We start from the raw sequence: 56521 nt of genomic DNA on the forward strand, positions 1-56521 counted from the left end.
CTGCGCTTGATCGATGAGCGCGCGTCCGGTCAGCTTCGCTACCGTCGAACTACACCATCACCCGGGGCACGACCCATTCACATGGCCCTTTAGAGGCTGAAAGACGAAATCTGGTGATTGCTGCTGTTCCCGTTGCACTCTAAACAGACTTGATGCGTGAACCAGATTTGCAGATCGACGGATGGTGCCTCGAAGATGGTGAGGCATATCATGCAAATGCGCCTAGCACATTCTGGATACCTGAACTGAAAGACCGGGAAAATTTGCAACCGGGTGATCTGGTGAAGCTGATTTTCCAAATCAGCGTCGATGATCCTGATGAGCCCGTAGCTATTGAGCGAATGTGGGTGCTGGTCCGAGAGCGGCAGCCTAATGGCTTCTTCGGACTTCTCGATAACGATCCGAGCAGCATTGGCGAGAACGACGAATTCTGGAGCGGTATCGAACGTTCCAACCGCGTCACGTTATCGACATCGACAGAGGTGACAGCAGCACGCTAGCCCTCGCACTCCGTGAGCCAAGACGAGACTGGCCAAGGACCTAGCTACGGCAGCTTTGGGGCGATTGTTGCCGAACGAACTTTGCAGCGCAGCGTCAGCTATCGCCGGTCAGCTCCCCAAAACCGACCTGTCCCCTTCCCACCCGGATCAGACGATCAGCTGCCCGAAATCCACGCCATCGAAGCGAACGGCATCGATCCAGCCGCGCAGGCGGTTGACGCTGCCCTGTGAGATAGCACCATAGCCGGCGGTAACTCCGGTGCTGGAATGCCCAAGGATTACGGCGACCTCGCTATCGAGCAATTCGGCCTCAACGCGCAGGCGATCGGCCATCGTGTGGCGGAATGAATGCAGGCCCAGCCCGTCGCGCCCATCCTTGACCCCAATTTCCTCAAGATGGTCCCGGAACCACCGAGAGGCCTTAGAATATTCACCGGTCTGATCGCGTTCCAGTTCGGGAAATAGGCGACCCTCCCGGCGTTTGACAAAGTCGAGGAAGCCAAGACGCTCCAGCAGCATGGACACGGGCACAAAGCGTGACACTTTGGTTTTTGTTGCCATGCCCTGCGCGGGATCGTGAACGACGTGGATCAGCCAGCCGCCGTTGTCCTGTCGGACGTCCTGCGCACGAAGTTGGCAGACTTCACCTGTGCGCATTCCCGTAGCCAGTGCAATGAGGGGAACCCAGCGTAACCAGTCGTCATCGGGCAGGCTATGGATGATGGCAGTCAGTTGATCGGCGTTGTAGGGTGGCCGCGCATTCTTGCCCTTCACCTTCTGGTAAAACAGCCCGTCAAATGGGTTGTGAAGCCCAGCCCAGCGCGGCTGACTCGCTGCCCAGCGATAAAGCGGCGACACGTTGCTCATCTGTTTGTTGATGTTGACCAGACTGCCGCCGGCCATGCCCAGCGCCGTTGCCTTGGCGGCTGCTGCGCGCTGATCTAGGCCGACAAGCTCTTTCTTACTCATCCACTTGGGTGGCAGGGCACGCAATGTATCGCGCCATTGCGCCGCATCGGTCGGGGTGATGCTGTCTAGCGCCCGATCGGTGCCGACAAACTCAGCAAAGCGGCTGACGATCTTGCGCCCGTCCTCAACCGTGGCGGCGGTGGCCCCGTCAATCTGGGCACGATCGAGCGCCCATGCTTCATACAATTCTGCGATCGTCTCGCCCGGCTTGGCTTTGGATGCCTTGGCAGCGCGAACACGCTGGACGATTTCCGCGTCGGTGTCGGCGCTGGCGTCACCCCTTGCTCGCCGGCCCGCGGTGATTGCAGCCGCAGACATTGCCGCCGCCAATGCGGTCGCAAGCTGGGCATATTCAGGATCGGCCGGGCTGATACTGAGGCCCTGAGCCTCGATAATGGCGGACATGGCAGGCTCAACGGCGCTGGTGTCGCCCGTGGCAGCGGCATAGGCATACTGCTGCGCGTTGATTTCCTGCCGGCGCATGTGAAGGCCATAAGCGTGGGGATCGTCCGCGACTTCGCGCCGGCGCTGGTCGGATGCTGTCAGCGCGTGGTCATACCCAAACTCTACGGCGGTTTGCTCAATCGTGGCGATTGTCGGACGCATAGTCGGGTTTGTTGGAGCCAGCCCCCATTCGCGATCTAGCTGGGCCGCGTGATGCCTGCAAAGCGCCGCAGCCTCCCGCAGGTCGGTGGTCTGGAGGCTGAAGCGGATTGAGGGCTTACCCACGATTTCTCGAAGATGTTGAGGCACCATCCGGCGGAACCACAAAACGCGGCTTTCAGGCCGCTGCCAGAGATATGGGATCGTCTTCATGGGGATTGTCGATAGCGGTCATCACCGCACATTTCTATGGTAAAATGTCACAGTAAAACGTCACAGTCCGAAATCCAGAAGGCGATAAAAAACCAATAAATACAGCGACTCGGTGCGTTTTCGCGTCAATAAAAATCGTCAAAAAGAATCCTGTCTCCCCGACCACCAATTTCAATCACTTAGCGATGAAATCGGCGATGTATCTGGGGCCGCACATCTGTGACATTCCACAGATTGCGGTCGGAACATCCCCTGAGGGCGTAGAAAAAGGGGCCCCGGATGGCGACCGGAGCGGCGTTCCCTGCATTCTACCTACCGTCAACAGATGAGCAGGGTCGCGCTCCGCAGGCACCGGCGGTTGGTGTGGTCGACCAGCCGGCCCATGGGCAGCTCCACCATTGCATAAATGACGGGATAGGCCATGCCGCCCAATATGCCTATCTGCTTGTCACTCAGGCCGAATACGGCCTTCAGCAACTCGGCCACCACGGGAACCACAGCGCGATCGACCGAGCCCATGGTGCAGATAAGCACCAATATTCCACGCGCATACCCTTTATAGACGCCACGGCTTTCCTGGGCCGTCCCGGTCATCCGACAATGATTAAGCAGTCACGATATGGCCTCTCGTTCGGCGGCTTGGGGGAATAGCAACCGGCCTTCCCCGATGGCCTTCAACAAATCTTCTACCTCGTCTTCCGGTGAGGGAATATGGGACGGCGCAGCCTCCAGCCGCACTTCGCGAATATTCTCCACGCTGGCGAACAGTATGCGGCCGCTATGGGGCGCGGAAACCTCGCTCGCCATGTAAAGCGCGGCCAGCGCCACCGATTCCTGGGTGAAATGCGCGACGATCTCGTCCGTCAACTTGCCGGCCGATGTGGTAAGGCCCGCCGCCCAGGCGCGGGTCGCCGCGCGCGGGGAAATGGTCCACACGCGGATGCCATGCGGCTCCCCCTCCAGCGCCAGCACGTTGGAAAAGCCGATAATGCCCCCCTTGGCCGCGCCATAATTGGCCTGGCGGGTCTTGCCACGCAGCGCGGAGCGCGAGGTGGTGTTGATGATGACGCCACCCCTGCCCTGCGCGATCAGCTGCCGCCAGACTGGCTGCGTCACGCAGAAGGCGCCGCGCAGGTGGACGGCGATCAGGCTGTCCCATTCCTCGATGGTCATGTCGGCGAAGTCGGCATCGCGCACGATCCCGGCATTGTTGAGCAATATATCGACGCCGCCATAGGCGTCGAGCGCCGTCTGCAGGATCGACGCGCCGCCATCCTGCGTGCTGACGTCCGCATGATTGGCGACGGCTTCCCCGCCCGCCGCGCGGATCTCGTCCACAACCATATCGGCCAGCGGCTTTCCGCCCAGCCGCTCGCCCGCGACGGACACGCTATAGTCGTTCACCACCACCTTCGCGCCGTGGCGGGCGAAGATATGGGCATAGGCGCGGCCCACGCCGCCGCCCGCGCCGGTGACAATGGCGACCTTTCCTTCCAGATGCCGGGTCATGCCGCCTCCAGTCCGAACTGGCGGGAAAAGAACGCGAAGGCCGCACTAATCTCCGCCTCCGTCAGGCCGAAATCCTCCGGCGTATAGTCATGGCTGCCGAACTTGCCCTTCGGCCGCTCGACGATGCGGGCGCGCAGCGCGCTGTCGAAGGCATCGTCATAGTTCAATCCGATCCGGGCATAGAGGTCCTTCATCGTGCCCACCGCGTCGCGGATCAGGTCGGCATTCCTTATGTCGGCGATAGGCAGGGCGTCGGGCCGTTCGCGATAGGCGATCGCGCGGTGCGCCGCCTCCAGCCATAAGGTGAATTGGCTCCTGCCAAGCTCAGTCGCATCGCTGTGCGTCATGGATTCGCGGCGGCGCGCGATCAGCAGGCTGGCGACCGAGGGCACCACCTTGACCGGATCGCGGAAGCACCAGACCAGCCGGGCGTCCGGAAACACGTCCGCCACCGCATCCAGCGCGAACAGGTCGATGGGCGCCTTCAGGTTCCACCGGTCCGGCGGACGGCGCCACTGGAGCAGCTTGAGCACGCGCTTCATATAGCGATAGGCGGGCGCCAAGTCCTGCTCCAGCAGCCAGCTCTCATAACTGGGCACATGATAGACGCCGGTCAGGCCGAAGGACATGAAGCTGAGCTTCAGATAGCATTCATTCTCCGACGGGTCCTCGGCGGTCAGCGGATTGATGACCATCAGTTCGGGCGCCGCGGCATAGCGGCGGTCGAGCATCGCCTGTGTCGCCAGCAGCCGGGGGTCCTGCGCTTCCGTCGCGATGTCGGGCGGGGGTGTGGGATGATTGGCCTCCCACCGGCGGATCGACCTGTTGGCAGGATCCTGCGCCAACATCTGGGACAGGGCGCTGGTGCCGCTGCGCGGCAGGCCGACGACCATGATCGGCGCCACGATCCGCTGCGCGTCGATTTCCGGATGGTCGGCATAACAACGCTCGATCCGCAGCCGCTGCTCCAGCGCAGTCAGCAGGTCGGCATGGGCCAGTTCGCGACCCCTTTCGTTCAGTTGCCCCTCGCCCTCCAGCGCGGCGCACAGCACGTCCAGCCCCTCCCGCCAGGGGGACGGACCGAAATCGACAAGGCCCGTATTGGCCATCGCCTGTCTGACAAGACTTTCCGCCTCCAGACGCATAATCCGCTCCTTTCCCAGAGCATCGTGCGCAAAAATGGGAACCGATTTTGCGTGAAAAACGATGCGACAACAAAAAATCAGAGCGCGCGATTGCGTCCGATTTAACGCAGCGCGCTCTAGACCAGCGATGTTCATCTTGCCTCCAGAGGAGGTCCAGAGCGACAAAACCGGGATAATATATGAATCGTCCTAAGATCGACCGGGCCCGATCAGGTCCGGCGTCTGGATCAGGCCAGGATCTTCACTTCGGGATGGCGCGCCTGCACCAAGCGGCGCATCCCGCTGCGCCAGTCGACCTTGCAATGGCACCCCAGCGCGCGGCGCTTGGCATGGTCGCCGATCCAGTTCGGCCAGGGCGCGTCGTCGTCGAAGACGATATTGGGTTCCTTGCCCACCAGCTCGCCCAGATAGCGGACCCAATCCTCCACCGCCACACCGTCGTCGCCGCCCCAGTTGACGATGGTCGCCGGCACGCTGGCCGCGTCCAGCAGCGGCAGCACATGGTCGGTCAGGTCGTCTTCATGGATCGGCGCCAGGATGCAGGACCAGCTTTTCGGCAGCTTGATCGGATCACCGGAGAGCACCGCGTCGAGCTGACGACCCGGCAGGCCGCCATCGGCATAGGGACCGCCATAGGCGACGTTCAGCCGCGCAATCGTGACAGGCAGGTCGAAGACTCGCGAAAGGCTGCGCACCACGCCCTCCCCCGCCGTCTTTGACGCGCCATAAAGCGGGCAGAAGGCGGTGCCGCCGCCAATCTCGTCACTTTCGTCATAGATATGATTGGGATCGGGATTCTGGACGTAGACCCCCGTCGCGGAGATATGCAGAAACCCTTTGGCGGTGCGGAATCGGCTCATCACCATGCCGGGACCCTCGGCATTGATTCGCATCGCCTCCTCGCTGTCGCGGGGGCGGGTATTGGCGGCGCTGTGGATCACATAATCGACATGATCGGGCGCCTCGCCCAGGTCGCCGGTGACGAAGTCGCCATAGACGGTGCGCACGCCCGCCGCCTCCAACGCGTCGCGAGAGCCGGCCTCGGAAAAGCGGGCGAGCGCTATGACCTCATTATCGCGGGCCAATCCGCGCGCGAGAGCACCCGCCACCTGACCTGTGGCGCCGGTAATCAATATCTGCCGTCCACTCATGCTTCCTCATCCTCGTCTTTTCTACGATTGATCGCCGGACAGTAGCATCCACGCAGGCCGTCAGGTAGAGGAAATGACGACTATTCGAGTTTTCTGCATGATGCCATTGCCCCGTGACATAACAGATATAAGCGCATATCATGACATGACGGGACATTTTTTGATGAACAAAAAACGGAAGATGGGTCAGTTTTATCGCGCCGTGGAGATCCGGCGGGATGGCCCCGCCAGGATGGTCGGAGAGGTGGAGGACGATTTCCACCACTTCCGCGTGGTGCTGGATCATGACGGGATGCAGGTCACGGGCATCGAGCATGTCGCCCTGCGCACGCCCTGGTCCCTGTGCCCGATGGCGGGCGGGCAATTGCAGGCTCTGGTGGGAAAGCCGCTGACGCCCGAATACGCCGAAGCGCTGGATCAGGGCGACATCCGGTCCAATTGCACCCATATGTATGACCTGGCCTGTATCCTGATCGCTCATGCCGCGCGGGGTACCGCCCTCCGCCGCTACGACATGGCGGTCGCGGATCGGGTCGAGGCACGCACCCACGGCACGTTGCGGCGCGACGACGGCTTCACCATGGCCTATGATGTCGACGGCACGGAAATCACCGGCCCCCCGCCCTTTGCCGGACTCAGCCTGAAGCGCGGTTTCCCCCAATGGGCAACCCGCCACCTGCCCAGGGACGATGCGGAGGCAGCCATCGTCCTGCGTCGCGCCATATTTGTGTCGAACGGGCGGCGGCGCGACCTGGACGACAGCCCCAATGCCGCCGTGGGCGCGCGCAATATCGGCGGCTGTTTCGTGATGCGCGAAGGGGTCGCCGACCGCGCATTGCGTATCATGGGCGCCAGCCGCGACTATACGGATAGCGACGCCAAGCCCCTGGCCGACGGGATTTCGCTATAGGCCTGGGGCAGATTCCGATCCGATTGCATCGGTTCGGCTGCTTTAGTCTTTTGTTTTGCCGCCTTTTCCGAGTCCGCAGACTGCGCCGTCTGCTTCGAAAATGCTCTAGATCGGCGCCTCGCTGGCGCCGCGGCTTTCCCTCCGAGCGATCGCGGCGCGCACGATCAGCACGACCACGCTTGCCGCGATGAGCAATGCAATACTCGTCCCCAGCGCCCCTTGCGGACCCAGCCGGCCCACCGCCATCGCCGAAACGACGGGACCCAGCGAAATGCCGGCAAGCTGGGCCGTCACCATCTGCATCGCAGCCCCCCGCGCCGGATCGGCGGCAAGCGTCAGCTCCATATGGAAAGGGGTGATGGTCATCCAGAGGAACGTGAACAATGTCAGTCCCGCCACATAAGCATAGGGGACGCCGGCGGCGATCATGAGGATTGCTGCAAATGTCGCCAGGAAGCCGCCCAGCAATGTAGGCATCAGCTTCATGCGCGGCGCCAGGGCGGCGGAAAAGATGCCGCCCGCCACCTTGAAACCGAAAGCGACGGAGAGGGCAAGGCCGGCCTGTGCTGGCGACAGGCCGGCACGCACCGCCAGCGGCACGGCGTAGATCCACAACGCCATGATCGCGCCGAAGTGCAGGACCACGGCGCATAGGGCGGCGGCGCCCAGGCGCGATGGCAACAACTGGGCCTTGCCTGTCCTTTCCACCCGCTCATAATGGACAGGAATGGCGAAACTGAGCAGCAGCATCAGAAGATTGAGTCCGCACATCACAGCGTAGCCGGCGCCGCCACCGACCTGCGGCACCAGCACCGCCAGGATGAGGCTGCTGAGCAGCAGCGCCAGGCAGCCCAGCCCGATTCCGTAATAGGCCGCAACCCTGGCGGGCTGCGGCACGCGCGCCATCATGCCGACATAGATGAACATGACCGTCCCCGCGGTGAGGCCGGCAACTCCTCTCAGAGCCATGATCGCCAGGCCGGACGCAAAGAAGGAACCGAAATTGCTCAGCAGCGCCACAACCGCCGCAATGCAGGCGAGCAGCCGCAACCGCTCGGGCGCGAGGCGGGCGCCGGCGACGGCGGAGGCGAGCGCCATCGCCACCGCTTCCACGGTGGCCGCATAACCCATCTGCTCGGCGGTCAGGCGACCCGCCGCCGCGATGCTGCCGAGCAGTGCCGGTTGCAAGGATACGGTCGAACCGCTCAGCGCCGCCATGACGACCACGGCGACGACTTCCCTCCTGGCAATCTGGGAGGACCACGCCTCCCCGCTCGAGGGCTCGAATTGTCCGGCGATAGCCCTTCTCCTGCAACCGCCCGGCTCATAAATTGACCCGGCGTCATTTTGGTTATGCCGCCGATGAACAACGTGTCGATCCCCAAATGCGGGCGCCGTCATATGCAAAGCCCGGGATAAGGGAGCCGCATATCATACCGATATCCGTCCATCCGTCGCTGAACCTGCGCGACAGCTCCATATGACAAAAGCCAAGCCGTCCACCTGCGCCTGAATGCCCGAATAATCCCGGTTCCAGCATCGACCCACTTCTGCGGTCGATCTCATGGCCCAGGAATGCCGGCACATCATTTCAGCTAGGCTCCAGTCACATAGGTTTTGGAGATTTCATATGCAGGAAAAGCGCCGATCGCTTCCATGAAAGTCGGGTCGAGCAAGCGCGCCGGCGGCGGTGGAGAGGAATATGAGTCGAAAATGCGGGAGGCTGCGACATGCGACCTGCTGACGGCAAAGGAGAAATTTTCACGCGCTCCCAGATCGGGGCAGTGATGTCGATCGCGCTGCTCAGCGGCATAACGGCCCCTCTGCAACCCTTGCTGTTGGGCCCGCTGGCAGCTGCCGGACGGCTCACCTATCCGCAGATCGGCTATGCCGCCATGATCGAAGGCGGCGGCATGATGCTCATCTCGGCCTGGACCGGCGCCTTTCTGAAACCCGAACAACTGAAACGGATCGCGATTATGGGCGCGGCGCTGGCCCTGTTGGCCAATGCGGTCACGACGATCCTGCCAGGCCCCTGGATACTGGCCGCGCGCGGCATCGGCGGCGCCGGGGCCGGCCTGCTGCTGTTCCTCTATGCCGGGCTGATGGCGCGCCTCAAGACTCCGGCACGCATCGCGGCCGCCTATAATGTAGGCCAGAGCATCCTGGCCCTCTGCCTCACCTCGCTGATTTCGACGGTGCTCATCCCGTGGTTCGGGCCGACCGTCGGCTATGTCATCCTCATGCTCTTCAACCTGGCGACAATGCTGCTGGTCCTGCATGTTCCGGAAAGCTATCCTGCACCGGCATCGGGTTCTCGAAGAGCGCTTCCCTCGCCGCTTGGCATGGTGGCCATATTGACGGTCGCGCTGCAGATTGGCGCGATCATCGGCGCATGGGTCTATGCCATGCCGCTCGCACAGCGGGCCGGGTTGGACACCGCGCAGGGAGGCCTGGTCCTTTCGCTGATGCTGGCCGTCCAGATCGTCGCCGGCCTCACTCTCACGACGCTGGCGCACCGCCTCGATGCGCTGTCCATGCTGGCGGGCGGAATGTTGATCGGCCTTCTGGCCCTGACCTGCATCCTCCTTTTCCCCAACGGATGGGGCTTCGCCGGCGGCCTGATCTTTTTCGGCATCGCCTGGTCCTGCTCGACTCCCTTCCAAATGCAGTTCCTGCTGAAGGCCGATCCAGGCCGCGGGGCAGCGATGCAGATCATCACCGCCCAGCTTGCCGGCGTGGCCGGCGGGCCGATGCTGACCGCGATGGCCATCGCCGGCCATGGATTGCCCGGCGCGGCCATGATGGGCTGCGCGCTTTTCGCCATGAGCCTGTTGCTCGTCGTGACAGTGGGAACGGCAAGCCACCGCAGAAGAAAGGAAACCCATGCCTAAAATGTTTGAAGGGAAAGTCGCCCTGGTCACCGGCGCGGGGCGCGGCATGGGCGAGGCGACGGCCATCCGCCTCGCACGCTTGGGCGCGGCCGTCGCCGTCGTGGACCGGGACGAGAAGGAAGCGCTCCGCGTAGCCGACGTCATCGGCGCCTCAGCCATTGCCGTTCCTGTCGACGTCAGCCGCCCGGATGAAGTGGCCGCCATGGTGGAAACGGTCCGCGATCGCTTCGGCGCGCTGCACCTCGCCGTCAACAATGCCGGCATCGCCGGCGTGCCGGGGCCGGTGGCCGATCAGAAGGACGAGGATTGGGAGAGAATGATCGCCACCAACCTCAGCAGCGTCTTCTATTGCCTGAAGCACCAGATTCCCGCCATTCTGGCGAGCGGCGGCGGTGCGATCGTCAATGTCTCCTCCATGTTCGGCCTGCGCGCCCAGCCGCAATTCGCCGCCTATTGCGCCGCAAAGCATGGCGTGATCGGACTCAGCCGGTCGGCGGCGCTCGAATATGCGGAGCAGCCAATCCGTATCAACACTTTCTGCCCCGGCACGTTCGACACGCCGATGCTGCGCGGCGGGGGCGAGCATAGTGCCCGGATCGCCGAGATGATCCCAAACAAGCGCCTCGGCGACCCGGATGAAGCCGCCGCAGTCACCTGCTTCCTGCTTTCGGACGACGCTTCCTATGTGAACGCTTCGGAATTTTCCGCCGATGCCGGCCTCATGCACTGAAAGGACGACGATGCTCGAGGATCGGAAGATATTGGTGACGGGCGTCGGCGGCGTTGCGGCGCTGCCGATCGCCACCTGGCTAGCGGAGCGTAACGAGGTCTGGGGCCTGTCCCGCTTTCCAGATCGTTCGGAAGGGGCGGCGCCCGCCCTTGCCGGACGGAACAAGGGGGCGGTCGCGTCTCGTTCGGTTTCCAGGCAGGAGGTCGAATCTCGGGGCATCCGAACCTTCGCCGCAGATCTCGCCGATGGCGACCTTTCGGACCTGCCGGATGATTTCACCCATGTCCTTCATTTTGCCTGGATGCGGGGCGACGCCGCCTCTCTCGACCAGGCGCTGCGCGTCAATGGTGTCGGCACTGGCCGCATCCTGCATCATTGCCGCGGGGCGCGTGGGGCGCTCGTCATTTCCTCGGCGGCCGTCTACACCCATCATCCCGACCCATGGCATCTCTATCGGGAAGACGACCTGATCGGGAGGGCCGCAACCGAGTTCGTGCCCACCAGTTCGGCCTGCAAGGTCAGTGAGGAAGCGGTCGCCCGTTTCTGCGCGGAGACATTCGACCTGCCGGTGACGATCGCGCGGCTCAACACCGTCTATGGCCCGGCGGGCGGGCTGCCGACGCGGGACCGGGACCTGATCCTGGCCGGGCGGGGCGTCGTGACCCCGCACGATCCCACACCCCATTCGCCGATCCATGCCCATGACATGCGCGATCAGGTAGCCGCCCTGCTGGATGCCGCGCACCGACGGCCCACCATCGTCAACTGGGCAGGCGACGAGGTGGTGACCGCCCAGCATTGGTGGGCGCTGACTGAAACGCTTTCCGGCCGCAAGGCCGAAGGCCGGGTGGAAGGCGACGGAGGCAAGGGCAACGCCGCCGACGTGACCCGCCGAAAGTCCATCACCGGCCCTTGCCGCACGACCTTCGACGCCGGATTCACCGCCCTCTATCGGGAACGCTACCCCACCTGATCCGCCACGACGCCGGCGGCTTGTTCCAGAAGGCGGTTGAGATGGTCGATCACCGGCGTGCGAAATCCCCGACTGTGCCCGGATAATCCCGTTCATCCCATAGTGAATGGCCCATGGCTGCTCGCCGACAGGGGCTATGACGCGACCAACGCGCTGCGCGTCCACGCAATGAAATTCTACAAGACCACACGAAGGCCGACCATTCACACCATCAACTGCGAGGCGATCAGCCAGCCGGGAAGTGCGGCCAGCGCCAGGAACGTGCCCAGCGGCACGCGCGCCGTTCGCTCTCGCGCTCGTCCCGTCACCAGCATCACGGCCAATCCCCCTGCCGACGCGATCAGCAGGATGAAAGGCAAGGCCTGCCATCCGAACCAGGCGCCCAGCGCGCCCAGCAGCTTGGCGTCGCCCAGTCCCAGTCCCTCGCGTCCACGCAGCGCCCGATAAGCGAGCGCGACGGCGAACAACAGGCCATAACCGATCGCCGCGCCGATGATACGGTCGGCCAGCACAATATCCGTCGCCCACAGGCCCAGCGTGAAGCCGAGAAAGGCGAGCGGCAGCGTCAGTGCGTCGGGCAGCCAGAAATGCCGCCAGTCGAGCAGCGCCAGGGTCAACAGCAGCCATCCCATCAGCATCCAGCCGATGCCGCCCGGATCGGGCCGGAAGCCCAGCGCCAGCGCACCGATGATCGCGCATCCCGCTTCCACCCGCCCATGAAGCGGATCGATCCGCGCGCCACAGGTCCGACAACGACCGCGGCTCAGCGCAGCACTCACCATCGGCACAAGATCGCGCGCCACCAATGTTCGGCCGCAACCGTCACAGGCCGACCGGCCCCGCATGACGCTGCGCCCCTGCGGCCAGCGCAGGATCAGCGTCGCGAGGAAACTGCCAAGGATCGCGCCGGCCAGCGCGCCGAGGACCGCCCCCGCCGGCTGGATCACAACGTGCCTTCGACCTTCAGCAGCTGGGCATTGCCGGCCCCGGCAAAACCCGCCTGCCCCAGCACGCCGGTCAGGGCCGGATCGGCCGTCTCGACCCGCATCTCCGCGACATAGCGGCCCGACCGCCAGATGCGCAGGTTGATCTTCTCCAGTCCCGACTGGCTCACCAGCGGCAGCAGCAGGGCGTCGCCGTCGCACGCGACAACGCCCGAAAGCCCCTGGCTCAGGTTCAGCCCCGGAAACTGACCCGCCATGCGCGCCCGCACGCGTCCTTCGGCATGGCCGCAGCGATCGCCGCTAAAATAGGCGCTGACATCCTCCAGCATCAGGCTGCCGACCGGCAGCGGCGCGAAGCTGCGGCCGAGCGGCACCGCGCCGGTCACATCGTCGACGCCGATCCGGCCGAAGCCGACCGTCAGCGCGCCCTTGATATCGTCCGCCAGCCCCTTGGTCCGGGCCACGTCGAAGCGCGCGCGGCCCATCAGCAGCGAGATGGGGGAAAGCCCCGCCCGCACGCTGCCGAGCGACATATTGCCCAGCATCAACTGATCGATCCGTCCGCTCCATACCGTGCCGCGCACCTCGCGCGCGGCGATGCCCAGCCGCTCCAGCCCGGCAAGGCCGAGCGCCACGCGCATCGGGAAAAAGAGCAGCAGGCCCAGCAGCAGGACGAGGATCAGCGCGATCCGACCGCGGCGCGACAGATGGAGGCCCATCATCGCCCCTCTCCCCGCACCAGCACCGCCTGCACCGAGACGCTGCCCGCCGTGGGCGATGGACGCGCGCTCATCGTCTCGACGCGCACACCCTGCGCCTCCAGCTGCGACAGCCAGGAAAAGAGCGCAATCGGCCGGACCGAGGCGATGGCGATGTCCATCCGATCATTGCCCTGCGCCTGCGCCCGCTCCAGTGTCAGCCCAGCCTCGCCCGCGCCCTGCCCGACAAATTGGTCGAGCGGCGTGGCGGGGCCGCTGGACGCCGGCGTGCGCGGCAGCGCCTTCAACTGCTTCACCGCCGCGCGAATGGCGGCGTTGCGATCGGTCGCCTCCAGCAGCGTCTCGCGTGCGCTCCTCTGCGCCCGGTCGATCGGCATGGCGACGCCGAACCACAGGATCACTCCAGCCAGCAGCGCGAACATCACGCCCAGCATATATTGCTCGCGGGTGGAGCGCTCCGCCCAGTAGGTGGCTATCCGTTCCATCATGACCGCACCGTGATATCCGCCAGCGTCCGCCCGCCCGGATCGCGGGACGGGGTGGCCGTGATCGTGAAGCCGGCCGCCTGCAGCGCCAGCAGCACTATGTTGATGTCATCCGCCTTGGCCGCCGCCAGCGTCGCGCGGACCATGCCGTCGGGATCGCGCGACAGGCTGGTCAGCGCCACGCCCGGCGCATCCTGCATCGCGGCAAGCAGGCCCGACACGGGCGCAGTGAAGGCCCGGCCGCCCGCGCCGCGCGCGGCCAATTGCCCCTCCATCTCGACCTGCGCCTGCGCGGCGTCGGCGGCGCCCGGCAGCACCTGCTGCGCCAGCGCCAGGCTCTCGCGATCGAGCCGGCCCGCCTCCATAGTCTGGCGGACGATACCGACCAGCGCGATCAGCAGGCTGGCGAGCAGGATCAGTCCGCACCACAAAGCGATACGGCCGATCCGTTTCCGATCGATCGCGCGGCGCACCCGCTTGGCGAAGTCGCCCTGACGCAGGTCGATCGGCGGCGTATCGAGCGCGGCGATGGCGCGCCCGTCGATCGCGCCCGTCGCCACATCCGCGACCGGCGCATCGCCGACCAGCTCGGGCAGCGCCATGTCCGCCGACAGCGCCATGTCCGCGCCGCGCAGCACTGCTTCGCCACCGACCATGCCACGCACGAAGCCATTGTCCGGTTCGGGCAGCAGCAGCGGCGCCGGCACGATGATGTCCGGGTCCAATCCATGATGCTGCGCCCAGAGCAGCCAATGCTGCATGTCGGCCCGGCTGGCGACCGCGACGACATGCGGCCTTGCCGGATCGTCCTGCTCGTCGGTCGCGGCGAATAATTGATCCGCCGGCAGCAGCCCGGCGGCCAGAGCGGACAGGCGCGATGCCGCGCGTCCCTGTCGCACCGGCAGTTCGGGATGGGCGATCCAATGCAGCGTCACCAGCGCGGCCGGCGGCACCAGCAGCACGCGCGCCTGATCGGGCAGCGCCGCGATACCGCAGGCGGCCAGCCAGTTCGCCCCCTCGCCCGACCGGACCGGCGCGCCGTCCACCACCCGCATCCAGCGCGGCGGGATCTCCCCGCTTTCGGGCAGGAAGATGATCAGGGCGTCGCGACTGCTCATGCGCCCGCCCCCCAGCTGCGCCGCACCAATATCGCCGGGCTTTGCCGCGCGTCGATCAGCGCCCGCTCCACCAGTTGCGTTCCCCCGACATCCACCGAAACATCTACTCCGAAAAATCCTGTCGTCATTTTGACCTGTTCCGACACTTCCTGCATCGGAGACAGGCCGACGAGCGATGGCAGCGTCCAGAATTGATTCACGCTGCCGTAGCCGTCCTCCGGCCGCTGCGCCAGCAATTGCCGCGCCTGGGCGACGCTCAATTCCCCCGGCAACAGCATGGCGAACAACGGTGCCTGTCCCGGCAGCAGCGTATTGATGTTGATCGGCGACAAATCCGTGACCGGCAGCGCACAAACCCACGGCTTGACCAGATCATAGATGGCCGGCGTGATCCCCGCCACCGCGCGCAACTCGCTGGGATCGACCATCATCCGGTTGGCGGTGCGATAGGGGCGATCGGCCTGGGCGTAAAAATCATCCTCGGCGCCGCCGGGCTGGGGCACGCTGTCGCTGTCGATCCAGTCGGCAAGGCTGGCCGAAGCCGCCTGCGCCTGGCGCGCATCGACGCCCAGCGCCTGGAGCAGCCCTTGGAATTGCGAAACCCCGATGGGTCGGACCTTGAGCGCCGCTTCGCTTTCGCCGCTGACCACGCTGTTGAGGTTGAAGCAGTTGCCCGCGTCAATGACGCGCGCGGTCGCCATTCCGCCGGGGACAGGGATCGCCTGCGGCGCGCCCAGCCATCCGCCGGCCAGCGTCATCTTGGTCGGGTTGGACGCCACCAGATCGCCGATCCGCAGCCGGGCGATCTCCGTCCCCGCGTCGGCATAGGCGCGCGCCTGATCGACCGCGCCGCCATTGCCCGTCATGCGCGTCGCCAGCGCCAGCCGCTCCAGCGCGCCGGCGGCGACCACCGCCATCACCGCGACCAGCAACAGCACGGTCAGCAGCGCCACGCCCTGTTCGCCCTGCTTGCGCGGATCAGGCACCGATCGTTCCTCCCGTCGCCTCTTCCGGCTTTTCCACGGGGCCGGGCGCGACCAGGAAACGCAGCGTCACCGGCGGTTCGCCGGTGCGGGTCACGGTCAGTTCCACCGCCCTGGGCAGCAGGTCGGGCTGGGTCGGCGTCCAATCCTCGCGCCATTCGCCCTGCGCGTCGCGAAAACGCAGTTTGACCGCCTCGACATGCTCCAGCAGCGCCGCCGAATCGTCCCCGGCCGCGCCGTCAAGCTGGGCATAGGTGCGCCGCTCCAGCCGGCCCTGCCGCACCCAATATTCGACCTTTTGCAGCGACGGGCGCGGCAGATCGCCCAGATTGTCCCAGCCGCCGCGCACGAACTGCATCACCGGCTGCTCCTCGCCCCCGTCATGCGCCCAGAAGGCCGGCGCGAGCGTCCCCGCCTCGGTCCGGGTGATGCGCGACACCGCCTGCCCCAGGTCGCCGGCCAGCGCCCCGCCCGCGCGCTGCACCGCCGCCATATCGTCCAGACGCGCCTTGACCTGCGCCTGCGCCGACACGCTGTTCCCCAGCAACAGCACGCCCGCCGCCGCCAGCATCGCGAAGATCATCAGCGCGACCAGCAGTTCGATCAGCGTGAAGCCCTGTTGGGCGGAACGCTCCAAACGCGTGAAGCCCTGTTGGGCGGAACGCTCCAAACGCGTGAAGCCCTGTTGGGCGGAATGCTCCAAACGCGTGAAGCCCTGTTGGGCGGAATGCTCCAAACGCGTGAAGCCCTGTTGGGCGGAATGCTCCAAACGCGTGAAGCCCTGTTGGGCGGAACGCTCCAAACGCGTGAAGCCCTGTTGGGCGGAACGCTCCAAACGCGTGAAGCCCTGTTGGGCGGAACGCTCCAAAGGCGTAACGGCGCTTTTCCCGGCTCCGTTCGCTTCGAGCGAAGTCGAGAAGCGGATAGCACTGCGCCTGCGTTGCTCGACTGCACGCGAAACGACCGAACAGGCTGGTTTGACGGGCTTCATTGCACCACCCGCACGAAGCTCAGAACGACCGGCGATGCGCCCGGCTGGCCGTCGACGGTCAGGTCAACCTGAAGCAGTCGCTTGTCGTCGGTCGCCCGGACGACACGGCTCCAATGCCAGCGCCGCCCGCCATTATCGACCTCGCCATCTTCCTCGCCGACCGATGGCGGCGCGGGATCGGTCTGCACCTCCACCATCAGGTTGCGCGCGACGATCTGCCCCAGCGCCTTGCTGTCGAGGTCGGCCGCGGTGTGCAGCGTCACGCCCTGCAACCGCACCAGAGCAAGCGCGGCCAGGCTGAACACCGCCAGCGCGACCAGCATTTCCAAAAGGGTGAACCCCGCTTCGCTCTTGCCCTGACGCCTAGCCACCGACCATGACCTTCCCCGCCATATCGACGGTCACGGACACGCGCTCGCCTTCGCGGGCGAGGGTCACGGTCAGGGGATCGGTCGGCAGGCCGGTGCCGTCGAAGGCGATCTGCTGCCGTCCGTCCTTGCCCACCAGCGCGCGCGTGCCGCCTTTCCAGTTGGCGGTGACGAAAGGCTTGTCCTCCAGCGACGCCCATTGGCCGCCCTCGCGGCGCTGGAAACCATAGCCCGAGGCCGACACCCACACCCCCATGGGGCGCGCGGTGACGACCGCTTCGTCGCGCGCGGCGGCGACGCGCGCGGCGAAGCGGTCGGCATCCTCGATCACCCGGCCGCGCGGGTCGGGAATGGCGAGGACGACGGCGGCGGACATGAAGCCGATGATGGTCAGCACGACCATCAGCTCGATCAGGGTAAATCCATTTCCGTTCGGGGATGGATCAGAGTTCGCTGGAATAGATGTCGGCATTCTCATTCTCGCCGCCCGGCTGGCCGTCGGCGCCCAGCGAGCTGATGTCGAATGCGCCACGGCGCCCCGGCACGGTGTAGAGATAGGCGCGCCCCCACGGGTCCTGCGGCAGCTTCTTGATATAACCGCCGCGACGATAGCGCTGCGGCTGTGCCAGCGACGCGGGCGGATTGAGCAGCGCCTGCAAGCCGTCGGTCGCCGATGGATAGGTCAGATTGTCGAGCCGATATTGCTCCAGTGCCTGTTCGATGGTCGAGATGTCTGCCTTCGCCTTCTCGATCCGGGCCGTGTCGGTCGCGGGGATAACGTTGATCGCCACGATCGTCGCCAGCAGGCCGATGATGACGATCACGACCATCAGTTCGACCAGCGTGAAGCCGTGCTCGGCGGAACGCCTCATGGAGGTGAAGCCGTGCTCGGCGGAACGCCTCGAAAACGTGAAGCCGTGTTCGGCGGAACGCCTCACGGGCGTGAAGCCTTCTTCACCCCACCCCTCGCCTCCGTTCGCCCTGAGCCTGTCGAAGGGCTCTTCTTTCTTGGAAGAAAGGAGCAGGGCTTCGACAAGCTCAGCCCGAACGGATTTCAGTTTGCGCATATTCGACTCCTTCAAGCCCCGGTGAGGCTTTGCAGCTGCAGGATCGGCAGCAGGATGGACAGGATGATGACGGCGACGATGCCCCCCATCAGTATGATGATGACCGGCTCCAGCATCGCCAGCGCCGCGGAGGTGAAGCTGTCAAACTCCCGCTCCAGATAATCGGCGGCCCGCTCCAGCATCGTGTCGAGCCGCCCCGCGCTCTCCCCGCTCGCGGCGAGATAGACCAGCAGCGGCGGGAACACCCCCGCGCGCCGCAGCGCCGCCGACAGGCTGCCGCCGCCGCGGATCGCCTCGACGATCTCGTCCGACGCCTTACGCAGCACGCGGTTGTGGACGGTGTTGGCGGTCAGCGACAGGCCTTCCATCAGCGGCAGGCGACTCGCCACCATGGTCGACAGGGTGCGCGCCATCCGCGCCGCATGGAGGTCGCGGATCAGCCGCCCCAGCAAGGGCAGCCCCAACAGCATCGCGTCGAAGCGATAACGAAAACCCTCCACCTTCATCGCGCGCCAGAATCCCAGGCCCGCCAGCGCGATCAGGATCAGCAGCAACCACCAGTAACCGGCGAGGAAGGCGGATATCGCCATCACCATCCGGGTCAGGAAGGGCAGTTGCTGCCCCACCGTATCGAACTGCTCGACCACCTTGGGCACGACGAAGATCATCAGCGCCGCGACCACGAACACGGCGAAAGTCGCCAGCACGCTCGGATAGGCAATCGCGGTCAGCACCTTGGACCGCATCACCGCCTGCCGCTCCATCAGGTCGGACAGCCGCTCCATGATCGTCGGCAAGCTGCCCGAGCTTTCGCCCGCCGAAACCATGGCGCGATAGAGGGCGGGGAAACTTTTCGGCTCCGCGCCCAGCGCATCGGCCAGCCGCCGCCCTTCCAGCACGCCCGAATGGACCTTGCCCACGATTGCGCGGACATGGGCCTGCTCGCTCTGACGGCCGATGGTCCGCAGCGATTCCTCCAGCGGGCTGACCTGGATCAGCGTGGAAAGCTGGCGGGTGAAGAGGGTCAGTTCCTTGGCGCTAAAGCGCGGGCTGCGCAGCGACAACCCCGCGCGCTTGCGCGCCACAGCGACCGCGCCAGCCTCCAGCCGCACGACGAACAGCTTGCGCGCGTCGAGCCTGGCGCGCGCATCCTCGACCGTGTCGGCCTTGATCTTCCCCAAACGCTCCTTGCCCGCCGGGTCGATCGCCACATAGTCGAAATCAGCCATCGGCGATGGTTTCCACCTCGGTCGCGTCGCGGCGCGACACGCGGATGGCTTCCTCCGCCGTGGTCTGGCCGTCGCGCACCAGCGCACGCGCCGCCGATCCCAGATTGGGCGCGTTCAGGAAGGCATGGCGCGCGATCAGCGATTCATCGCCGCCATCGTTGATCAGGCGGCGGATGGTGTCATCCACCCGGATCGCCTCGAACACGCCGATCCGGCCCTTGTAACCGGAACCGCTGCACTCCTCGCAGCCGCGCGCCTTGTAGATGATGGTGCCCGGATCGAAGCCCAGCAGCGCGCTGGCCGACTTGTCCGCCTGCACCGGCTCGCGGCAATGCTGGCAGAGGCGGCGGACCAGGCGCTGGGCGATGACCGCGCGCAGAGTCGAGGCGAGCAGGAACGGCTCCACCCGCATGTCGCGCATCCGCGTGATCGCGCCCACGGCGTCGTTGGTATGCACGGTCGACAGCACGAGGTGGCCGGTCAGCGACGCCTGCACGGCGATCTCCGCCGTTTCCCGGTCGCGGATTTCCCCGACCATCACCACGTCCGGGTCCTGGCGCAGGATCGCGCGCAGCCCTGCCGCGAAGGTCAGGCCGACCTTGGCATTGACCTGCGTCTGGCCGACGCCCTCGATCGCATATTCGACCGGGTCTTCCACCGTCAGGATGTTGCGCGACCCGTCGTTCAGGGTGCGCAAGCCCGCATAGAGCGTCGTCGTCTTGCCCGAACCGGTCGGCCCGGTGACGAGGATGATGCCGTTCGGCTCGGAAAGCCCCTCGCGGAAGATCCGGTCCGGCGCGCCCGTCATGCCCAGCAGGTCGAGCGTGATGCCCGCATTCTCCTTGTCGAGAATACGCAGCACCACCCGCTCGCCCGCCCGGCTCGGCAGCGTGGATACACGCACGTCCAGCAACTTGCCGCCCAGCGTCAGGCCGATGCGCCCGTCCTGCGGCACGCGCCGCTCGGCGATGTCGAGCCGCGCCATCACCTTGATGCGGCTGACCACCACGGGCGCGACGTGCGGCGGCATCCGCAGCGTCTCGCGCAGCACGCCGTCGACGCGCATCCGCACGATCAGGCCCGTCTCATAAGGCTCGATATGAATGTCCGACACGCCCTGCCGCGCGGCCTCGGCGATGATGCCGTTGATCAGGCGGATCGCCGGCGCATCGTCGGCGCTGTCGAGCAGGTCGTCGGCCGTCGGAATGTCGGCGGCCAATATGTCCAGTTCGTCGGCGCCGACCTCCAGCGATCCCGCCATGGCGGCCGCGCTGCCCTCCATCGCATAATGGTCGGACAAATGCCGGTCGAACTGCGGCGCGTCCACGAAGCGCACGTCGAAGCTGCGCGCCAGATGCCGCCGCACCTCCAGCAGCACGCGCGGGTCGCTGCCCTCGCGCACCGCGATGGTCAGCCGGTCGCCCTCGGGTGGCAACAGCACCACGCCATGCTTGCGCGCGAAGGCATAGGGAATGTCGATCGGACGCGGCGGAATGACCGGGGGGCCGATCTCGGCTGGATCAGAGGTAAGATCGTTCACACCAACCTCCGTTCGCCCTGAGCTTGTCGAAGGGCCATTCGACGCCGCCCAGGACAGGCTTCGACAGGCTCGGCCCGAATGGACGGAAAAGATATCCCGTCACTTCTTCTCTCCGCTTGGCTGGATCTGGACCGGACGCACGACGCCGCTCGACTGGCGAACGGTCGGCTCGATCACTTCCGGCGTGGCGGCGGCGGGCTGCACCACCGCGTCGCCCGGCTGCGGCGCGGCGATCGGCGGGGTCGCGCCCATATAATCGCGCACCAACTCGTCGATCGTTGGCTCTACCGTGGGATCGCGCTGCAACTGCATACCGCGAATATAGCCATAGCGCTGCTGCGTCAGCTTCTGCGCATCCTCCTTCGACCGCAATATGGTCGGGCGGATGAACACCATCAGATTGGTCTTGCTCCGGCTCTTGCTGCGCGACTTGAACAGTTCGCCGATGCCCGGAATGTCGGACAGCAGCGGAATCCGCTCGATCGTCTTGCGCTCATTATCGTCGAGCAGGCCGCCCAGCGCCAATATCTCGCCGTCGTCGACCGTCACGGTCGTCTCGATCTCGCGCTTGTTGATGATGAGGTCGCTATTGTCGGTGCTGACCGGCCCGGCGACGCTCGACACTTCCTGCTTCAGGAACAGCTTGATCGCGCCGCCGGTGTTGATCTGCGGCTTCACTTCCAGCTTGATGCCGACATCCTGTCGCTGGACGGTGCGGAACTGGTTGTCGAAATTCTGGCTCAGCGCCTCGCCGGTCGTGATCGGCACCTGCTGGCCCACCAGGATCGACGCCTTCTGGTTGTCCAGCGTCATGACCGACGGCGTGGACAGAAGGTTGCTTTCCGTGTCGGACTTCACCGCATTGATGATCGCGCCGAAGATGCCGTTGCGGCCGATGCTGCCGCCCAGGCCCGCGATCGCGCCGGTCGCGCTTTGCAGGCTGCTCACCGCCGCCTGCTGCAGCGTGCTGGCAAGGTCGCTGTTGGTCTGCGTCTCGGTCGTCGTGGTCGATCCGTCGGCCGCCACCACGGTCGTCGTGGTCGTGCCCAGCCGGTCGGCGGCATAGGCGCCCGCCAGCGTCAGCAGATTGGGCTGTGCATTGCTGTAATTGGTCGCGGCAAAGCCGGTCGACGTGCTGCCGATCAGGAACTGGACGCCCAGCCGCTTGGCGGCCGCGTCGCTGATCTCGACGATGATCGCCTCCACCAGCACCTGTTCGCGGCGGGTGTCGATCTGGCGGATGGTTTCGCCCAGCATCCGCTGCACATCGCTGTTCGCCGCCACGATGATGGCATTGGCGCCCTCGTAGCGCGTGACGATCGCTGGCCCGCGCGTCGAAATACCGCTGCCCGAAGAGGAAGAGGAGGATGCCGCCGCCACTGGCACCGCGGCCTGCGAAGCGGGCGCGGCGCTCGGGCCGTTACCCGATCCGTTGCCCGCCGCCGGCGTGGACGCCGTCACCGGCTGGTTGCTCGACTGTCCGATCAGTTGCTGCAACACCGGCAGCATTTTTTCCGCATCGGCATGTTCCAGCCAGTAGACGCGAATTTCGGTGCCGCTCGCCGCCTGCCGGTCCAGTTCGCGCGCCATGGTGGCGAGCCGCGCCACCGTATTGGCGTCGCCCCGGATCGCGACCGAATTGCTGCTGTCGATCGGCACCACCGTCGCGGCCGAAGGCGCGGCATTCTCGCCGCCGCCGCTCGCCACCAGCGCCTGAAGCGAGGTCGCGATCTCACGCGCGCCGGCATTTTTCAGGCTGACCATCTGCGTCGCCGCCGTATCGCGGTCGATCCGCGCGATCACCTGGCGAATGCGCGCGATATTGTCGGCATAATCGGCCACGACCACGCTGTTGCCCGCCCGGTTGGCGGTGACGGAGCCGTCCTTGCTCACCAGCGGGCGCAGCGTTTCCAGCGCGCTCGCCGCATCGATGGAGCGCAGGCGGAAGACTTCGGTGACGAAGCTGTTGCGGTTCGCCGCCCGGCCCACGCCGCTCGGCTGACCCGCCGCGCCATCCGCCGGCTGGATACGATAGGCGCCGCCCGGCGCGGGCACCGCGACCAGCCCATTGGCGCGCAGGGTCGACAGGAAAATCTCGAAATATTCGGATCGTGACAGCGGCCGGTCGGTCACGACCGACACTTTCCCCTGCACCCGATTGTCGATGATGAAGGTGCGCCCGGTGACGCGCGCCGCATCCTGAATGAAGGCGCGTATATCGGCATCGCGCACGTTCAGCGTCTGCTGCGCCTGCACCGGGGTGGCGATCGGCGCGGCCAGAGCAAGGGCCATGGCGGCGGAAAGGAGGAATTTGCGGGTCATTGGCCTTGCACTATGATGTTGACGGAGGCGACGGCGGCGCCGCGCTCGACGGTCAGGGCAAGCCGCGCACCGGGCGCGATCTTGCTCTGGATGGCCTGGAAATTGCCGACGGGCTGGCCGTCTACCTGCGTGATGATATCGCCCGGCTTGAACCCGGCATTGGCGAAGGCCGGCCCCTTGGACAGGACCGCCAACCCCGTGATCCGCCCATTCTGCATCCGCGGCGCGAAACCGATATCGCGCTTCAGGCTGTCCGCAGTGGGCGAATCCTGGCCGGGCGGCGGTGCGGCCGGCGGCGGCGCCGCGCTCTGCCAGCCCTCACCCGATGCCGGCGCGGGCGGCGCCGACTCGGGCGCGGGCGCGGACTGGTCGAGGAAGACCTGCTCCTCGGCCCCGCCCCGGTCGATCGTCACATGGTCGAAGGCGACGGCCTTCAGCACCACGCCGGGCAAAATCTCATCGCCGACGGCAAAGCTGTTCTGCACGCCATCGGGCGTCGCGATGATCGCCGATCCCAGACCCGATCCTTCGTTGAGGCGGATGCCGTAGACGGTCAGCGCCAGCGAGGTGACGACGCCACCCCCGGACTGCTGCGGCGCGCCGGTCCGAAAAAAGGGATCGAAGCTGGCGAAGAGCGCCTGCCGGGCGTTGGCGGGCAGAATTTGCGCCTGCCGCCCTTCCCAGAAACCGAAGCTGCCGACCGGGGTCAGCACGACCCAGATGAAGCGCGCCACCTGCAACGCCAGCAACGCCAGCAACAGCCGCTCGCCCAGCTTCAGCCAGTCGATTGACGGCACACCGTCTTTCCAACCACGGACCCTGTCGCCGAACGGCACGCGCATCTGCAATTGACCCCCTTGCGTTCCCGCCCGCCTAGGGAACTCTTCTTACTCGAAAATGACATTTATATGTCAGTTATATGACACGACACGCAAGTAAGGGAGGGAGCTTGCATTTCGCGGCGTCAACGATAGCTAAACGCGCAATGGGTCAACCACGCGCCGCTTCCTGCGAGGGTCCGTCATGTCCGATATCGCCGATCATCCCAAGGCCGTTGATGCCGATCCCGCCTGGATCGCCGGCCATCCGCGCGTGCAGAAAGTGCCTAATCGCGAACTGACCCTGTTCATCCAGCGCCAGTTCCTGTCGGCCGAAGAGTGCGCTTTATTGGTCGAACGGATCGAGGCCGACCGTCGCCCTTCCACCATCGCCGACGCCAATGGCGACGGCTATTTTCGCACCAGCGAGACCTGCGATCTCGATCCGATGGACAGCTTCATCGCCACGATCGACGCGAAACTCGCCGCCTTCGCCGGAATCGATCCCCTTTATGGCGAACCGATCCAGGGCCAGCGCTACGGCGTCGGGCAGGAATTCAAGGCGCATACCGACTATTTCGACCCCAAGGGCGCGGATTATGCCCAATATTGCTCGGTGGCGGGCAATCGCACCTGGACGCTGATGGTCTACCTCAACGAACCGGCGGCTGGCGGGGCCACGCGCTTCAGCAAGATCGGCAAGACCGTTCAGCCCGAAACCGGCAAGCTGCTCGCCTGGAACAACCGCATCGCGCCGGGCCAGCCCAATCCGGCCAGCCTCCACCACGGCATGAAGGTGCGCAGCGGCGTCAAGCATATCATCACCAAATGGTATCGCGAAAAGCCCTGGGGCTGAGGCGGCGGCTCAGAGCATTTTCCAGTTGACCGTTTACGGTCGACGGCTCGGAGCCGCAGGCCAGCGGCGCTAAAATGCGGCCATCCAAAGATGAGAGCGTTTTCACTCATAGTGAAGACGCTCTAGTGGGATTGATTTTGACATTTGCATCCCCTGGCGGTTGGGATGGGTCTGCAAATGTCAAAATCGTAAAATCCACTAGAATCATATATTTCTAATGGTCCGAATAGATTCTGACATTCATGTGGGACATGGCCTCAAGCGGTGTCGAATGTCAGTATCGGACCACTAGTTCCAGAATTTGCGCGCGTCGNTATATTTCTAATGGTCCGAATAGATTCTGACATTCATGTGGGACATGGCCTCAAGCGGTGTCGAATGTCAGTATCGGACCACTAGTTCCAGAATTTGCGCGCGTCGGCCAGTTCCGCATGGGCATTGGCCGCGCCCGCGACCAGCTTCTTCTTCCGCTTGAGGCCCAGCGCCGTATCGCGGGCCAGGCCGTGCTGCTCCAGCAGGTCGGGCGCGCTCACCAGGTCATTGAGGTCGCCCAGCCGCTCCTGCAACGCCTCCAGCGCGTCGACAAATGCGCGATGACGGCGGCGCTGGCCCGAAGCCGGGAATAAATCGGTAAAAAATTCCGTGCCATAGCGGAGTTTCTTGGCGTCCTTTCGAACCTGATGCCGGGCGTCGTCGGGGAGCTTCGCCATATCGCGCCCGCCCTTGCGCACTTTGCCGCGGAAGCGCCGAAGCCGGCTCGCGGCGAAATCCGTCGCAGGCGCGTCGGCATCGCCGCCACATCCCGCCCCCAGCGCCAGCCATTCGGCAAGATCGACCAGCAGCATCCGCACCCGCGCGCTATGGAGCCATTCGCCCACCCGCCTGTGCGCCGCTTCGCGCGCATCCGCCAGCGACTGCCGCGCCGCCTCATCCTCGACCCGCTCCGCCAGCACGTCCAGGTCGCGCGCCTCGCCCAACATGCCGGCAAGCCAGCGCAACTCGTCCTGGAAACGCTGAACATCGGCTTCCAGCAGGATCGGCTTGAACAGCGTCAATGCCGATCGCAACCGCCGCACCGCGACCCGCGCCTGATGCAGCGCCTTGGGTTCATATTGCTCCAGCAGCAGCGCCTCGTTCAGCCGATAATGGCGCAGGCAGGCCTGGGCGATGCGCAAAAAGGCCTCGCTCGCCTTCATCGCCGGATCGAGCCGCACCCGTTCCGCCTTGAATGCGGCGGGCATGGCGGCGCGCAACCGATAGCCGCGCTCAGGCTTGGTCAGCACCCCGGGACGAACCGGCACCTCGCCATCGATGCGGCGGGCGATGGCGAACAGCGCCGCCGGCGGCCCCGCCTTCAGTTCCAGCTCGATCTCACATAATGGCTCCTCGCGTTCACCCGCGCGCACCACGCCCCGGTCGAGCACCAGTTCGACCCGCCCGTCGCCTTCGGTCAGCAGCCAGCGGCTCCGCTCCACATCCACTTCGAACACCGGCTCGACCTGTTCTGCCGCCTCGCCGAACAATTCAAGAAGCGGCGTCCGGGCATCGATCGTCGGTTTCACGCCGCGCACCGGCATTTCCCACTCCTGCCGCGCGAACAGCCCCGCCGACCCGCCATCGGCCTTTACCGTCTGGATGCGGCGCTTGCCCGACTTGCGGATGCGCAGGCTCATTCCCTTGTCCGCCAGCTGGCCGTCGGGCGTGTCGAAATAGACGGACTGGAGCCGCGTCACATCCTCCCGTTCCGGCAGGCCGTCCCAATCAGCGAAAATGTCCGCCGCCGCGTTCGACAGGTCCAGCTTCAGTTCGATCTCGCGTCCCATAGGTCCCTCCGTCCGTCATCCGGCGCGGAGCGGGCTTGTAACATGAAGCGTCACGGAAAGACATTGTTCCTGAATCGGAACGGCCGGCCTGTCGCAGGACAGCCCGGCCGCTGGAGGGTGCGGGACGTTGCCGCCCCGCATCGCCCTGTCGATCAGAAGGCCACGGTCAGCGACGCCGCGATGGTCGTGCCGATCTTGTAGCGGTTGTAGAACACCTTGTTGCCACCGGCTTCCTGGAACTCCTGGAATTTCCGGCCGGTGATGTTGCGAGCCTCGAACTTGAACTCGCTGTTGATCCCACCCGGCAGCGTCACGCCCTGGCGCGCGACGAAATCCAGCGTCAGGCCCGGCTTTTCCTTGATGTCGGGCTGCAGGTTCGGGCCGCGGCTGGTGACGCGCGGGCTGGCATAGGTCAGCAGCAGCGTCTGCTGCGACAGCCTGTCCGTATCCTCAAGTCCCAGTTGCAAGTTGACCAGATGGTCGGACTGACCGGTCAGCGGCACGCCGTTCAGGAAATAGTCCGACGCGGCCGGCAGCGGGCCGGTGGTGTAGGTATAGGGAATGGTGGTGTCCCCTTCCCTCACCTTCAACTTCGACTGGGTGTAGGTATAGTTGCCGATCAGCGCGATGCGGCGGCTGGCGAAGAAGTCCGAATCCGACCAGCCATCGAGCGGGACATATTTCTGCGCTTCGACTTCGAAACCGTAAAGCGACGCTTCCGGTGCGTTGGCGAAGCTGGTCGTCACCGTATAGGTATCGGTGATCGTCGTGAACGTTTCGATCGGATTGTCGATCTTCTTGTAGAAGGCCGCCGCGGTCAGCCGTTCGTCACGCCCCATATACCATTCGGCGCGGATGTCCGCGTTCCACAGCTGGCTGTCCTTCAGGAAAGGATTGCCGCGATAGAAACGGTTCGATTCCGTATCGAGGAAGGGCTGGGCGATCAGTTCGCGGAACTGCGGGCGGGCAATGGTCTTCGACCCGCTCGCACGGAATTGCAGGCCCTGCGCCGCTTCGAAGGTCAGCGTCACGGCCGGCAGCCAGTAATCCTTCTTGATCTCGTTGAACGGGGTGACGCCAGTATTGTAGACGTCCACGCCCGTCACCGACTGCTCGCCCTTTTCGTAACGGACACCGGCGTTGATCGTCACGCCGGGGATGACTTCGGCCTGCAACTGGCCATAGCCGGCATGGACGCGCAGCGCGGCGTCATAGACCGGATAGTTGCCCGAAAATTCCAGCAGGCTGATGTCATAGAGCTGGATCGACGCATCCGACAACAGATAGTCGGGGCGCAGCTGCTGCACCGCGATCGGCAGGTTGGTGGCGTCGAAATGCAGTTCGTAACGCGACGCCGTCCGCTTGGTGTCGGTATAGGCATAGCCGCCCGTCAGCGTCACCGCCGGCGAGAATTTGTAGCTGAGGTCAGCGCCGGCCGACCACAGATCCTCGTTCAGGTCGCTGAAGGTGATCGATGCGTCGCCGCGCTGGCGGTTGAGCGCGTTGATGAAGCGGTCGCCGACCGGGTCGACAGCGGTATCGATATTGCTGCGCACATATTCGAAATCGCGCTCATAGGGCGCTTCGCGCTGCGAATTGGCGTAACCGCCGCGCACGTCCAGGCTCAGCGCATCGGTCAGCTTGAACTCGCCCACCAGCTGGGTGTCGATCAGCTGGCGCTCATACCAGGCGGTGCTCTGGGTCATATAGTCCGCACCCTGGATCTGGCCGTCATTGCGACCGACCGCCAGCGCGCTGCGCTTCAGCGTGTCGCGGATGTAGAGATTGGTCCAGCGCAGCTTCTGGTCGCCCAGTTCCAGACCAAAGCCAAGCAGGCCGTTCACCGTCACCTCATTGTCGGTGCTGACCTGGCGATAATCCTTGCCCGCGCCCTGCGCCACGTCGAGCGACGCCTGCTGGATATTGTCGCGGGTGCGCCACTTGTTGTTGTAGCTGGCCGTCGCGATGATGCCCAGACGGCCGTCGCTGCCAACGTCCATCGCCGTGCCGCCGTTCAGCGACGCGGAGAAGTTGAACGGCAGGCTATTGGTCCGCTGCACCACCGACGTATTGCTGTTCTGGAAGCTCATCGCGATGGCGCGCAGGTCCGCGCGCGGGATGTTGGAGAAGGCCGTGCCGCTGTTGATGGCATTCTTCAACAGGTTGGGGACGTCGCGCGTGCCGTCGTCGAAACCGGTCCAGTCGGACTTCGCGCCATAATGGGTGTAGCCCATCTGGCCCGAGGTTTCGGTATTGGCGGAGCTGCCGACGCCGACTTCCAGATAGCTTTCGGTCGGGATCGCCTTGGTCGTCAGGTTGATCACGCCGCCGCCGAATTCACCGGGGAAGTTGGCGGAGAAGCTCTTCTGCACCAGGGTCGACGCGATCACGCTGGTCGGGAAGATATCGAGCGGAACGACGCGCTTGAGCGGTTCGGGGCTGGGTAGCGGCGAACCGTTGAGCAAAGCGAGCGAATAACGGTCGCCCAGGCCGCGGACATAGACATAGCCGCCCGACACGACCGACAGGCCGGTGACGCGCTGCAACGAACCGGCGATGTCGCCTTCGCCGGTGCGCTTGATGTCGGCGGCCGACAGGACGTTCACCACCTGCGGCGCGGATTGGGAGATGTTGGCGGTGCGGCGGCCGGTCACGACGATGTCGGCGCCAGGGATCGACACATCGACATTGCCCGACTGGGCGTCGGCTTCCTCGGCCGCGCTGGGCGTGCCGCTGGGCGTCGTCGGCGCGCCCGTCTGTCCGGCGCCAGGCTGTTCGGCGGTTGTTTCAGTCTGGGCCATGACGGCAGGCGCCGACAGGGCGGTGGAAATCAGGAGCAGGCGCGCCAGGGTCAGCGGCTTCGACATGCGATGGTCCCCCTTTTGGGATTATTCCGTGCAAAGAAGGCGGGGAAGCGCTGAAAACGCTCCCCCGCCCCTGTTGAGGTCAGGTGCCGATCAGGTGGTCGGGATGGCGGTGCAGTTGCCGCTGGCGCTGCCGAAGCCCGCCGTCACCGAATTGCAGGTCCAGCCGGCATACCAGGTATCGCTGCTGTCCCGGACCGCGCCGACATAGTTGGTCGCGGTGAAGTTGCTGTCGATCGTCCTGGGATCGGTCGCCACCAGCGCGGTTTCGGTCGCGCCGTTGACGAACAGGTTCGTCAGCGACGGCGTGTAGGTGATGGTGCTATTCGGACCGGCTTCGAAGATCGAGCGGACGGTGGCGGCATCGACGCCGCGCTGGCCCGCGAAGGGCGTGGCGGCAAGGCACTGCATCGCGACCGAAATGTAGCGCGGACGGCCGGCATCCTGCAGCGCGGTGTCGGCGTCACGCACCGTGGTGGTGCTGTCGATGCGCAGGCAGGTCTGGGTCGGGCTGACGATCAGGCCGTTGATCAGGTTCAGGTCGGCGCCGCCGCGCAGCAGCATGGCCGCACCATTGCTGCCCGTGGTCGAACGGTTGATCCAGGTGAAGTTGGCGACCTTCACGAACTGGCGCGGCAGGGCGTCTTCGCCATTGTTCGCCGCCGAACCACCGTTCGAGTCGGTTTCCATGAAGCTGTCGCCGATATTGTTGCCGTCGCGCTGGACGCCGATCACATATTGGATCGTGCCGCGATAGCCGACGTCGGTGTCGAGATTATCGTCTTCGTTGCCGGTCAGGACGAGATAGCGGGGATGGACCGAACCGCCGAAGATTTCGATGCCGTCGTCCGAGCTGTTGTGAACCTGGATATGGTCAAGCTGCGTGCCCGTGCCGACGCCCGAAGGGGTCAGGCCCTGGAGTTCGCTCGAACCCGACAGGACGAAGCCCGAATAGCGGATCTGGACATAGGACATGCGGCCCGAATTGTCGGCATCGTCGGCGCCGCCATACAGCGCGCCGCTCGCGCCTTCGGTGTCGCGTTCGCACGCCGTGGTGCCAGGCGCGGCGGCCGGCGCGGCGCAGTCGGTGATCCGCGCGCGGCCGAGCAGCACGACGCCGCCCCACTGGGCCGAAGACTGGTCCGTGCTGGTGCCGAGCACATTTTCACGGCTGGTGAAGATGATCGGCTGGCTGGCGGTGCCGACGGCGCTGATGCGGTTGCCGCGATTGACGGCCAGGAAGGTGTTGCCGGTGCCGGCGAAGATCACCACGCCCGGATCGATCGTCAGCGTGACATTGTTGCCGGTGCTGGCGGCGCCCTGGTCGGTGCCGACGTCGACGCGGCCGGGCATCGAGTAGATCACGCCGGCCTGCTTCGAAATGGCGGTCGAGCTGGTGAAGCGCGCCGGGAAGGCGCAATTGCGCCACGCGTCGCCGGTCACGGTGTTGGTGATGATGCCCGCGTCGGTCAGCTGGACCGAGCCGGCGATGCTGGGGCAGCTGGCAGCCGGCGTCACCGCGGTCGGGGTCGGCGTGGGGGTCGGGGTCGGCGTGGGGGTCGGGGTCGGCGTGGGGGTCGGAGTCGGGATGACGATGGTGCCCTCGCCCGGCGAGGAGATATCGTCCGCACCGCAGGCGCTCAGGCCAACGCAGGCGCAGCTCGCCATCAGGATCGTGTGGATACGGTTAATCTTGGCCATGTCGTCTCCGCTCCGGCTTTGCCGGGTTGTTGAAGTGCGGAGCGCAGGGGAAACTCGACTCGGACAACGCCCCCTGTCGCCCTCTGGGCCGGCAAGTAGGAGGCTGAAATGACATGATCATTCCGGTTCTATGACAACACCGGGACTATAAAATGACAATTCAGAGACTCATCTTTCAATTTTATGACAATTCCATCGACCATCCACGCAAAAGGGCGCCATCCTTGCTGGATGACGCCCCCTGCTCCCTGCACCTATCCCGAAGGAAATCAGCGCATCGCGTAGCTCGGATTGAGGCGGCCCAGCGCGCGCACGGCCACATCGCGCGAAGATTCCTCATTGCCGTTCGCCAGCACCAGCGTCACTTCCGGCGCGAAGCGGGCGGAGCGATAGGCTTCGCGCGCCTGCGCCGTCCTGCCCATTCCGGCATAGGCGTTGCCAAGGTTGATAAGGCGGGCGGGATCATTCTCACCATAGACCGGCATCGGCGCCAGCTTGCGCAGCGCATCCTCGAACCGGCCGGCGGTCAGGGCCTTGGCCGCCAGGCTGCCATCGGGCACGCCCACCACGACCATCTCCTCGGGCGCTGCCTGAGCCACGCCCGGCGCCATCGCGGCCAGCGCCAGCCCCATCATCACAGCGACCTTCCTCATCCATCAATCTCCTAGAAAAAACTTCCTACTATATTCAGAAGTATTTCATTTATATGACATCAGGACAAGATGGCTTTATGGCGCTGATAATGATTTTCTTTTGTTATGAATCAATATGTTATAAATTTTACGCCATAATGTCATAAAAGCGTAATCTAAAATCGTCGCGCAGGGAATAGCGATTCGAATCGGCAACGCGCGCAACGGCGCGCCAACCGTAATCGGCTGTTGGTTTGCGATGTCGGGAAGCAAGTCCGGAGGCTTCTGTTGCCCGGCGCCTCCGGGGGCCGCTGAATTCCCTTCTGTTGCCCGGTGGGTTCAACCGCGCTATTTTAGAGTAACGTCAGGCCGTGAGGCCCTCAATTACGCTGCAATGGCGAGTGCTTCGTTATCGTTGGCACTTGTGAGTTTTGCACAGTTTAACGGCTTACACGGGCCGGGTGAAAACATCGCCTTTGAACACACGTCGATCCTAGTTCGGCCCCGTCAGACACCCCGCCCCTCGCCGCAATGGCACAAGGCGGGATATGTGGTGGAACCGCCGGGTACTGCCCCCGGGTCCGCTGCGTCTATTACTCGACACAATTTATCACCATAGCCGGGCGAACCCGGCACCACCCATATGGGACCAAATGGATGCTTTTTCAAGCCATGTGCTTGATCCTGCGTCACGCCGCGATCAGATTGACCGCGCTGGGCTTGGCCGCCGGCAGGCCACCCGCTTTTGCTTGCGCCAGCAATTCCGCCTTGCGCGCCGCCAACTGGTCGCGCAACGCCACCAGATCCACGTCGGTCCTGCGACATTGGGCGAACATGCCCTCGGACGGCATCTCCTCCTCATGGACATGATGCTTGATCTCCTCGGACAGCACCTTGACCTTCGCGTCGTAGAAATCGTCTTCGGGCGATCCGGCCTCGATATCGTTCACCAGCACCTTGGCGCCGTCATGCTCGACATAGGCCTCGTCCAGCGTGTCGTGCTCGATCCGGCCGCGAAAGGCGGGATAGAAGATTTCCTCCTCGATCAGCGTATGGATCTTGAGTTCCAGACAGATCTGGCGCGCCAGATCCAGCTTGCGTCCCGATCCGCTGGCTTTTTCAAATTTCTCGAACAAATCCTCGACCGTCCGGTGATCGGCCTTCAACAGAGCGATCGCGTCGGTGAATTCCGCCTTCGCCATAATATCCTCCTCATGCCCCGCCTCCGCAGGAAGCGGCCGGAGGGGCGCTTGGTTCCGCGACAAAATTTTGCCCTGGATCAAACCGCGCGCTACAGTCGCGCCCATGTGTATCATGGCCATGGCCTGGAACGCGCATCCGCGCTGGCGTCTCATCCTGATCGGCAATCGCGACGAATATCATGCCCGGCCCGCCGCGCCGCTCGCCCGCTGGAGCGACCGCCCCGGCGTGATCGCCGGGCGCGATCTGCAATCGGGCGGCACCTGGCTGGGTATTTCCGAAGCCGGACGCGCCGCGATCGTCACCAATTTGCGCGGCTATGGCGGTCCGCAATCTGATCGCGCCTCGCGCGGCGCGCTGGTGACGGATCTTCTGACGGGCGAAGGCCTCTATGGCGACATGGAACGGGCCGCGCTCGACGATTTCAACCCGTTCAACCTGATCCTGGTCGAAACCGAGAGCGCCCATTTCCTCACCAATCGCCCGGCGCCGCTGCGCACCGCCCTGACGCCGGGCCTCTATGGCCTCTCCAACGGCGCGCTCGACGCCCCCTGGCCCAAGACGCTCGCGCTCAAGGCGGCGCTGCTCGCCTGGCTCACCGAAGGCGCGGAGGAACCGGACCGCCTGTTCGCCGCCCTGCACCTCGAAAGCCTGCCCGACGCGGGCATCGCCCCCGCCACCCCTTCCGACGCCCCGGACGAAGCCGCCGCCTCCCCCATCTTCATCCGCAACCCGGTTTACGGCACCCGGTGCAGCACCGTCGTGGCGATCGACCGGGAGGGGCATGGACGCATCATCGAACGCCGCTTCGACGCGGACGCACACGGCACGGGCGAAAGCGAGGAACATTTCCGCTGGTGAGGCGCAACGGATGACGACGACCAGAGGCGGACATAGTTCCCCTCCTTTTAGGGAGGGGTTAGGGGAGGGCATGTCCCGCGTTACGCCTTAACAGGCCCTCCCCCGACCCCTCCCGCAAGCGGAAGGGGAGAATGTCTAAATACCCGTCATTGCGAGCGCAGCGAAGCAATCTACGGTCCTGTCATGGATTGCTTCGCTGCGCTCGCAATGACGATGGGTGATTTGAGCAAGAGCCGCCAGTCCGCTCCCCCACCCCGATCCACCATTCTCATCCACCGGCACATCCCCTAAGCGCGACCCATGACCACCGACTATCTCTACCTCGTCTGCGCCATCATCGCCGTCGTCCTTTCGGGCCTCGCCAAGGGCGGCTTCGCGGGCATCGGCGCGCTGGCGATGCCGATCATGGCGCTGGGCGTCGATCCGGTGCGCGGCGCGGCGATCCTGCTGCCGATCCTGATCCTCCAGGATGCAGTGAGCGTCTGGGCCTATCGCCACAGCTGGGACGGCGCCATCCTGAAGGTGATGCTGCCCGGCGCGGCCCTGGGCATTGGCCTCGGCTGGCTGTTCGCGGCGCAGGTGTCGGAAGTGGCGGTGCTGGGCGTATTGGGCGCGATTTCGGTATTGTTCGGCCTCCAGCGCCTCTGGGTCGAGCGCGGCAGGGCCGTGGCGCTGCCGTCCGATTCACCCGGCTGGGTCGGCTTGCTCTTCGGCGTCGCCAGCGGCTTCACCAGCCAGATCGCCCATGCCGGATCGCCGCCCTTCCAGATGTGGGTGCTGCCCAAAAAACTGCCGCGCGACATGCTGGTCGGGACCACCGCGCTGGCCTTCGCCGCGATGAACTGGATGAAGGTGCCGGCCTATGCCGCGCTGGGGCAGTTCACAGCGGACAATCTCATGGCGACCGCGATGCTGGCGCCGGTGGCGATCGGCGCGACCTTCGCCGGGGTGGCGCTGGTGCGGCGGGTCGATCCCGCGCGCTTCTACACGCTCATCTACGCGCTGATGATCCTGCTCGGCCTCAAGCTCATCGCCGATGCGATGATCGCATAACCCACGGATTTAGGCATAAAAAAGGCCGGCTCAATGGCCGGCCCTTTTCCTTATTCCTTCTCGCGCTTCTTGCGATGCGTGTCGAGGTCGAGGACGGTGGTGTCCAGCCCCTCGGGCAGCAGCCCCAGCCGGCGCGCCACTTCCTGATAGGCTTCGACTTCGCCGCCCAGGTCGCGGCGGAACCGATCCTTGTCCAGCTTCTCGCCGGTGCTCATGTCCCACAGACGGCAGCCGTCGGGGCTGATTTCGTCGGCCAGGATGATGCGGCTGTAATCGCCATCATAGAGGCGCCCGAACTCCAGCTTGAAGTCGATCAGGCGGATGCCGATGCCGGCGAACAGCCCGCACATGAAGTCGTTGACGCGGATCGCCATGTCGGCGATGTCGTGCATCTCGTCCTGTGTGGCCCAGCCAAAGCAGGCGATATGTTCCTCGGACACCAGCGGGTCGCCCAGCGCATCGTCCTTGTAGCAATATTCGATCAGCGTGCGGGGCAATTGCGTGCCTTCCTCGATCCCCAGCTTCTTGCTGAGCGATCCGGCGGCGACGTTGCGCACCACGACCTCGATCGGCACGATCTCGACCTGACGGACCAGCTGTTCGCGCATGTTGAGACGGCGGATGAAGTGGGTCGGCACGCCGATCTGGCCGAGCAGGGTGAAGATATGCTCGGAAATCCGGTTGTTGAGCACGCCCTTGCCGGAAATCGTGCCCTTCTTCTGCGCGTTGAAGGCGGTGGCGTCATCCTTGAAATATTGGATGATCGTGCCCGGCTCGGGGCCTTCGTAAAGGATCTTTGCCTTGCCTTCGTAGATCTGGCGGCGACGGGCCATGCGCGTTCCTGACTTTTTCCAAAAACAATTCGCCCCGGCAAACGCGAATCGAAGGGGATCAGCGGGTGCCGGGGCTGCTCGGGCGGCCCATAGAGCAAAGTAAGCGAGGGTGCAATTGGATGGTCGGGCGGACGATCACGCCGCCGGCTCTCCCGCCCCGATCACCACCGCCTCGTCCAGAAAGTCCAGGAACGCCCGCACCCGCGCCGCCGACCGGTCTTCCGCCGCATAGAGGGCGTGGATATCCTCCCCGTCGCCCGGATTATAGTCCGCCAGCACCTCCACCAGCCGCCCGGCCTTCACATCGCCTTCGACATGGAAATAGCCGTGCCGTGCGATGCCGCAGCCCGCGACCGCCATCCGCCGCACCACTTCGCCCGAATTGCCGTAGAACTTCCCCTCGACCGGCCGCTGCACCACCCGCTTGCCGATGCGGAAGGGCCAGCCGTCGACCGACCGGCGAAAACTGAAGCGCAGACAGTCATGCCCGTCCAGATCGTCGGGCGTCCGCGGCGTGCCGCGCCGCGCCAGATAGTCGGGGCTTGCGACCAGCGCCATGCGGCTATGCCCCAGCTTTTTGGCGCGCAGGCTCGTGTCGCGCAGCGGCCCGATACGGATGGCGATGTCGGCGCGATCCCCGATCAGATCGACGATCACGTCCGACAGGGTCAGATCCACCGTCACCCCCGGATAGCGCTCGGCGAAGCGCGGCAGGATCGGGATCAGCCGCTCCACGCCGAAGGAGGGCGACGCGTTGATCCGCAACAGTCCGCGCGGCTCATTGCGATCCTCTCCCAGGCTCGCCTCCACATCCATCATGTCTCCGATCAGCACCGCCATCCGGTCGCGATAGGCCTGCCCTTCCCTTGTCAGAGCCAATGCGCGGGTCGTGCGGCGGAACAGCGTCACGCCCAGCCGCTGCTCCAGCCGGGCTATCGATCGGCTGACGGCGGAGGGCGTGAGGCGCAGCGCCTTGGCCGCCGCCGCGAAACTCCCTTCGCCCGCGACCATCAGGAACGTCTCGATATCGCCGAACCGGTTATCCATGATTTTGATTCACTTCTGAAATGCTCTGGTGCGATCTAATCATTAATCGCGCAAATGCTATCTGATTGTCCAGTTCGCTGTCTCTTTTGAAGGAAAAGCCATGGACCTGAAACTCGCCGGCAAGAGCGCCATCGTCACCGGATCGACCGCCGGCATCGGGCTCGCCATCGCCCGACGCCTTGCCGAGGAAGGCGTCGCCGTCACCATCACCGGTCGCAGCCCGGCCAAGCTGGACGCCGCCGCGGCCGAGATTGGCGGCATCGTCAACGCCGTCCTCGCCGATCCCGCCACGGCGGAGGGCGCCGCCGCGCTGATCGCCGCCGTCCCCGCCACCGACATCCTCGTCAACAATCTGGGCATCTACGAAGCCAAGGATTTCAGCCAGATCAGCGACGCGGACTGGCATCATCTGTTCGAGGTGAATGTCGTCAGCGGCGCGCGCCTTTCGCGCCATTATTTCCCGAAGATGCTGGACCGCAATTGGGGCCGCGTCATCTTCATCGCCAGCGAAAGCGGCCTGCTCCCGCCGGCCGAGATGATCCATTACGGCATGACCAAGTCAGCCCAGCTGTCCATCTCGCGCGGCCTTGCCGAACATACCCGCGGCACCGGCGTCACCGTCAATTCGGTCCTCCCCGGCCCGACCCGGTCTGAAGGGATCGTCGACTTCATCCGTTCCGTGGTCGAAAACAAGGACGCCCCGGAAGCTGAGCGTGAAGCGGAATTCTTCACCAAACTCCGCCCACTCTCGCTCATCAAGCGGCTGATCGAGGCGGACGAGGTCGGCGCCATGGTCGCCTATCTCGCCAGCCCGCTCGCCGCCGCCACCAACGGCGCCGCCCTCCGGGTCGAAGGCGGGATCGTGCCGACGATCGCGTAATTCGCCCCGTTCGGTTCGAGCCTGTCGAGAACCGTTCGCGCGAGTTCTCGACAAGCTCGAACCGAACGGAAATATGTAAATCCGCCTTACGGAAACTGGCCCTGTCGCTCGTCTGATGCGTCTCCTAGGATAATGCGATGCGCGACACGGACAGCCTCTCCCCGATCGAAGACGCCCTGGCGCGGGACGGCTATGTCCGCCTGCCGGGCGCTGCGATGTTCGACCGGCTGGATATCGCCGAACCGGACTGGGCCGCCTTCGCCCAAAGCTGGCATGATCTCGGCCCCGATCTCTATATGGCCGATGGCGGCCGCTACCGCCGCCGCCGCCACGCCGCCTTCGCGCTGGAGCGGGGCCGCTTCACGCGCAAGCCGCATCAGCCCCATTGGCAGAGCCGCGACTATAACCCCCTTAATGGCGACGTGCAGCGCTGGTTCGATCCGGTCGAGCCTTTGACCGTCGCCAGCCCGGTCATGCAGGCGATCCTCGGCTTCTGCGCCGACAGCTTCGATCCCGATCGCCATGGCGCCTGGCATGTCGAACTCCACCAGTTCCGCATCGAGGCGAAGCCGGGTGAAAATGGCCGTCCTACGCCCGAAGGGATGCACCGCGACGGCGTCGACCGGGTGATGGTGATGCTGGTCGAACGCCGCAACGTCCGCGAAGGCGTCACCCGCATCGGCGCGCCCGACGGCACGCCGCTCGGCGAATTCACCCTGACCGATCCGGGCGACACGATGCTGATCGACGACCATCGCATCCTGCATGGCGTGACCGAAATCCACCCGCTTGATCCGACCCGACCGGCGTGGCGCGACGCGCTGGTGGCGACGTTCGTGTCCCGGTAAATCCTCCGTTCGCTTCGAGCGTGTCGAGAAGCGATAAGCGCTACGCGAGCCGGTTCTCGACAGGCTCGAACCGAACGACCGTCACTTGAGAAGAACCAGCTCCTCCGCCATGCTGGGATGCAGCGCGACGGTGTCGTCGAAATCCTGCTTGGTCAGGCCCGCCTTCACCGCGACCGCCGCCGCCTGCAAGATTTCCGGCGCGTCCGGCCCGATCATGTGCAGCCCGACCACCTTGTTGGTCGTCGCGTCCACGACCATCTTGTAGAGCGACCGCTCGTCCCGCCCGGCCAGCACATTCTTCATCGGCCGGAAGTCGGAGGTATAAACCTTCACCGTCCCATATTTATTCTTGGCCTGCGCTTCGGTCAGTCCGACGCCGGCCAACGGCGGATGGCTGAACACGGCCGACGGCACGCAGCTATAATCGACCTTGCGCTTGTCGCCGCCGAACACCGTATCGGCGAAGGCATGGCCCTCCCGGATCGCGATCGGGGTCAGTTGCAGCCGGTCGGTGACGTCGCCCACGGCATAGATGCTCTCGCAACTCGTGCGGCTATAATCGTCGACCTTGATCGCGCCCTTCTCGTTCAGTTCGACCCCGGCGCTCTCCAGCCCTAGCCCCTCGGTATGCGGCCTGCGTCCGGTGGCGAACAGCACGACATCGGCCGCCACCGGATCGCCACTGGCAAAATGGACGCACAGCGTGCCATCCTCCTTCTTCTCGATCCGGTCCATCTTCGCATTGAAGCGGAAATTGATCCCCTTGGTCATGGAAATCTGGAGCAGGCGATCGCGGATCTGCTCGTCATAGCCGCGCAGCAGGTCGCTGCCGCGATTGACCATCGTCACATGGCTGCCGAACTGGTGGAAGATACCGGCAAATTCATTGGCGATATAGCCGCCGCCGACGATGACGATCCGCCGGGGGCATTCATCCAGATGAAACACCTCGTTGGAGGTGATGCCATGCTCCGCGCCCTCCAGCTCGGGAATCAGCGGCCAGGCGCCGGTGGCGACGAGGATGACCTTCGCCGTCACCTCGCGCCCGCTGGCCAGCTTCACGCCATGCGGCCCGGTGATGGTCGCGCGCTCGCGGATCACCTCCACCTTATGGCTGTTGAGCGTATTGCCATACAGCCCTTCGAGCCGGTCGACCTCGGCCAGCACATTGTCGCGCAGCGTGGTCCATTCAAAGCCGCAATCCGGCACGTTCCAGCCGAAGCGGCGGGCGTCCTTCAGATCCTCGGCGAAATGCGCGCCATAGATGAGCAGCTTCTTGGGCACGCAGCCCCGGATGACGCAGGTGCCCCCGACCCGATATTCTTCCGCCACCGCGACCTTCGCGCCATGCGCCGCGGCGACGCGCGACGCCCGCACGCCACCCGATCCTGCGCCGATGACGAAAAGGTCGAAATCATATCCGCTCATGCCTGCCTCCGCTTGGGTGAGCGGGGATATGGCGGCTAGGGCGTGGAGTTACAAATGGGAATATTGCTGCTGGTAGCCAAACCACCTCCGTTCGGTTCGAGCTTGTCGAGAACTGTTCTCGATACGCCTTCTCGACTACGCTCGAAGGCTACTCGAACCGAACGGGTTGAGAGGCTATTCCCCCAGCGCGATATCGATCAGCGCCATGGTCGACGGGTCGAATCCCGTCGGCCCATCTGCCTCGATCGACTTGGCGATTTCCTTGCCCAGTTCCACGCCGAACTGGTCGAACGGATTGATCCCCATCAGCACCGCATTGGCGAAGGTGCGATGCTCGTAGAAGGCGATCAGCGCGCCCAGCACTTCGGGCGTCACATCGTCGATCAGGATGGTGGTCGACGGCCGGTTGCCGGGATAGGCGCGCGCCGGGTCCGCGTCATTCTCCTTGCCGCGCATCAGCGCCGCGCCCTGCGCGAAACAGTTGACCAGCAGCGCGCGATGATGCGCCTCATCCAGCACATGGCCCGGCTCGATCGAGGCGATGAACTCGACGGGGGTGATGATCGTGCCCTGGTGCAGCAGCTGGAACACCGCATGTTGCGCATCGGTGCCCACGCCGCCCCATGTGATCGGCGCCGTCGGCCCGTCGACCGGCGTGCCGTCGCGCTTCACGCTCTTGCCGTTGCTCTCCATCTCCAGCTGCTGGAGGTAGGAGGGCAGCAGCTTCAGCCGCTCGTCATAGGCGAACAGCGCGCGCGTCTGGCAACCCAGCACCCGCGTATAATATTGATCGACGAAGGCCGCGATCAGCGGCGCATTCTCACGCGGGTCCGACAGGCGGAAATGCCGGTCCATCGCCGCCGCGCCTTCCAGCAGGCTTTCGAACGCATCCCAGCCCAGCGACAGCGCGGCGGGAAACGCGATCGAAGACCAGAGCGAATAGCGGCCGCCCACCGACTCCGCGAAGGGCAGGATACGGGTTTCGTCCACGCCCCACTCGATCGCCTTGTCGGGCGAAGCGGTCAGCGCGATGACGCGGCCATAGGGGTCTTCGACACCGGCCTCGACCATCCAGCTGATCGCGCTCGCCGCGTTCAGCATCGTCTCGCTGGTGGTGAAGGTCTTCGACGCGATGGCGATCAGCGTATATTCCGGGTCGAAACTGTCCATCGCCCGTTCCAGCGCCGTGCCGTCGACATTGGACACGATCGCCACGTCATACCGGATGCCGTCGCCGTCCAGCGCATCGATGATGAGGTCGGGGCCAAGCGCCGACCCACCGATGCCGATATGCAGGATATGGCGAATCTCGCCCAGCGCGCCCGCCTCGATCGCGTCGATCAGCGCGCGCATCCGTTCATGCAGCATCTTCGCCTGGGCGACGCTTTCAGCCTTGCCCTCGCCGCGCTCGGCGGGATGCTCGGCGGCGCGGCCCTCCGTGTTGTTCACCGCTTCGCCCGAAAACAGCGCGTCGCGCTGCGCGGCGAAACCCTGCTCCTCGGCCAGCTTCAGGAATCCGGCCATCAGTTCGTCGGTCAGATGGGTCTTGGACCAGTCGAACCGGATCGGCCCCTGCTCCAGCACCAGCTTGGACAGGCGATCGGGGTCGGTGGTGAAAATGGATTTGAGGTCTGCTTGCGGAAGCGCGGCAATGGCCGCCAGTGCAGGGCTGGTCATGCGAAAGGGTCCTCTTATGACGTTGGTCGAGATCGACGCTGCACCGGTCGATTCTTCCTCTTCCTAGACAGGTCCGGCGTGCAATGCACCACCCCGCGCGCTTGACGCGGCCTTTAGGACACCGCAAAAGCCGCAGCGGCCCATTTTCGGGGCAGAGCGAAGGAAAAGACGAGCATCCATGACTGCCAAATCCGAAACGCGGGACTTCCTCTGGTTTCTCGCCAAGCTGGGCCTGTTCGTCTTCATCCTGCGCAGCTTCATCATCTCGCCCTTCAACATCCCCTCGGAATCGATGCAGCCGCGCCTGCTGATCGGCGATTATCTACTGGTCGCCAAATGGCCCTATGGCTATTCGCGCTACTCGCTGCCCTTCAGCATCCCGCTGATCCCCGGCCGTATTTTCGCCTCCACGCCCGAGCGCGGCGATGTGGTGGTGTTCAAGGCGCCGCCGAACCAGAAGAACGACTATATCAAGCGCGTCATCGGCCTCCCCGGCGACATGATCGCCGTGCGCGGCGGCACCGTCTACCTGAACGGCCAGGCCATCCCCAAGCAGAAGGTCGCCGATCTCGTCATCCCGGTGACGCCCAATATGGAGGACGCCGCCGCCAAGGAGGGCAGCCCCTCGCCCTGCTATCGCCCGGAGTTCGAGGAACCCGCGTCCGGCGGCGGCAAGCAGTGCCGCTACCCGCAGTTCCGCGAGACGCTGCCGGGTGGCAAAAGCTATAACGTCCTCGACCTGCTGCCCGACGGCGCGGCCGATGATCGGGACACCGTGCTGGTGCCCGAAGGCCATCTCTTCATGATGGGCGACAATCGCGATCGCAGCGCCGACAGCCGCTTCCCGGCGGTCGAGGGCGGCGGCATCGGCCTCGTCCCCGAAAAGAATCTCGTCGGCAAGGCGATGATCTCGGTCTTCTCGACCGACGGCAGCGCCAACTGGCTGCTCCCCTGGACCTGGTTCACCGCCGCGCGCTGGAGCCGGATCGGGGAAGGCTTTTGACGTTGAGTTCGCATCGGCCCGATACAGACACCTGGCTGAAGGAACTGATCGGCCGCGCGCCCAGGAACCGGGCCGCGTTCGAACAGGCCCTAACCCATGGTAGCGCCAAGCCCGTCAACTATGAACGCATCGAATTTCTCGGCGACCGGGTGCTCGGCCTGCTGATCGGCGAATGGGTCTATGAACGCTTCACCGACGAACCGGAGGGCAAACTGTCCCGCCGCTACAATGCGCTGGTGTCGGGCGAAACCTGCGCGGAGATCGCCCGCGCCGCCGGCGTGCCCACGCATCTGATCCTTGGCAAGCAGGCGCGCGACGATGGCGCCGCCGACAGCGACAATGTGCTGGGCGACGTGATGGAGGCGCTGATCGGCGCGCTCTATCTGGAAGGCGGGCTGGACGAGGCGCGCGCCCTTGTCCGCCGGCTGTGGGGCGACCGGGTCGACACCCAGACCAGCGCCCCGCGCCACCCCAAATCCTATCTCCAGGAATGGGCGGCTGCCAACAAGCGCAAGCCGCCCGAATATGTTCTGACCGACCGCTCCGGCCCGCAGCACGCGCTGCGCTTCACCGTCACCGTCTCGATCAAGGGCGCAGGCGAAGCCAGCGCCACCGGCGCGTCGAAGCAGGAGGCGGAAACGGCGGCGGCCAAGGCCCTGCTGGAGAAACTCGCAGGCTAAATGAAATTTATGCTATGGCGCGATCCTGCATTTCGCGGGCTGGCCGCGCATTTGAACGGATGGAATGAATTTGACGGTTGATATGGAATCCCAGCGTTGCGGCGTGATCGCGATCGTGGGTGCCCCCAATGCGGGCAAGTCGACGCTGGTGAACGCGCTGGTGGGGCAGAAGGTGGCGATCACCAGCCCCAAGGCGCAGACGACCCGCACCCGCGTCATGGGCGTCGCGATCGAAGGCGACGCGCAACTGGTGCTGGTCGACACGCCCGGCATCTTCGCGCCCCGTCGCCGGCTCGACCGCGCGATGGTGCAGGCGGCCTGGGGCGGCGCGCAGGGGGCGGACCTCATCGCCCTGATCGTCGACGGCAAGGCGGGCCTTGGCCCCAAGATGGAACCGATCGTCGAAGCGCTGGTCCATCGGCCCGAACGCAAATGGCTGATCCTCAACAAGGTCGACATCGCCATCAAGGAAAAGCTGCTGGTCCACACCCAGAAGCTCTATGAGCGGATCGGTTTCGAGGAGACTTTCTTCATTTCCGCCGCGACCGGCGATGGTCTGGCGCAGCTCAAGACCGCCTTCGCGGGCGCCATGCCGGAAGGCCCCTGGCATTTCCCCGAGGATCAGGTGTCCGACGCCACCGATCGTATGCTGGCGGCGGAAATCACGCGCGAGCAGCTTTATCATCAGCTCCATGCCGAACTCCCCTATGCCGCCGCGGTCGACACCGAGCAGTATAAGGAACGCGAGGACGGTTCGGTCGAGATCCACCAGCAGATCCTCGTCGCCCGCCCGACCCAGCGCGCCATCGTGCTGGGCAAGGGCGGCCAGCGCCTCAAGGAAATCGGCTCAACGGCCCGCGCCGAACTGGCCAGCCTGCTGGGCGTCAAGGTCCATCTCTACCTCCACGTCAAAGTCAAGGAAGACTGGGAGGACGACCGCTTCATCTATCGCGACATCGGCCTCGACTGGGTGGAGTAAGCCAGTTCCCACATCCGTTCGTTTCGAGCGAAGTCGAGAAACGCGCACGCGGCGCTATACACTTCTCGACTTCGCTCGAAGCGAACGGCGTATTACTACTCCGCCGCCGCAGCCGCTTTCTTCTTGGCCGGCGCCTTCTTCGCAGCCGGCTCCTTCTTCGGCGCGGCCTTTTTCTTGGCCGGCGCCTTCTTGCCCTTTTTCGCCGGCGCCGCCGCCGCGCGCGCGTCGATCAGTTGCGCGGCCTCCTCCAGCGTCAGCGCCTCCTGCTCGATCGTCTTGGGCAGGGTCGCGTTGGTCGTGCCGTCGGTGACATAGGGGCCATAGCGCCCCGCCATCAGCTTGATCTCCGCCTCGGTGCGCGGATGCTTGCCCAGCACCTTGAGCGGCTCGCGCGACGAACTGCCGCGCCCACCCTTGTTCGCCGCGTCGGCCAGCTTGGCGACCGCGCTGTTCATGCCGACCTCGAAAATCTCGGCGGTCGATGACAGGCGGCCATATTTGCCGTCATGCAGCAGATAAGGCCCGAAGCGTCCGATATTGGCGACGATCGGCAGCCCCGTTTCGGGGTGCAGGCCGACTTCGCGCGGCAGGCTCAGCAGCTTGATCGCCCAATCGAGCGTCATCTCGCCATCGGGCAGATCCTTGGGGATCGACCCGCGCTTGGCCTCCTTGCCTTCGCCCATCTCGATATAGGGACCGAAGCGGCCGGATTTTTTGACGATATCCTGCCCGGTCTCGGGATGCTGGCCCAGCACCTCCGGCCCGGTGTCCGCACCCTCGCCGCTGCCGCCCGGTTGGCCGAACTTGCGGGTATATTTGCACTCCGGATAATTGGAGCAGGCGATGAACGCGCCGAAGCGCCCGCCACGCAGCGCCAACTGTCCGTCGCCGCACAGCGGGCAGGCGCGCGGATTGCTGCCGTCCGCCTTGGGCGGGAACAGCATCGGCTCCAGAAATTTGTCCAGTTCCGCCGTGATGTCCGACGGCTTCTGCTCCATCACCTCGGCGGTCTTGGGCTTGAAGTCCTTCCAGAAGGCTTCCAGCACTTCCTGCCACTGGGCGCGGCCGCCGGAAATCTCGTCCAGTTCGTCCTCAAGGCCCGCGGTGAAGTCGTAGGACACATAGCGTTCAAAGAAGCGCTCCAGGAAGGCCGTCACCAGCCGCCCGCTCTCCTCGGCGAAGAAGCGGTTCTTTTCGATCCGCACATAGTCGCGGTCCTTGAGCACCTGCAACGTCGAGGCATAGGTGGACGGGCGCCCGATCCCCAGTTCCTCCAGCTTCTTGACCAGCGACGCTTCCGAATAGCGCGGCGGCGGCTGGGTGAAATGCTGCTCCGCCGTCACCTTCTTCTTGGCCGGCGTGTCACCCTGCGCCATGCGCGGCAGCAGCTTGCTGTCGTCATCGTCGCTATCGTCCCGCCCCTCTTCATAGAGGGCCAGGAAGCCGGGGAAGATCACCACCTGTCCCGTGGCGCGCAGCGCGTGCTGGCCGGTGCCGTCGACCAGGTCGATGGTCGTCCGCTCCAGCCGCGCACTCGCCATCTGGCTCGCCAGCGCGCGCTTGAAGATCAGGTCGTAGAGGCGCGCATGATCGCCCGACCCCACCTTGTCGCGGCCGAATTCGGTCGGACGAATGGCTTCGTGCGCTTCCTGCGCATTCTTCGCCTTGGTCTGATATTGGCGCGGCTTTTCGGGCAGGTATCCGCCGTCATAGCGTTCCGCGATCGCCTTGCGCGCGGCGGAGATGGCGCTGCCGTCCATCTGCACCCCGTCGGTACGCATATAGGTGATCGCGCCATCCTCGTAGAGTTGCTGCGCGATCCGCATCGTGTGGCTGGCGGAAAAGCCGAGCTTGCGCGCGGCTTCCTGTTGCAGCGTCGACGTGGTGAACGGCGCGGGAGGATTGCGGCTGACGGGCTTCGTCTCGACCTTGTCGACGGTGAAGCGCCCGGCCTCCACATCCGCCTTCGCGGCCATGGCGTCGCCTTCCTTGCCGATGGTCAGGCGATCGATCTTCTCGCCCTTCCAGCGGACGAGGCGCGCGGTGAAGCCCTGCCCGCCCTGCTCCATCTCGGCCGCGACCGACCAATATTCCTGCGGGATAAAGCTCTCGATCTCCCGCTCGCGCTCGACCACCAGGCGCAGCGCGACCGACTGGACCCGGCCCGCCGACTTAGCGCCGGGCAGCTTGCGCCACAGCACCGGCGACAGGGTGAAGCCCACCAGATAGTCGAGCGCGCGGCGCGCGCGGTATGCGTCGATCAGATCCTCGTCCAGCGCGCGGGGCTTGGCCATCGCGTCCAGCACCGCCGCCTTGGTGATCGCGTTGAACGTCACCCGCTCCACCGTCTGCGGCAGCGCCTTCTTGGCGCGCAGCACTTCCTGCACATGCCAACTGATCGCTTCCCCTTCGCGATCAGGGTCAGTCGCCAGGATCAGTCGCGTCGCCTTCTTCGCCTCATCGGCGATGGCCTTCAGTTGTTTGCCCTTGTCGCCATAATTTTCCCACTGCATGGCAAAGCCCGCATCGGGATCGACCGACCCGTCCTTGGCGGGCAGGTCGCGGATATGGCCGTAGCTGGCGAGGACATGGAAATCGCCGCCCAGATATTTCTCGATGGTCTTCGCCTTGGCCGGCGATTCGACGATGACAAGCTGCATTCAAGCCCCGATTTGGAAATCTCTCACGTACACGCGCGAGTGTGGATGGTCGAAAAGGATGGCGTCAAGCGGTGGCTGATGTAGGCAAGAGAGGCAACCCGCGCCAGTGATTTGCTCATCGCGCGCTCACCCGCCCTCCGGCCAGGCGGTCCAGCCGGTCCGCCAGTTCCAGTTCCAGCAGCACCGTCTGCACCACGGCGGGCGACAGGCCCGACAGGCGGATGATCTCGTCCACCGGCGCCGGGGCCAGTCCCAGCAGCGCGATCACCGCTAGGCGGTCCCGCTCCGCGACGTCGCTCGACGCCGGCTCGCCGATGAAGTCGAAGCTGCCCTGCCGGACCATGCGCGGGTCGAAACCGCCGATCGCCTCCATCACGTCCGCGCCATTCTGGACCAGGATCGCGCCCTCGCGGATCAGCGAGTTGCACCCCTGCGCCCGCGGATCGAGCGGCGACCCCGGCACCGCCATCACCTCACGCCCCGCCTCGCCCGCCAGCCTTGCGGTGATGAGCGAGCCGGACTTTGGCGCGGCCTCCACCACCACCGTGCCCAGCGCCAGTCCCGCGATGATGCGGTTGCGCGCCGGGAAATGGCGGGCGAGCGGCTGGACGCCGGGCGGATGCTCGGTGACGAGCAGGCCTTGGCTCCCCACCTGTTCCTGCAAGGCGACATTTTCCGGCGGGAAGACGACATCGATGCCGCTGGCGATCACGCCGATCGTCCCGCTCTCGATCGATCCCCGATGCGCCTCCGTATCGATGCCGCGCGCCAGCCCCGACACGACCACCGCACCGCGCTGCCCGATCTCCTGCGCAAGGCTTCGCGCAAAGCGGCACGCCGCCGCCGACGCATTGCGCGCGCCGACAATCGCGACACAGGGCTTCGCCGCCAGCATCACATCGCCGCGCACGATCAGCGCGGGCGGCGCGCCCTCCATCTGGTCGAGCAAGGCGGGATAATCGGCGTCCCCCATCAGCAGGTAGCGCGCGCCCAGGGTTCGCGTCGCGGCGATCTCCCGCTCCACCGCGCCTGCATCGGCCACGGCAGCCCTGCCGCCACCGCGCGCGGCCAGATCGGGAATGGCGCGCAGCGCTTCGCCCGCCGTCCCGAACCGCGCAAGCAATTGCCGATAGCTGACCGGACCGATCCGGGGGGAACGAATGAGCCGCAGCCGATCGAACCGTTCCCGCTCGCTCATTCAGGCGACGCGCTCTTCGACTTGCCGACCTTCGGCTCCTCACCCTTCATCAGCCGGGCGATATTGGCGCGGTGCCGCCACAGCACGATCAACGCGAGCGCCAGAGACACCGGCACCAGATCGATCCGCCCGAAGGCCCACATGGCGATCGGCGCGCTGACCGCCGCCGACATGCCGCCGACCGACGACCATCTTGTGCCGAACAGTGCGCTCAGCCACACGATGGCGAAGACGATCCCGGCCGGCCAATACATCGCCGTCACCACGCCCATCATCGTCGCCACGCCCTTGCCCCCGGCAAAGCGCAGCCAGACCGGATAGCAATGACCGATAAAGGCCATCGCCCCCGCCATCGGTCCGCCGCCATCGACCAGCGCCGCGCCGATCAGGACCGCCACCGCGCCCTTGAGCAGGTCGAGCAACAGGGTCGCCGCCGCCAGCCCCTTGCGCCCGGTACGCAGCACATTGGTCGCGCCGATACTGCCCGACCCGATCTTGCGCAGGTCGCCCGCGCCGGTGAGCCGGGTCAGGATCAGGCCGAAGGGAATGGAACCGAGCAGATAGCCCAGCACCAGGACGAAAGCGGGGAGAAGCCAGGGAGGTGTCATGAAATTCGCCGATAGAAGTTGCGCGCGACCATAGCGTGACAGGCGCGCGGGGCAATGCCTGTAATGGAAGGGCCTTCAGCGCAGCCGCGCCGGATTCCCGACCACGGTCGCGCCCGCCGGCACATCGCGCGTCACGACACTGCCCGCGCCGATCAGCGCGTCGTCACCGACGGTGACGCCCGGCAGGATGATCGCCCCGCCGCCGATCCAGACATTGCGGCCGATGCGGATCGGCCGGCCCCATTCGACGCCGGTGGCGCGCTCGGCCGGATCGCGGGGATGATCGGCCGTCAAAATCTGCACGCCCGTCCCGATCTGCGTCCCGTCGCCGATCGTCACCTCGACCACGTCCAGGATGACGCAATTGAAGTTCAGGAACACGCCGTCGCCCAGGAAGATGTTGAAACCATAATCGCAATGGAAGGGCGGCCGGATGGTCGACCCCGCGCCCAGCGCGCCCAGCCTTTCACGCAGCAGCGCTTCCCGCTCGGGCGGCAGGGTCGCGTTGAAGCGCTGCATCCATTCCGCCGCCGCCAGCTGGTCCGCGATGATTTCCGGGTCGCTGGCATGATAGGGTTCGCCCGCGATCATCTTCTGCTTCATGCTGCGCTCGGTCATATCGTCTCCGTTGCCAGACGGGCGAGGTGGCAGGCGCAGGGCCGCTTTGCAAGCGTCGGCCGTTGACACCTCCGCCCCATGCCGCGACATGAGCAGGCATGACGGTCGCACCAGACGCTCCCATTCTCTTCTTCGATTCCGGCGTAGGAGGACTTTCGATCCTCGCGCCGGCTCGCGCGGTGCTGCCGACCGCGCCCATCGTCTATGCCGCCGACAGCGCCGGCTTCCCCTATGGCACCAAGAGCGAAACGGAAATCGCCGCGCGCGTGCCCGCCCTGCTCGGGCGGCTGGTCGAGCGCTATCGCCCGCGCCTGGCCGTCATCGCCTGCAACACCGCCTCGACCATCGCGCTCCAGCATGTGCGCGCGGCGCTCGACATTCCGGTGGTCGGCACCGTCCCGGCGATCAAGCCCGCCGCCCTGCTTTCCAGAAGCCGCGTCTTCGGCGTGCTCGGCACCGACGCCACCGTGCGCCAGCCCTATGTCGATCGCCTTGCCGCCGAACATGGCGCGGACTGCACCGTCCTGCGCCACGGCTCGGCTGCGCTGGTGCAACTGGCCGAAGCCAAACTGCGCGGCGAAACGCTCGACCCGGCCATCGCCCGCGACGCACTGGCGGGCCTCATCGACCAGCCAGGAGGGGACAGGATGGACATGGTCGTCCTCGCCTGCACCCATTTTCCGCTGGTGGAACAGGAACTTGTGGCCGCCGCGCCGCACCCGATGGGCTTCGTTCATGGCGGCGAAGGCATCGCCCGCCGCATCCAGTTTCTGACCCAGGGCCAACCCTGGCCCGACATGCCGTCGCCCGGCACGGCCGTCTTCACCCGCATCGATGACAAGGTCGAAGCCTTGCGCCCGGCACTCGCCACCTATGGCCTCAATCATATCGAAGCGCTTTGAAGGATGGCTTTTTTGAAAGGCATGGGCCATTTGTCCAATGGCCAACTTCTTCTATCAGTCTGATAGCTATTTCTCCCTGAAGTTGCGAGCGGTTATCGCTGGTAATGATGGGGCCGCGCAGGTAAATGCGACATCGGGCAAGAGGATGGCGCAGCGACAAAAATCAGCGCGCAAGGAAACGGGAAGACAGGCGTAGTGAATTACAAGCACATCTTTTCGCAGGCGATCGACCGGCTCCATGAGGAGGGTCGCTATCGGGTGTTCATCGACATCCTGCGCAATCGCGGGTCCTATCCCAACGCCCGCTGCTTCCACGGCCATAACGGTCCCAAGCCCATCACCGTCTGGTGTTCCAACGACTATCTCGCCATGGGACAGCATCCCAAGGTGGTCGCCGCCATGGAGGAAGCGCTCCATGATGTCGGCGCCGGTTCGGGCGGCACCCGCAATATCGGCGGCAACACCCATTATCATGTCGATTTGGAGGCCGAACTCGCCGACCTGCACGGCAAGGAAGGCGCTCTGCTCTTCACCTCGGGCTATGTCTCGAACGAAGCGACGCTCTCCACCCTCGCCAAGCTCCTGCCGGGCTGCATCATCTTTTCCGACGAGCTGAACCACGCCTCGATGATCGCGGGCATCCGCAATTCGGGCTGCGAAAAGCGCGTCTTCCGCCACAATGACGTCGACCATCTGCGCGAGCTTCTCGCGGCCGAAGATCCCGACGCGCCCAAGCTGATCGCGTTCGAGAGCGTCTATTCGATGGATGGCGACATCGCCCCGATCGCGGCCATCTGCGATCTCGCCGACGAATATAACGCCCTCACCTATTGCGACGAAGTCCATGCCGTGGGCATGTATGGCGCGCGCGGCGGCGGCATTTCGGAACGGGACGAGGTGGCGGGCCGCCTCACCATCATCGAAGGCACGCTGGGCAAGGCGTTTGGCGTCATGGGCGGCTATATCGCGGCCGACCAGATGATCATCGACGTGATCCGCAGCTATGCCCCCGGCTTCATCTTCACCACCTCGCTCTCGCCCGTGCTGGTCGCTGGCGTGCTGGCGAGCGTGCGCCATCTGAAAGCCTCCAGCGAGGAGCGCGAAGGCCAGCAGGCCTCTGCCGCGCTGCTCAAGTCGCTGATGGCGCAGGCCGGCCTGCCGGTCATGCCCTCGGTCACGCATATCGTGCCGCTGATGGTGGGCGACCCGGTCAAGGCGAAGCGGATCAGCGACATATTGCTCGCCGAATATGGCGCCTATGTGCAGCCCATCAATTACCCCACCGTCCCCCGCGGCACGGAGCGCCTGCGCTTCACCCCCGGCCCGGCCCATAGCGAAGAGATGATGCGCGACCTGGTGACGGCCTTGGTGGAAATCTGGGACCGGCTGGAACTGGAAAAGGCCGAAAGGCAGGCGGCCTGAGCGGCGGGCGCAAACGCGCTTGACGAAACCTCTATTCTTCGCCCTAAACGCTCGAATAAGACGGGGGAAGAATTGAATGTGCATCAAATTTATCGGGATGGCGATCGCGGTTTCTGCGGTCATGGCGTCAGCTTCGGCGCATGCTGCGTCCAAAGGCATCAGCTATGATTGCGACACGGCCGCCGATCATTTTTCCGAACTGGTGCTACCGGCACCGGCTGGTGGGTTTGTCGTGCGCGGGCAGGTAAAGGTCAATGCGGTCGCCGCTTCCGCCAAATATGTGCCCCTGACCCGCCTGACCATAGCCGAAACTCAGGATGCGCCCGGAGCAAGTCCGAAGAATGCGGTCGGCTTCGAACTTTCGGTGCTGCCTGCGAAAATGCTGGGCGTCAAAACGAAAGACAAGAATCCCTTCCTCCACTTTGCCAGTTGGGACGAGACCAGGTCGGGGACCGCAGTATCATATGCCCCGGTACCGCTGGCCGAAACACAGGAAGCGCGTCCTTTCAGCCTGATCTACGACGGCAAAACCGTGACGATGCAGTTTGCCGATCAGCAGCACAGCATCGCGTTCACCACCAATTCGGCTGATGTCCGCCTTATCTGCTCAACGGGGGAATTTCTCTACACCGGGCTGACGATCGAACCGCGCTAGGCCTGGTTTTTACGCCGTGGCGAACGGCCTAAAGCCCTAACCCCAAAGCCCCGCCGCCACACGCGCAGCGTTGCGGCCGTTCTGCTATAATCCCGCCGCCTTCGTCCCACCAGAGAGTCGGGCGAAGGTGAGAGGAGCGCAGCCATGTCCGCACCGATCGACGAAGCGAAACTCCATGCCTTTGTGGGCAAGATGCTGGGCGACCTGGGTGGCGCGATGAGTGTGCCCACGGTGCGGCTGGGCGTCCGGCTCGGCCTGTTCGATGCGCTGGCGACGGGACCGGCCACCGCCACCGAACTGGCGCAGCGCGCCGGCGGCCTGCATGAACGCTATGTCCGCGAATGGGCGATGGCGCAGGCGGCCAACGGCTATGTCGATTTCGACCCGGCGAGCGGACACTTCAGCCTCTCCCCCGAGCAGGCGATGGTGTTCCACCATGCCGACAGCCCGGTCTATCTGGTCGCCGCCTTCGAAATGGTCGCGGCCATGGTCGAGGCCGAACCCAAGGTGGAGGAATGTTTCCGCAACGGCACCGGCGTCCGCTGGGGCGATCATGCCGGCTGCCTCTTCTGCGCCACCGGCGCCTTCTTCCGTCCCGGCTATGTCAACAATATCGTGCAGGCATGGATTCCCGCGCTCGACGGCGTGGAGGCGAAGCTGCGCACTGGCATCAACGTCGCAGACATAGGCTGCGGCGTCGGCTTTTCCACGCTGCTGATGGCGCAGGCCTATCCGCAGAGCCGGTTCACCGGCTACGACTTCCACGCCCCCTCCATCGAGGAAGCGCGCCGCCACGCGCAGGCCCATGGCTTGGGCGACCGGGTGCAATTCGAAGTCGCGACCGCCAAGGAGGTTCCGGGCCGCGACTTCGATCTCGTCACCATGTATGACTGCCTGCACGACATGGGCGACCCGCGCGGTTGCGCAGCGCATATGCGCGAAATCCTCGCCCCGGACGGCAGCTGGATGATCGTCGAGCCGATCGCCGGGGACCGGCCGGAGGATAATCTCAATCCCGTCGGCCGGCTCTATTACAATGCTTCCACCATGATCTGCGTGCCCACCTCGCTCGACCAGGAAGTCGGCGAAGGCCTCGGCGCGCAGGCCGGGGAGGCAAGGCTGACCGAAGTGATCCGCGACGGCGGCTTCACCCATGTCCGCCGCGCCGCCGACGGCCCGTTCAACATGGTGCTGGAGGCGCGCTGACCCGGCGCTTCAGACCCGGATCAGCCCACCCCGCACGGCATAGCCGCGATAGAGCGTCCGGCTATGCGGAAAGCCGCCCATATCCTGCGCCAGCCGCTCGATCGCGGGCTTCAGATCGCGACGTGGCGACACATGGAAGCGCGCCAGCCATCCGAACAGCGCCCGCCGCCACAGCACAGGCAGTTCGTCCTGCTGGCCGAAGTCCACTATCTCCAGCTTGCCGCCGGGCGCGACGCAGCGCGCGGCCTGCGCCAGCGCCATTTCCCATTCGGGGATCATCGACAGGGCATAGCTGATGAACACCCGCTCGAACCTCGCCCGACCGAACAGCGCCTGCGCATCGAAGCCGCAGGCGTCGCCCTGCGCCAGCGTCACCCGCTCGCCCATGCCCGCCTTCGTCACCGAAGCCCGCGCCGTCTCCAGCATCGCCTCGCTGATGTCGACGCCGAAAAGCTGCGCCTGCGGCCAGGCCTTGCCCACCGCGATCAGGTTGCGCCCTGTGCCGCAGCCGATTTCCAGTACCGCGCCGCCCTTGGGCGGATCGAGGTCGGCGATCAGCCCGTCCCGGCCCAGCAGATAATATTTGCGGGTGAGGTCGTAAATATGCCGCTGGTAGCGATAGACCCCGTCCATCAACTGGCGATGACCGCTCACTGATCGCCTTTCAGCACATAGAGATGAACGCCGCCATAAATGGCCGACCGGTCGCGCGCGGTATAGTCGAGCGACTCCTCGGCCCGATAATCCCAGCGGTTCAGAATCTCATCGACCACCCGGCCGGGCAGGATGCTCGGCTCACCGGCGGTGCGGAACAGCACCCGCGCGCCGGGCCTGGCCGTCCGCGTGATCTGCGCCCACAGATTGTTGAGCTGCTCGTCATCCATCCAGTCCTGCGCATCGAGCAGGATATAGCGGTCGCAAGATTCCACCGGCTGGCTGGCGAGGAAGTCGGTGAAGTTGACGTGCCGCACCTCGACCCGTTCGGCCCGCGCGCGCACCGCGTCATGGTTCGCCGCCTGGAGATAGGGCGGCAACGGCCCCTCGCCCCCTGCATAGCCACGCCCGAACGCCTGCACCGCGAAATAATTGTCCTGAAGGTCGAAGCCGCAGGCCAGCTTCTCCAGCCGCGCCTTCAGCACGCTGTCCATCCGGTCGTCGCCGGCCAGCGCCTCGAACTGGGCGGGCGGGATGCCGAGGCCGAAGAGCGAGGCCGGCTGGCTGGTCAGCCAGCGCACGAAGCCCTTGTCGAAGATCGGCGCCAGTTCGCGCTCGAAAATCTCGCGCTGCTCCTCGCGCGACTGCGCATCCAGCATCCGCTTGGGGTTCACGCCATGCAGCCGCGCCAGCAGGTGCGCCGCGCCGATGAAGCGGCCGAGCAGGCCATGCTTGTAGATGCCACGGGCGAATCCCCCGATGCGACGACGCCCGATCAGGTCGCGCCCTTCCCAATAGCGGCGTGTCGACTCGTCCAGATGCGGCGCGACATAGGCGCGATAGGCGGTGATATTGGCCTTATTGTCCGCCTGGGCGAAGAAACGGTGGAAAGCGGCATGGCTGGGCAGGGTCCGCGCGGCCATCAGCTTCAGCTTGTTGAGCGCGATATGCGCGGTGTTGAGGTCGACCGCGGTGATCTTCGCCGGATCGGCTGTCAGATAGGAAAGGACGTTGCAGCCGCCCGACGCGATCGTCACGACATGGCTGTCGGGCGTGATCGCCAGCGCTTCCATGTCCACCGCCGGATCTTCCCAGATCTGGGCATAGACAAGACCACGAAAGGCGAAGGTGAAGGCGCGTTCCAGCAAGCCCTGCTTCGACAGATGCCGGTGGCGGTGCACCGCATTGGTGATTTTCTTATGGCCTGTTTGGTTGGCGGTCGCTGCCATGGCTGCACTCCTCGCTGCCGGGTCGTTCGGGGGCCGATAGGGCAATGGCATGTCGCCTGCATGACGCTCCGGTTACGTGGCGATGACTCCTCTTGCGGAACCGTGACGCCCCCTCCCATCTTGTGCAGATGATGGCGCACTGGCTCGAACCCCACCCGACCGGCATCTATGTCCGTCCCGCCGATGCGTGGATCGATCCTTCGCTGCCGCAGGCACGCGCGCTTGTGACCCATGGCCACGCCGATCATGCGCGCGGCGGCCACGGCCATGTCTGGGCCACGCGGGAAACGCTGGCGATCATGGCGCTGCGGTACGGCACCGCCAGCGGCACGGCGGTCGCCTATGGCGAGGATGTGCGCATGGGCGGCGTCACCATCCGCTACGTCCCGGCCGGCCATGTGCTGGGATCGGCGCAGATCGTGCTGGACCATGCGGGCGAGCGAGTCGTCGTGACGGGCGATTACAAGCGCCGCGCCGATCCGACCTGCAAAGCCTTCGAGCCGATCCCCTGCGACATTTTCGTGACCGAGGCGACCTTTGGCCTGCCCGTCTTCCGTCATCCCGACACCGGCAGCGAGATGGACCGGCTGCTCGCCGCACTCCACGCCCATCCCGACCGCTGCGTTCTGGTCGGCGCCTATGCGTTGGGCAAGGCGCAGCGGGTCATCTGCGAATTGCGGGCGCGCGGCCATCATGATCCCATCTATATCCATGGCGCGCTGGAGCGGATGTGCGCCCTCTACCAGGCGTTCGGCGTGGACATGGGCGAATTGCGCGCCGCGACCGGCGTGCCGGCGAAGGAGATGCGGGGCCATATCGTCGT

The 56521-nt window shown here is 65.2% G+C and carries 53 protein-coding genes and 1 other RNA gene (1 of these 54 cut by a window edge); 19 read left to right on the plus strand and 35 right to left on the minus strand.

The genetic code is table 11. From position 1 onward, the window contains the following. Window positions 1–152: 152 nt before the first annotated feature. Window positions 153–500, plus strand: a complete 348-nt coding sequence (locus tag AC58EF_RS21845) for a hypothetical protein (protein ID WP_497278561.1) — start codon at window positions 153–155, stop codon at window positions 498–500. A gap of 147 nt (window positions 501–647) precedes the next feature. Here the strand turns inward: AC58EF_RS21845 and AC58EF_RS21850 are convergent, their stop codons facing one another. From AC58EF_RS21850 to AC58EF_RS21870, 5 genes are all read right to left on the minus strand, one after another. Continuing rightward, window positions 648–2285 (minus strand): DUF6538 domain-containing protein, encoded by a 1638-nt coding sequence (locus AC58EF_RS21850; protein WP_497278563.1) that lies wholly within the window; start codon window positions 2283–2285, stop codon window positions 648–650. A 318-nt stretch (window positions 2286–2603) separates the two neighbouring features. After that, entirely contained in the window at window positions 2604–2879 is a 276-nt protein-coding gene (locus AC58EF_RS21855) for a hypothetical protein (protein WP_497278565.1), read from the minus strand. An 18-nt stretch (window positions 2880–2897) separates the two neighbouring features. Continuing rightward, a complete protein-coding gene (locus AC58EF_RS21860; protein ID WP_497278567.1) occupies window positions 2898–3794 on the minus strand; it encodes an SDR family NAD(P)-dependent oxidoreductase in 897 nt (298 codons plus the stop codon). Next, on the minus strand, window positions 3791–4939 hold the full coding sequence (locus tag AC58EF_RS21865; protein WP_497278569.1) for a sulfotransferase family protein: 1149 nt from the start codon (window positions 4937–4939) through the stop codon (window positions 3791–3793). The genes AC58EF_RS21860 and AC58EF_RS21865 overlap by 4 nt, the downstream gene beginning before the upstream one ends. Before the next feature lie 227 nt (window positions 4940–5166). Continuing rightward, window positions 5167–6090, minus strand: a complete 924-nt coding sequence (locus AC58EF_RS21870; RefSeq protein ID WP_497278571.1) for an NAD-dependent epimerase/dehydratase family protein — start codon at window positions 6088–6090, stop codon at window positions 5167–5169. Window positions 6091–6253: 163 nt separating this feature from the next. On the opposite strand from AC58EF_RS21870, the gene AC58EF_RS21875 reads away from it, so the two are divergent. Then, on the plus strand, window positions 6254–7000 hold the full coding sequence (locus tag AC58EF_RS21875) for a DUF2889 domain-containing protein (protein WP_497278573.1): 747 nt from the start codon (window positions 6254–6256) through the stop codon (window positions 6998–7000). A gap of 105 nt (window positions 7001–7105) precedes the next feature. On the opposite strand, the gene AC58EF_RS21880 is transcribed toward AC58EF_RS21875, so the two are convergent. Further along, window positions 7106–8218: an MFS transporter gene (locus tag AC58EF_RS21880; RefSeq protein ID WP_497278575.1), complete on the minus strand. Its 1113-nt coding sequence runs from the start codon at window positions 8216–8218 to the stop codon at window positions 7106–7108. A 512-nt stretch (window positions 8219–8730) separates the two neighbouring features. Here AC58EF_RS21880 and AC58EF_RS21885 point away from each other — a divergent pair. The 3 genes from AC58EF_RS21885 to AC58EF_RS21895 are packed head-to-tail and all read left to right on the plus strand — an operon-like array spanning window position 8731 to window position 11597. Further along, complete coding sequence (locus tag AC58EF_RS21885; protein WP_497278577.1) at window positions 8731–9894, plus strand: MFS transporter; 1164 nt, start codon at window positions 8731–8733, stop codon at window positions 9892–9894. Beyond that, window positions 9887–10624, plus strand: a complete 738-nt coding sequence (locus tag AC58EF_RS21890; protein WP_497278579.1) for an SDR family NAD(P)-dependent oxidoreductase — start codon at window positions 9887–9889, stop codon at window positions 10622–10624. Before AC58EF_RS21885 ends, AC58EF_RS21890 begins: the two co-directional genes overlap by 8 nt. A gap of 10 nt (window positions 10625–10634) precedes the next feature. Then, window positions 10635–11597, plus strand: coding sequence for an NAD-dependent epimerase/dehydratase family protein (locus AC58EF_RS21895; RefSeq protein ID WP_497278581.1), 963 nt, complete (start codon window positions 10635–10637; stop codon window positions 11595–11597). A gap of 203 nt (window positions 11598–11800) precedes the next feature. On the opposite strand, the gene AC58EF_RS21900 is transcribed toward AC58EF_RS21895, so the two are convergent. The 13 genes from AC58EF_RS21900 to AC58EF_RS21960 form a co-directional block, all read right to left on the minus strand. Next, a complete protein-coding gene (locus AC58EF_RS21900) occupies window positions 11801–12544 on the minus strand; it encodes a prepilin peptidase (RefSeq protein WP_497278583.1) in 744 nt (247 codons plus the stop codon). After that, window positions 12541–13263 (minus strand): type II secretion system protein N, encoded by a 723-nt coding sequence (gspN, locus tag AC58EF_RS21905; protein WP_497278585.1) that lies wholly within the window; start codon window positions 13261–13263, stop codon window positions 12541–12543. Before gspN ends, AC58EF_RS21900 begins: the two co-directional genes overlap by 4 nt. Next, a complete protein-coding gene (locus AC58EF_RS21910; protein ID WP_497278587.1) occupies window positions 13260–13748 on the minus strand; it encodes a type II secretion system protein M in 489 nt (162 codons plus the stop codon). The genes gspN and AC58EF_RS21910 overlap by 4 nt, the downstream gene beginning before the upstream one ends. After that, entirely contained in the window at window positions 13745–14863 is a 1119-nt protein-coding gene (gene gspL, locus AC58EF_RS21915; RefSeq protein WP_497278589.1) for a type II secretion system protein GspL, read from the minus strand. Before gspL ends, AC58EF_RS21910 begins: the two co-directional genes overlap by 4 nt. After that, window positions 14860–15849 carry a type II secretion system minor pseudopilin GspK gene (gene gspK / locus AC58EF_RS21920; protein ID WP_497278591.1) on the minus strand — a complete coding sequence of 330 codons (990 nt, stop codon included), beginning with the start codon at window positions 15847–15849 and terminating at the stop codon, window positions 14860–14862. Before gspK ends, gspL begins: the two co-directional genes overlap by 4 nt. Next, a complete protein-coding gene (gspJ, locus tag AC58EF_RS21925) occupies window positions 15842–16483 on the minus strand; it encodes a type II secretion system minor pseudopilin GspJ (protein ID WP_497278593.1) in 642 nt (213 codons plus the stop codon). Before gspJ ends, gspK begins: the two co-directional genes overlap by 8 nt. 350 nt (window positions 16484–16833) lie before the next feature. Next, on the minus strand, window positions 16834–17208 hold the full coding sequence (gene gspI / locus AC58EF_RS21930) for a type II secretion system minor pseudopilin GspI (protein ID WP_497278595.1): 375 nt from the start codon (window positions 17206–17208) through the stop codon (window positions 16834–16836). Further along, complete coding sequence (locus AC58EF_RS21935; protein ID WP_497278597.1) at window positions 17201–17677, minus strand: GspH/FimT family pseudopilin; 477 nt, start codon at window positions 17675–17677, stop codon at window positions 17201–17203. Before AC58EF_RS21935 ends, gspI begins: the two co-directional genes overlap by 8 nt. Further along, window positions 17649–18077 (minus strand): type II secretion system major pseudopilin GspG, encoded by a 429-nt coding sequence (gene gspG, locus AC58EF_RS21940; protein WP_497278697.1) that lies wholly within the window; start codon window positions 18075–18077, stop codon window positions 17649–17651. Before gspG ends, AC58EF_RS21935 begins: the two co-directional genes overlap by 29 nt. A 206-nt stretch (window positions 18078–18283) precedes the next feature. Then, window positions 18284–19501, minus strand: coding sequence for a type II secretion system inner membrane protein GspF (gene gspF / locus AC58EF_RS21945; RefSeq protein WP_497278599.1), 1218 nt, complete (start codon window positions 19499–19501; stop codon window positions 18284–18286). Next, on the minus strand, window positions 19494–21041 hold the full coding sequence (gene gspE / locus AC58EF_RS21950; protein ID WP_497278601.1) for a type II secretion system ATPase GspE: 1548 nt from the start codon (window positions 21039–21041) through the stop codon (window positions 19494–19496). The genes gspF and gspE overlap by 8 nt, the downstream gene beginning before the upstream one ends. A gap of 99 nt (window positions 21042–21140) precedes the next feature. Next, window positions 21141–23363: a type II secretion system secretin GspD gene (gene gspD, locus AC58EF_RS21955; RefSeq protein WP_497278603.1), complete on the minus strand. Its 2223-nt coding sequence runs from the start codon at window positions 23361–23363 to the stop codon at window positions 21141–21143. Beyond that, the gene (locus AC58EF_RS21960; RefSeq protein ID WP_497278605.1) at window positions 23360–24205 is read right to left on the minus strand and encodes a type II secretion system protein N; all 846 of its coding nucleotides are present in this window, start codon (window positions 24203–24205) and stop codon (window positions 23360–23362) included. Before AC58EF_RS21960 ends, gspD begins: the two co-directional genes overlap by 4 nt. Before the next feature lie 181 nt (window positions 24206–24386). Between AC58EF_RS21960 and AC58EF_RS21965 the strand changes: the two genes are divergently transcribed. Next, on the plus strand, window positions 24387–25037 hold the full coding sequence (locus tag AC58EF_RS21965; protein ID WP_497278607.1) for a prolyl hydroxylase family protein: 651 nt from the start codon (window positions 24387–24389) through the stop codon (window positions 25035–25037). A gap of 395 nt (window positions 25038–25432) precedes the next feature. On the opposite strand, the gene AC58EF_RS21970 is transcribed toward AC58EF_RS21965, so the two are convergent. From AC58EF_RS21970 to AC58EF_RS21995, 6 genes are all read right to left on the minus strand, one after another. After that, window positions 25433–26860 (minus strand): CYTH and CHAD domain-containing protein, encoded by a 1428-nt coding sequence (locus tag AC58EF_RS21970; RefSeq protein WP_497278609.1) that lies wholly within the window; start codon window positions 26858–26860, stop codon window positions 25433–25435. 152 nt (window positions 26861–27012) lie between these two features. Continuing rightward, window positions 27013–29727: a TonB-dependent receptor domain-containing protein gene (locus AC58EF_RS21975; protein WP_497278611.1), complete on the minus strand. Its 2715-nt coding sequence runs from the start codon at window positions 29725–29727 to the stop codon at window positions 27013–27015. A 90-nt stretch (window positions 29728–29817) separates the two neighbouring features. Further along, window positions 29818–31425: a beta-helix domain-containing protein gene (locus AC58EF_RS21980; RefSeq protein WP_497278613.1), complete on the minus strand. Its 1608-nt coding sequence runs from the start codon at window positions 31423–31425 to the stop codon at window positions 29818–29820. 269 nt (window positions 31426–31694) lie between these two features. After that, the gene (locus AC58EF_RS21985) at window positions 31695–32078 is read right to left on the minus strand and encodes a tetratricopeptide repeat protein (RefSeq protein WP_497278615.1); all 384 of its coding nucleotides are present in this window, start codon (window positions 32076–32078) and stop codon (window positions 31695–31697) included. Window positions 32079–32369: 291 nt separating this feature from the next. After that, window positions 32370–32730, minus strand: a transfer-messenger RNA (tmRNA) gene (gene ssrA / locus AC58EF_RS21990). Between the two features lie 16 nt (window positions 32731–32746). Continuing rightward, on the minus strand, window positions 32747–33259 hold the full coding sequence (locus AC58EF_RS21995; protein ID WP_497278617.1) for a hemerythrin domain-containing protein: 513 nt from the start codon (window positions 33257–33259) through the stop codon (window positions 32747–32749). Window positions 33260–33362: 103 nt separating this feature from the next. Between AC58EF_RS21995 and AC58EF_RS22000 the strand changes: the two genes are divergently transcribed. Then, a complete protein-coding gene (locus AC58EF_RS22000; RefSeq protein WP_497278619.1) occupies window positions 33363–34118 on the plus strand; it encodes an NRDE family protein in 756 nt (251 codons plus the stop codon). Window positions 34119–34418: 300 nt separating this feature from the next. Continuing rightward, window positions 34419–35171: a sulfite exporter TauE/SafE family protein gene (locus AC58EF_RS22005; RefSeq protein WP_497278621.1), complete on the plus strand. Its 753-nt coding sequence runs from the start codon at window positions 34419–34421 to the stop codon at window positions 35169–35171. A gap of 50 nt (window positions 35172–35221) precedes the next feature. Here AC58EF_RS22005 and purC read toward each other — a convergent pair whose 3' ends face one another. Both purC and AC58EF_RS22015 read right to left on the minus strand, forming a co-directional pair. Beyond that, on the minus strand, window positions 35222–36004 hold the full coding sequence (gene purC / locus AC58EF_RS22010; protein ID WP_497278623.1) for a phosphoribosylaminoimidazolesuccinocarboxamide synthase: 783 nt from the start codon (window positions 36002–36004) through the stop codon (window positions 35222–35224). A 135-nt stretch (window positions 36005–36139) separates the two neighbouring features. Next, window positions 36140–37051: a LysR family transcriptional regulator gene (locus tag AC58EF_RS22015; RefSeq protein WP_497278625.1), complete on the minus strand. Its 912-nt coding sequence runs from the start codon at window positions 37049–37051 to the stop codon at window positions 36140–36142. A gap of 100 nt (window positions 37052–37151) precedes the next feature. Here AC58EF_RS22015 and AC58EF_RS22020 point away from each other — a divergent pair, with 100 nt between their 5' ends. Both AC58EF_RS22020 and AC58EF_RS22025 read left to right on the plus strand, forming a co-directional pair. Further along, a complete protein-coding gene (locus tag AC58EF_RS22020) occupies window positions 37152–37931 on the plus strand; it encodes an SDR family NAD(P)-dependent oxidoreductase (RefSeq protein ID WP_497278627.1) in 780 nt (259 codons plus the stop codon). 137 nt (window positions 37932–38068) lie between these two features. Continuing rightward, window positions 38069–38779: a 2OG-Fe dioxygenase family protein gene (locus tag AC58EF_RS22025; RefSeq protein ID WP_497278629.1), complete on the plus strand. Its 711-nt coding sequence runs from the start codon at window positions 38069–38071 to the stop codon at window positions 38777–38779. 81 nt (window positions 38780–38860) lie between these two features. Here AC58EF_RS22025 and gor read toward each other — a convergent pair whose 3' ends face one another. Next, window positions 38861–40207, minus strand: a complete 1347-nt coding sequence (gene gor, locus AC58EF_RS22030; protein WP_497278631.1) for a glutathione-disulfide reductase — start codon at window positions 40205–40207, stop codon at window positions 38861–38863. Window positions 40208–40381: 174 nt separating this feature from the next. Beyond that, window positions 40382–41884: a glucose-6-phosphate isomerase gene (gene pgi / locus AC58EF_RS22035; RefSeq protein ID WP_497278633.1), complete on the minus strand. Its 1503-nt coding sequence runs from the start codon at window positions 41882–41884 to the stop codon at window positions 40382–40384. 178 nt (window positions 41885–42062) lie between these two features. Between pgi and lepB the strand changes: the two genes are divergently transcribed. The 3 genes from lepB (at window position 42063) to era (ending at window position 44546) form a co-directional block, all read left to right on the plus strand. After that, window positions 42063–42887, plus strand: a complete 825-nt coding sequence (lepB, locus tag AC58EF_RS22040; protein WP_497278635.1) for a signal peptidase I — start codon at window positions 42063–42065, stop codon at window positions 42885–42887. After that, window positions 42884–43567, plus strand: coding sequence for a ribonuclease III (gene rnc, locus AC58EF_RS22045; protein ID WP_497278637.1), 684 nt, complete (start codon window positions 42884–42886; stop codon window positions 43565–43567). Before lepB ends, rnc begins: the two co-directional genes overlap by 4 nt. A gap of 82 nt (window positions 43568–43649) precedes the next feature. Continuing rightward, window positions 43650–44546, plus strand: coding sequence for a GTPase Era (gene era, locus AC58EF_RS22050; protein WP_497278638.1), 897 nt, complete (start codon window positions 43650–43652; stop codon window positions 44544–44546). 95 nt (window positions 44547–44641) lie between these two features. Here era and topA read toward each other — a convergent pair whose 3' ends face one another. The 4 genes from topA to AC58EF_RS22070 all read right to left on the minus strand — a co-directional run bounded on the left by topA (window position 44642) and on the right by AC58EF_RS22070 (window position 49630). Beyond that, window positions 44642–47206: a type I DNA topoisomerase gene (topA, locus tag AC58EF_RS22055; RefSeq protein ID WP_497278640.1), complete on the minus strand. Its 2565-nt coding sequence runs from the start codon at window positions 47204–47206 to the stop codon at window positions 44642–44644. Window positions 47207–47321: 115 nt separating this feature from the next. After that, window positions 47322–48404 carry a DNA-processing protein DprA gene (dprA, locus tag AC58EF_RS22060; RefSeq protein ID WP_497278642.1) on the minus strand — a complete coding sequence of 361 codons (1083 nt, stop codon included), beginning with the start codon at window positions 48402–48404 and terminating at the stop codon, window positions 47322–47324. Then, window positions 48401–49012: a glycerol-3-phosphate 1-O-acyltransferase PlsY gene (gene plsY / locus AC58EF_RS22065; protein WP_497278644.1), complete on the minus strand. Its 612-nt coding sequence runs from the start codon at window positions 49010–49012 to the stop codon at window positions 48401–48403. The genes dprA and plsY overlap by 4 nt, the downstream gene beginning before the upstream one ends. A 75-nt stretch (window positions 49013–49087) precedes the next feature. Continuing rightward, window positions 49088–49630: a sugar O-acetyltransferase gene (locus tag AC58EF_RS22070; protein WP_497278646.1), complete on the minus strand. Its 543-nt coding sequence runs from the start codon at window positions 49628–49630 to the stop codon at window positions 49088–49090. A gap of 98 nt (window positions 49631–49728) precedes the next feature. Here AC58EF_RS22070 and murI point away from each other — a divergent pair, with 98 nt between their 5' ends. From murI to AC58EF_RS22095, 5 genes are all read left to right on the plus strand, one after another. Next, window positions 49729–50532 (plus strand): glutamate racemase, encoded by an 804-nt coding sequence (gene murI / locus AC58EF_RS22075; protein WP_497278648.1) that lies wholly within the window; start codon window positions 49729–49731, stop codon window positions 50530–50532. Between the two features lie 37 nt (window positions 50533–50569). Beyond that, window positions 50570–50728 carry a hypothetical protein gene (locus tag AC58EF_RS22080; protein WP_497278649.1) on the plus strand — a complete coding sequence of 53 codons (159 nt, stop codon included), beginning with the start codon at window positions 50570–50572 and terminating at the stop codon, window positions 50726–50728. Continuing rightward, a complete protein-coding gene (gene hemA, locus AC58EF_RS22085; RefSeq protein ID WP_497278651.1) occupies window positions 50728–51954 on the plus strand; it encodes a 5-aminolevulinate synthase in 1227 nt (408 codons plus the stop codon). Before AC58EF_RS22080 ends, hemA begins: the two co-directional genes overlap by 1 nt. Before the next feature lie 76 nt (window positions 51955–52030). After that, window positions 52031–52609, plus strand: a complete 579-nt coding sequence (locus tag AC58EF_RS22090; RefSeq protein ID WP_497278653.1) for a hypothetical protein — start codon at window positions 52031–52033, stop codon at window positions 52607–52609. A gap of 144 nt (window positions 52610–52753) precedes the next feature. Further along, on the plus strand, window positions 52754–53815 hold the full coding sequence (locus tag AC58EF_RS22095) for a class I SAM-dependent methyltransferase (protein WP_497278655.1): 1062 nt from the start codon (window positions 52754–52756) through the stop codon (window positions 53813–53815). A gap of 9 nt (window positions 53816–53824) precedes the next feature. On the opposite strand, the gene AC58EF_RS22100 is transcribed toward AC58EF_RS22095, so the two are convergent. Both AC58EF_RS22100 and AC58EF_RS22105 read right to left on the minus strand, forming a co-directional pair. Beyond that, window positions 53825–54469 (minus strand): class I SAM-dependent methyltransferase, encoded by a 645-nt coding sequence (locus AC58EF_RS22100; protein WP_497278657.1) that lies wholly within the window; start codon window positions 54467–54469, stop codon window positions 53825–53827. Continuing rightward, window positions 54466–55698, minus strand: a complete 1233-nt coding sequence (locus AC58EF_RS22105) for a BtaA family protein (RefSeq protein ID WP_497278659.1) — start codon at window positions 55696–55698, stop codon at window positions 54466–54468. Before AC58EF_RS22105 ends, AC58EF_RS22100 begins: the two co-directional genes overlap by 4 nt. Window positions 55699–55829: 131 nt before the next feature. On the opposite strand from AC58EF_RS22105, the gene AC58EF_RS22110 reads away from it, so the two are divergent. Continuing rightward, window positions 55830–56521, plus strand: the 5' portion of a protein-coding gene (locus AC58EF_RS22110) for a ligase-associated DNA damage response exonuclease (protein WP_497278661.1). Its footprint extends 301 nt past the window's final position; 692 of the gene's 993 nt are visible here — the first part of the coding sequence; it begins with the start codon at window positions 55830–55832; its stop codon lies off the right edge, out of view.

This window comes from Sphingobium sp. WR1 (assembly GCF_059693745.1).

What these genes read in the sequence shown, in the direction of transcription:
- AC58EF_RS22000 (WP_497278619.1), top strand. Translation starts at nt 33,363, where the DNA reads ATGTGTATCATGGCCATGGCCTGGAACGCGCATCCGCGCTGGCGTCTC.
- AC58EF_RS21850 (WP_497278563.1), bottom strand. Translation starts at nt 2,285, where the DNA reads ATGAAGACGATCCCATATCTCTGGCAGCGGCCTGAAAGCCGCGTTTTG.
- dprA (WP_497278642.1), bottom strand. Translation starts at nt 48,404, where the DNA reads ATGAGCGAGCGGGAACGGTTCGATCGGCTGCGGCTCATTCGTTCCCCC.
- era (WP_497278638.1), top strand. Translation starts at nt 43,650, where the DNA reads ATGGAATCCCAGCGTTGCGGCGTGATCGCGATCGTGGGTGCCCCCAAT.
- AC58EF_RS21980 (WP_497278613.1), bottom strand. Translation starts at nt 31,425, where the DNA reads ATGGCCAAGATTAACCGTATCCACACGATCCTGATGGCGAGCTGCGCC.
- topA (WP_497278640.1), bottom strand. Translation starts at nt 47,206, where the DNA reads ATGCAGCTTGTCATCGTCGAATCGCCGGCCAAGGCGAAGACCATCGAG.
- AC58EF_RS21995 (WP_497278617.1), bottom strand. Translation starts at nt 33,259, where the DNA reads ATGGCGAAGGCGGAATTCACCGACGCGATCGCTCTGTTGAAGGCCGAT.
- AC58EF_RS21885 (WP_497278577.1), top strand. Translation starts at nt 8,731, where the DNA reads ATGCGACCTGCTGACGGCAAAGGAGAAATTTTCACGCGCTCCCAGATC.
- AC58EF_RS21855 (WP_497278565.1), bottom strand. Translation starts at nt 2,879, where the DNA reads ATGACCGGGACGGCCCAGGAAAGCCGTGGCGTCTATAAAGGGTATGCG.
- AC58EF_RS21985 (WP_497278615.1), bottom strand. Translation starts at nt 32,078, where the DNA reads ATGAGGAAGGTCGCTGTGATGATGGGGCTGGCGCTGGCCGCGATGGCG.
- AC58EF_RS21890 (WP_497278579.1), top strand. Translation starts at nt 9,887, where the DNA reads ATGCCTAAAATGTTTGAAGGGAAAGTCGCCCTGGTCACCGGCGCGGGG.
- AC58EF_RS22020 (WP_497278627.1), top strand. Translation starts at nt 37,152, where the DNA reads ATGGACCTGAAACTCGCCGGCAAGAGCGCCATCGTCACCGGATCGACC.
- gspN (WP_497278585.1), bottom strand. Translation starts at nt 13,263, where the DNA reads ATGATGGGCCTCCATCTGTCGCGCCGCGGTCGGATCGCGCTGATCCTC.
- pgi (WP_497278633.1), bottom strand. Translation starts at nt 41,884, where the DNA reads ATGACCAGCCCTGCACTGGCGGCCATTGCCGCGCTTCCGCAAGCAGAC.
- AC58EF_RS22090 (WP_497278653.1), top strand. Translation starts at nt 52,031, where the DNA reads ATGTGCATCAAATTTATCGGGATGGCGATCGCGGTTTCTGCGGTCATG.
- AC58EF_RS21880 (WP_497278575.1), bottom strand. Translation starts at nt 8,218, where the DNA reads ATGGCGGCGCTGAGCGGTTCGACCGTATCCTTGCAACCGGCACTGCTC.
- gspD (WP_497278603.1), bottom strand. Translation starts at nt 23,363, where the DNA reads ATGACCCGCAAATTCCTCCTTTCCGCCGCCATGGCCCTTGCTCTGGCC.
- AC58EF_RS22005 (WP_497278621.1), top strand. Translation starts at nt 34,419, where the DNA reads ATGACCACCGACTATCTCTACCTCGTCTGCGCCATCATCGCCGTCGTC.
- AC58EF_RS22015 (WP_497278625.1), bottom strand. Translation starts at nt 37,051, where the DNA reads ATGGATAACCGGTTCGGCGATATCGAGACGTTCCTGATGGTCGCGGGC.
- gspL (WP_497278589.1), bottom strand. Translation starts at nt 14,863, where the DNA reads ATGAGCAGTCGCGACGCCCTGATCATCTTCCTGCCCGAAAGCGGGGAG.
- AC58EF_RS21870 (WP_497278571.1), bottom strand. Translation starts at nt 6,090, where the DNA reads ATGAGTGGACGGCAGATATTGATTACCGGCGCCACAGGTCAGGTGGCG.
- AC58EF_RS21865 (WP_497278569.1), bottom strand. Translation starts at nt 4,939, where the DNA reads ATGCGTCTGGAGGCGGAAAGTCTTGTCAGACAGGCGATGGCCAATACG.
- AC58EF_RS21965 (WP_497278607.1), top strand. Translation starts at nt 24,387, where the DNA reads ATGTCCGATATCGCCGATCATCCCAAGGCCGTTGATGCCGATCCCGCC.
- AC58EF_RS22070 (WP_497278646.1), bottom strand. Translation starts at nt 49,630, where the DNA reads ATGACCGAGCGCAGCATGAAGCAGAAGATGATCGCGGGCGAACCCTAT.
- plsY (WP_497278644.1), bottom strand. Translation starts at nt 49,012, where the DNA reads ATGACACCTCCCTGGCTTCTCCCCGCTTTCGTCCTGGTGCTGGGCTAT.
- purC (WP_497278623.1), bottom strand. Translation starts at nt 36,004, where the DNA reads ATGGCCCGTCGCCGCCAGATCTACGAAGGCAAGGCAAAGATCCTTTAC.
- AC58EF_RS21875 (WP_497278573.1), top strand. Translation starts at nt 6,254, where the DNA reads ATGAACAAAAAACGGAAGATGGGTCAGTTTTATCGCGCCGTGGAGATC.
- AC58EF_RS21935 (WP_497278597.1), bottom strand. Translation starts at nt 17,677, where the DNA reads ATGCCGACATCTATTCCAGCGAACTCTGATCCATCCCCGAACGGAAAT.
- AC58EF_RS21960 (WP_497278605.1), bottom strand. Translation starts at nt 24,205, where the DNA reads ATGCGCGTGCCGTTCGGCGACAGGGTCCGTGGTTGGAAAGACGGTGTG.
- AC58EF_RS21975 (WP_497278611.1), bottom strand. Translation starts at nt 29,727, where the DNA reads ATGTCGAAGCCGCTGACCCTGGCGCGCCTGCTCCTGATTTCCACCGCC.
- AC58EF_RS21910 (WP_497278587.1), bottom strand. Translation starts at nt 13,748, where the DNA reads ATGATGGAACGGATAGCCACCTACTGGGCGGAGCGCTCCACCCGCGAG.
- AC58EF_RS22025 (WP_497278629.1), top strand. Translation starts at nt 38,069, where the DNA reads ATGCGCGACACGGACAGCCTCTCCCCGATCGAAGACGCCCTGGCGCGG.
- AC58EF_RS21970 (WP_497278609.1), bottom strand. Translation starts at nt 26,860, where the DNA reads ATGGGACGCGAGATCGAACTGAAGCTGGACCTGTCGAACGCGGCGGCG.
- lepB (WP_497278635.1), top strand. Translation starts at nt 42,063, where the DNA reads ATGACTGCCAAATCCGAAACGCGGGACTTCCTCTGGTTTCTCGCCAAG.
- AC58EF_RS21895 (WP_497278581.1), top strand. Translation starts at nt 10,635, where the DNA reads ATGCTCGAGGATCGGAAGATATTGGTGACGGGCGTCGGCGGCGTTGCG.
- AC58EF_RS21860 (WP_497278567.1), bottom strand. Translation starts at nt 3,794, where the DNA reads ATGACCCGGCATCTGGAAGGAAAGGTCGCCATTGTCACCGGCGCGGGC.
- AC58EF_RS21845 (WP_497278561.1), top strand. Translation starts at nt 153, where the DNA reads ATGCGTGAACCAGATTTGCAGATCGACGGATGGTGCCTCGAAGATGGT.
- gspG (WP_497278697.1), bottom strand. Translation starts at nt 18,077, where the DNA reads ATGAGGCGTTCCGCCGAGCACGGCTTCACGCTGGTCGAACTGATGGTC.
- murI (WP_497278648.1), top strand. Translation starts at nt 49,729, where the DNA reads ATGACGGTCGCACCAGACGCTCCCATTCTCTTCTTCGATTCCGGCGTA.
- AC58EF_RS22080 (WP_497278649.1), top strand. Translation starts at nt 50,570, where the DNA reads ATGGCCAACTTCTTCTATCAGTCTGATAGCTATTTCTCCCTGAAGTTG.
- AC58EF_RS22105 (WP_497278659.1), bottom strand. Translation starts at nt 55,698, where the DNA reads ATGGCAGCGACCGCCAACCAAACAGGCCATAAGAAAATCACCAATGCG.
- gor (WP_497278631.1), bottom strand. Translation starts at nt 40,207, where the DNA reads ATGAGCGGATATGATTTCGACCTTTTCGTCATCGGCGCAGGATCGGGT.
- gspF (WP_497278599.1), bottom strand. Translation starts at nt 19,501, where the DNA reads ATGGCTGATTTCGACTATGTGGCGATCGACCCGGCGGGCAAGGAGCGT.
- AC58EF_RS22095 (WP_497278655.1), top strand. Translation starts at nt 52,754, where the DNA reads ATGTCCGCACCGATCGACGAAGCGAAACTCCATGCCTTTGTGGGCAAG.